The organism is Streptosporangium fragile, assembly GCF_039534445.1.
Classification (GTDB): domain Bacteria; phylum Actinomycetota; class Actinomycetes; order Streptosporangiales; family Streptosporangiaceae; genus Streptosporangium; species Streptosporangium fragile.
Window position 1 is genome coordinate 101,374 of record NZ_BAAAVI010000015.1, and the last position, 45,885, is coordinate 147,258.

38 protein-coding genes (1 of these 38 only partly in view) are annotated in these 45,885 nt (G+C 73.0%); 22 read left to right on the top strand and 16 right to left on the bottom strand.

The window, feature by feature from the left end; translation table 11 throughout:
* Positions 1 to 1,214 carry the beginning of a helix-turn-helix transcriptional regulator gene (locus ABD841_RS12670; RefSeq protein WP_344970870.1) on the bottom strand. 1,615 nt of this gene lie to the left of the window's left edge, so the window shows 1,214 of its 2,829 coding nt (coding positions 1–1,214); the start codon lies at positions 1,212 to 1,214; its stop codon lies off the left edge, out of view.
* Between the two features lie 58 nt (positions 1,215 to 1,272).
* On the opposite strand from ABD841_RS12670, the gene ABD841_RS12675 reads away from it, so the two are divergent.
* The gene (locus tag ABD841_RS12675) at positions 1,273 to 1,893 is read left to right on the top strand and encodes a LysE family translocator (protein ID WP_344970872.1); all 621 of its coding nucleotides are present in this window, start codon (positions 1,273 to 1,275) and stop codon (positions 1,891 to 1,893) included.
* 57 nt (positions 1,894 to 1,950) lie between these two features.
* Here ABD841_RS12675 and ABD841_RS12680 read toward each other — a convergent pair whose 3' ends face one another.
* Positions 1,951 to 2,688, bottom strand: a complete 738-nt coding sequence (locus ABD841_RS12680) for an alpha/beta fold hydrolase (RefSeq protein WP_344970873.1) — start codon at positions 2,686 to 2,688, stop codon at positions 1,951 to 1,953.
* Between the two features lie 65 nt (positions 2,689 to 2,753).
* On the opposite strand from ABD841_RS12680, the gene ABD841_RS12685 reads away from it, so the two are divergent.
* A complete protein-coding gene (locus ABD841_RS12685; protein WP_344970874.1) occupies positions 2,754 to 3,338 on the top strand; it encodes a TetR/AcrR family transcriptional regulator in 585 nt (194 codons plus the stop codon).
* A gap of 46 nt (positions 3,339 to 3,384) precedes the next feature.
* Here ABD841_RS12685 and ABD841_RS12690 read toward each other — a convergent pair whose 3' ends face one another.
* The 6 genes from ABD841_RS12690 to ABD841_RS12715 form a co-directional block, all read right to left on the bottom strand.
* Complete coding sequence (locus ABD841_RS12690; RefSeq protein WP_344970876.1) at positions 3,385 to 4,596, bottom strand: hypothetical protein; 1,212 nt, start codon at positions 4,594 to 4,596, stop codon at positions 3,385 to 3,387.
* A gap of 31 nt (positions 4,597 to 4,627) precedes the next feature.
* A complete protein-coding gene (locus ABD841_RS12695; RefSeq protein ID WP_344970877.1) occupies positions 4,628 to 5,014 on the bottom strand; it encodes a Rid family detoxifying hydrolase in 387 nt (128 codons plus the stop codon).
* Positions 5,015 to 5,038: 24 nt separating this feature from the next.
* Positions 5,039 to 6,148 carry an alanine racemase gene (locus tag ABD841_RS12700; protein WP_344970879.1) on the bottom strand — a complete coding sequence of 370 codons (1,110 nt, stop codon included), beginning with the start codon at positions 6,146 to 6,148 and terminating at the stop codon, positions 5,039 to 5,041.
* Positions 6,149 to 6,243: 95 nt separating this feature from the next.
* A complete protein-coding gene (locus tag ABD841_RS12705; protein WP_344970881.1) occupies positions 6,244 to 7,767 on the bottom strand; it encodes an N-acyl-D-amino-acid deacylase family protein in 1,524 nt (507 codons plus the stop codon).
* A 183-nt stretch (positions 7,768 to 7,950) separates the two neighbouring features.
* Positions 7,951 to 11,457 (bottom strand): DUF4153 domain-containing protein, encoded by a 3,507-nt coding sequence (locus ABD841_RS12710; protein ID WP_344970883.1) that lies wholly within the window; start codon positions 11,455 to 11,457, stop codon positions 7,951 to 7,953.
* A 74-nt stretch (positions 11,458 to 11,531) separates the two neighbouring features.
* Positions 11,532 to 12,221, bottom strand: coding sequence for a response regulator transcription factor (locus tag ABD841_RS12715; RefSeq protein ID WP_344970885.1), 690 nt, complete (start codon positions 12,219 to 12,221; stop codon positions 11,532 to 11,534).
* A gap of 381 nt (positions 12,222 to 12,602) precedes the next feature.
* Between ABD841_RS12715 and ABD841_RS12720 the strand changes: the two genes are divergently transcribed.
* The 5 genes from ABD841_RS12720 (at position 12,603) to ABD841_RS12740 (ending at position 20,218) form a co-directional block, all read left to right on the top strand.
* Complete coding sequence (locus ABD841_RS12720) at positions 12,603 to 14,189, top strand: serine/threonine-protein kinase (protein ID WP_344970886.1); 1,587 nt, start codon at positions 12,603 to 12,605, stop codon at positions 14,187 to 14,189.
* 329 nt (positions 14,190 to 14,518) lie between these two features.
* Positions 14,519 to 16,768: a protein kinase family protein gene (locus ABD841_RS12725; RefSeq protein ID WP_344970888.1), complete on the top strand. Its 2,250-nt coding sequence runs from the start codon at positions 14,519 to 14,521 to the stop codon at positions 16,766 to 16,768.
* Entirely contained in the window at positions 16,761 to 18,335 is a 1,575-nt protein-coding gene (locus tag ABD841_RS12730) for a serine/threonine-protein kinase (protein WP_344970890.1), read from the top strand. Before ABD841_RS12725 ends, ABD841_RS12730 begins: the two co-directional genes overlap by 8 nt.
* A gap of 110 nt (positions 18,336 to 18,445) precedes the next feature.
* Positions 18,446 to 19,822 carry a protein kinase family protein gene (locus tag ABD841_RS12735; RefSeq protein ID WP_344970892.1) on the top strand — a complete coding sequence of 459 codons (1,377 nt, stop codon included), beginning with the start codon at positions 18,446 to 18,448 and terminating at the stop codon, positions 19,820 to 19,822.
* A 204-nt stretch (positions 19,823 to 20,026) separates the two neighbouring features.
* Entirely contained in the window at positions 20,027 to 20,218 is a 192-nt protein-coding gene (locus tag ABD841_RS12740) for a hypothetical protein (RefSeq protein WP_344970894.1), read from the top strand.
* 91 nt (positions 20,219 to 20,309) lie between these two features.
* Here ABD841_RS12740 and ABD841_RS12745 read toward each other — a convergent pair whose 3' ends face one another.
* Positions 20,310 to 20,627 carry a DUF3817 domain-containing protein gene (locus ABD841_RS12745; RefSeq protein ID WP_344970896.1) on the bottom strand — a complete coding sequence of 106 codons (318 nt, stop codon included), beginning with the start codon at positions 20,625 to 20,627 and terminating at the stop codon, positions 20,310 to 20,312.
* A 79-nt stretch (positions 20,628 to 20,706) separates the two neighbouring features.
* Positions 20,707 to 21,459, bottom strand: coding sequence for an SURF1 family protein (locus tag ABD841_RS12750; RefSeq protein ID WP_344970898.1), 753 nt, complete (start codon positions 21,457 to 21,459; stop codon positions 20,707 to 20,709).
* A 187-nt stretch (positions 21,460 to 21,646) separates the two neighbouring features.
* Between ABD841_RS12750 and ABD841_RS12755 the strand changes: the two genes are divergently transcribed.
* Positions 21,647 to 21,823: a hypothetical protein gene (locus ABD841_RS12755; RefSeq protein ID WP_344970900.1), complete on the top strand. Its 177-nt coding sequence runs from the start codon at positions 21,647 to 21,649 to the stop codon at positions 21,821 to 21,823.
* A 299-nt stretch (positions 21,824 to 22,122) separates the two neighbouring features.
* Positions 22,123 to 23,580 (top strand): flavin-containing monooxygenase, encoded by a 1,458-nt coding sequence (locus ABD841_RS12760; RefSeq protein ID WP_344970902.1) that lies wholly within the window; start codon positions 22,123 to 22,125, stop codon positions 23,578 to 23,580.
* Positions 23,581 to 23,623: 43 nt separating this feature from the next.
* On the opposite strand, the gene ABD841_RS12765 is transcribed toward ABD841_RS12760, so the two are convergent.
* Positions 23,624 to 25,381: a gamma-glutamyltransferase family protein gene (locus tag ABD841_RS12765; protein ID WP_344970904.1), complete on the bottom strand. Its 1,758-nt coding sequence runs from the start codon at positions 25,379 to 25,381 to the stop codon at positions 23,624 to 23,626.
* Positions 25,382 to 25,512: 131 nt separating this feature from the next.
* On the opposite strand from ABD841_RS12765, the gene ABD841_RS12770 reads away from it, so the two are divergent.
* From ABD841_RS12770 to ABD841_RS12785, 4 genes are all read left to right on the top strand, one after another.
* Positions 25,513 to 26,631, top strand: a complete 1,119-nt coding sequence (locus ABD841_RS12770) for a sensor histidine kinase (protein ID WP_344970906.1) — start codon at positions 25,513 to 25,515, stop codon at positions 26,629 to 26,631.
* Positions 26,628 to 27,275 carry a response regulator transcription factor gene (locus tag ABD841_RS12775; protein ID WP_344970908.1) on the top strand — a complete coding sequence of 216 codons (648 nt, stop codon included), beginning with the start codon at positions 26,628 to 26,630 and terminating at the stop codon, positions 27,273 to 27,275. Before ABD841_RS12770 ends, ABD841_RS12775 begins: the two co-directional genes overlap by 4 nt.
* Before the next feature lie 111 nt (positions 27,276 to 27,386).
* Complete coding sequence (locus ABD841_RS12780; protein WP_344970910.1) at positions 27,387 to 28,010, top strand: Uma2 family endonuclease; 624 nt, start codon at positions 27,387 to 27,389, stop codon at positions 28,008 to 28,010.
* 256 nt (positions 28,011 to 28,266) lie between these two features.
* Complete coding sequence (locus ABD841_RS12785; protein ID WP_344970912.1) at positions 28,267 to 29,679, top strand: SEL1-like repeat protein; 1,413 nt, start codon at positions 28,267 to 28,269, stop codon at positions 29,677 to 29,679.
* Positions 29,680 to 29,717: 38 nt separating this feature from the next.
* On the opposite strand, the gene ald is transcribed toward ABD841_RS12785, so the two are convergent.
* Both ald and ABD841_RS12795 read right to left on the bottom strand, forming a co-directional pair.
* A complete protein-coding gene (gene ald / locus ABD841_RS12790; protein ID WP_344970914.1) occupies positions 29,718 to 30,833 on the bottom strand; it encodes an alanine dehydrogenase in 1,116 nt (371 codons plus the stop codon).
* 117 nt (positions 30,834 to 30,950) lie between these two features.
* Entirely contained in the window at positions 30,951 to 32,345 is a 1,395-nt protein-coding gene (locus ABD841_RS12795; RefSeq protein ID WP_344970916.1) for an aspartate aminotransferase family protein, read from the bottom strand.
* A 279-nt stretch (positions 32,346 to 32,624) separates the two neighbouring features.
* Here ABD841_RS12795 and ABD841_RS12800 point away from each other — a divergent pair, with 279 nt between their 5' ends.
* The 5 genes from ABD841_RS12800 (at position 32,625) to ABD841_RS12820 (ending at position 39,386) form a co-directional block, all read left to right on the top strand.
* Entirely contained in the window at positions 32,625 to 33,971 is a 1,347-nt protein-coding gene (locus ABD841_RS12800; RefSeq protein WP_344970918.1) for a M20/M25/M40 family metallo-hydrolase, read from the top strand.
* A gap of 163 nt (positions 33,972 to 34,134) precedes the next feature.
* The gene (locus ABD841_RS12805; RefSeq protein WP_344970920.1) at positions 34,135 to 35,931 is read left to right on the top strand and encodes a substrate-binding and VWA domain-containing protein; all 1,797 of its coding nucleotides are present in this window, start codon (positions 34,135 to 34,137) and stop codon (positions 35,929 to 35,931) included.
* Positions 35,932 to 36,027: 96 nt separating this feature from the next.
* Positions 36,028 to 37,872, top strand: a complete 1,845-nt coding sequence (locus ABD841_RS12810) for an extracellular solute-binding protein (RefSeq protein WP_344970922.1) — start codon at positions 36,028 to 36,030, stop codon at positions 37,870 to 37,872.
* Positions 37,872 to 38,603 carry a hypothetical protein gene (locus tag ABD841_RS12815; RefSeq protein ID WP_344970924.1) on the top strand — a complete coding sequence of 244 codons (732 nt, stop codon included), beginning with the start codon at positions 37,872 to 37,874 and terminating at the stop codon, positions 38,601 to 38,603. Before ABD841_RS12810 ends, ABD841_RS12815 begins: the two co-directional genes overlap by 1 nt.
* A gap of 9 nt (positions 38,604 to 38,612) precedes the next feature.
* Positions 38,613 to 39,386, top strand: coding sequence for a PspA/IM30 family protein (locus ABD841_RS12820; RefSeq protein ID WP_344970926.1), 774 nt, complete (start codon positions 38,613 to 38,615; stop codon positions 39,384 to 39,386).
* Between the two features lie 204 nt (positions 39,387 to 39,590).
* On the opposite strand, the gene ABD841_RS12825 is transcribed toward ABD841_RS12820, so the two are convergent.
* Complete coding sequence (locus ABD841_RS12825; protein WP_344970928.1) at positions 39,591 to 40,124, bottom strand: cysteine dioxygenase family protein; 534 nt, start codon at positions 40,122 to 40,124, stop codon at positions 39,591 to 39,593.
* Between the two features lie 75 nt (positions 40,125 to 40,199).
* Between ABD841_RS12825 and ABD841_RS12830 the strand changes: the two genes are divergently transcribed.
* From ABD841_RS12830 to ABD841_RS12840, 3 genes are all read left to right on the top strand, one after another.
* Entirely contained in the window at positions 40,200 to 41,066 is an 867-nt protein-coding gene (locus ABD841_RS12830; RefSeq protein WP_344970930.1) for a LysR family transcriptional regulator, read from the top strand.
* 287 nt (positions 41,067 to 41,353) lie between these two features.
* Positions 41,354 to 41,995: a heme ABC exporter ATP-binding protein CcmA gene (gene ccmA / locus ABD841_RS12835; protein WP_344970932.1), complete on the top strand. Its 642-nt coding sequence runs from the start codon at positions 41,354 to 41,356 to the stop codon at positions 41,993 to 41,995.
* Entirely contained in the window at positions 41,992 to 43,395 is a 1,404-nt protein-coding gene (locus ABD841_RS12840; RefSeq protein ID WP_344970934.1) for a DUF6297 family protein, read from the top strand. The genes ccmA and ABD841_RS12840 overlap by 4 nt, the downstream gene beginning before the upstream one ends.
* A 252-nt stretch (positions 43,396 to 43,647) precedes the next feature.
* On the opposite strand, the gene ABD841_RS12845 is transcribed toward ABD841_RS12840, so the two are convergent.
* Together ABD841_RS12845 and ABD841_RS12850 are read right to left on the bottom strand one after the other, a co-directional pair.
* Positions 43,648 to 43,935: a YciI family protein gene (locus ABD841_RS12845; protein WP_344970936.1), complete on the bottom strand. Its 288-nt coding sequence runs from the start codon at positions 43,933 to 43,935 to the stop codon at positions 43,648 to 43,650.
* Positions 43,936 to 43,967: 32 nt separating this feature from the next.
* Positions 43,968 to 44,588, bottom strand: a complete 621-nt coding sequence (locus tag ABD841_RS12850) for a TetR/AcrR family transcriptional regulator (RefSeq protein WP_344970938.1) — start codon at positions 44,586 to 44,588, stop codon at positions 43,968 to 43,970.
* Between the two features lie 228 nt (positions 44,589 to 44,816).
* On the opposite strand from ABD841_RS12850, the gene ABD841_RS12855 reads away from it, so the two are divergent.
* Positions 44,817 to 45,833 (top strand): tetratricopeptide repeat protein, encoded by a 1,017-nt coding sequence (locus tag ABD841_RS12855; protein ID WP_344970941.1) that lies wholly within the window; start codon positions 44,817 to 44,819, stop codon positions 45,831 to 45,833.
* The last annotated feature ends 52 nt before the right edge of the window (positions 45,834 to 45,885 follow it).

Consider the following 45,885-nt stretch of genomic DNA (forward strand, 5'->3'; position numbering starts at 1 on the left):
AGCCGTTCGGCCCGCCGCCCGGCCTCGACCGAGGCCGCCAGCGCCCCGGCCAGGTCGTGACCGGCCAGGTAGTGGTGGGCGAGTTCGGCCGCCGCCCCCTCGCGGAGGGTCAGCAGGCGGGCGAACTCGGTGTGCGTCCGGGTGCGCTCACCGGGCAGCAGGTCGTTGTAGACCACCTCCTGGAGGAGGGCGTGCCGGAAGGCGTAGCCGTACTCACCGTCGAGGCGGAGCAGGCCGCGCGAGACGATCTCCCGCATGGCGTCCTCGAAGGTCATGTCGTCGAGGCCGGACGCCTGCTGGAGCAGGTCGTGGTCGGCCCGCCGACCCGCGACGGCGGCACCGCGCAGCACCCGCTGGGCGGAGTCGGAGAGCGTCTCGACCCGGGAGAGCAGCAGGCTGGCCAGACCGTCGGGCATCGAACAGCCGTCGGAGGCGGCGTCGAGCAGCTCCCGGGCGTAGAACGGGTTGCCCTCCGCCCGGTCGACGACCTCGCCGATCACCCGGGCGTCGGTGCCGCCGAGCGCGGCCAGGTAGTCGGCCATCTCGGCGCGGTCCAGCGGGGCGAGCTCGACCCCCGTGACCGAGGGGAGGCGGTTGAGCTCGGCGAGGACCCGGCGCAGCGGGTGACGCCGGTGCAGGTCGTCGGTGCGGTAGGTGCCGATCAGGCAGACGCGCTCGGCCTGGAGCATACGGCTGAGGAAGACCAGCAGGTCGCGGGTGGACTGGTCGGCCCAGTGCAGGTCCTCCAGCACGAGGAGCACGGGTTGCGCGGACAGGAAGCCGAGCACCGATCCGAAGAGCTGCTGCTGGGTCAGGCCCGAGGTGGTCTCCTGGCCCGGGTCGGTGCCGCCGGGCAGCAGCCTGCCGAGGACCGGCCGCGCGTCGAGCTCGGCGCGCAGCCGCCCGCGCGCGCCGCGCAGGGCGTCGGCCAGCGGGAGGTACGGCAGGGCGTCACCGAGCTCGGCGCACTGGCCGACGAGCACGTCGAAGCCCCGGCCCCTGGCGCGCTCCGCCAGCTCGGTGACCAGCCTGGTCTTGCCGATGCCCGCGTCGCCGCCCACGAGGACCACACCGGGGAGCCCGTCGGCGGCGGAATCGAGCACGGCGGTCAGGCGGTCGAGCTCTGCCGATCGCCCGATCAGAGCACTTTGCGCGCCGTGCACCCCCACGTCGGCGAGTATCGCACGCCCCTCCGACAGGGACGATTGGCCCACGGACGCACCCACGCATTGGCCCTGCCCCCGGGACCAAACCGGCCCTAGGGTCGGGGCCATGGTCGCGCCGTCCACCTTTCCGATCTTCACTCTCGCGTCCCTGGCGCTGGTCGTCGTCCCGGGGCCGAACCACCTCTACATCGCCGCCCGGGCCGTCGCGCAGGGCCGCCGGGCCGGGGTCGTGAGCGCGCTCGGCGTGGAGACGGGCATGCTGGTCCACATCGCCGCGGCGGCGGCCGGGCTCTCGTACGTGATCGCGCGATCGGCTGCCCTGTTCGACGTGATCAAGTGGGCCGGTGTGGCGTACCTGGTCTACCTGGGGATCCGGGCGCTGACGAGCAGGCACGAGCCGGCGGCGCGGGGGACCGCCCCGCAGCCCCTGCGGCAGGTCTTCCTCGAAGGGGTGGTCGTCAACGTGCTCAACCCCAAGGTGATCCTGTTCTTCCTGGCGTTCCTGCCGCAGTTCGTGGAGCCGGAGGCGGGCGCGGTACCGCTGCAGATCGCCGTCCTGGGCGGGACCCTGTTGCTCCTGGGCCTGGCCTCCGACCTGCTCTACGCGGCGGGGGCGGGCGCCCTGGGCCGGCGGCTGCGGACCCGGCCGGGCCTGCTCGGCCGGGTCAGCGGGATCGTCTACCTCGGCCTGGGCGTGGCCACCGCCCTGTCCGGCCGCTCCGTCTGACCTGCGGCTGATCGCTTCCCGCCCCTTCCCGCCGTCCCGGCTGCGCCCGTCCTCCTGTCATCTCCTCCCCCGCGGCTCCGGCCGCGCCCCGCCCCGCCACCTCCCGCCCGCCGCCTGGGCACGCAGGTCACCGATCAGGCGGGCCAGGGGGCCGGGGGCCGCCATCACGCCCAGGTGGCCGCGGCCGGGGACCAGGATCAGCCGCCCGTCGCGGCAGGCACGGAGGAAGTCGCGCTCGTGCATCCGGAACGGGTCGCGGGAGCCGTTGACCAGCCACACCCGCCCGGGGTAGACGGCCAGCGCGGCGAGCTGGTCGTGGCCGGTGACGGCCTCGACGACTTGGGGCAGTACCTCGCACGAGAGCCCTCCGGCCACGAACGCCTCACCCGCGGGGCCGGGGAACAGGCGGCGCAGAGCGTACGAGCTGATCCGGTCGGCGAGGTGCGGGTTGCGCGCGGCGAGGGACGCGGCGAGCCGGTAGCCGCCCGCCCACGCGGTCCTGCGGGCCGTGCACCCCATGGCCACCAGGCCGGCCACCCGGTCGGGGAAACGCTCGACGGTGGCGATGCCGACGTATCCGCCGAGCGACAGGCCGGCCACGAGGGCGCGGCCGCCGAGTGCGTCGATCGCGTCGGCGACGGCCGAGGCCGCCGCCTCCATGGTGAACGGCTCGCCCCGGCGGGTGCCGTGGCCGGGGAGGTCGACGGCCGTCGCGGGACGGTCGAGGCGGGAGAGGACCGGAGCCCACATGGTCGCGCTGACCCGGGCTCCGTGGATGAGAACGATGGGGAGCATGGCGAACCTCCGGAATGCCGCTCGATTAAAACACAACGCACCGTTGCGTTGCTATAGTCGGGCACATGGCACCGCGCAAGGAACAGCAGATCTTCCGGGCGACGCTGGAACTACTCGCCGCCAAGGGGTACGAAGGGCTGACCGTGGAGGGGGTGGCCGAGCGGTCGAGGGTGAACAAGACCACGATCTACCGGTGGTGGCCGTCGAAGGCGGCACTGCTCGCCGCGGCCCTCGTCGAGGCCGACCTGCTCGCGATGGAGCAGCCGGACACCGGGAGCCTCAGAGGGGATCTGGAGGCACTGGTCAGGGGGATCGTCGCACTGCTCACCCGACCGCCGGCTGCGGACGTCGCGGTGGCCGCGCTCGGCGCCGCCGTTCACCACCGGGAGCTCGCCGAGGCGGTGCGACGCTTCTTCGCCGACCGGTTCGTGCGGGAGGAGGCGGTCTTCGAGCGCGCCCGGCGGCGGGGCGAGCTGTCCGCGACGGCCGACCCCATGCTGATCGTGGATCTGCTCGCGGGCGCGGTGTGGCTGCGCACGGTCTTCCGGGGTCTCCCCCCGGACGACGACTTCGCCGCCAGGGCGGTGAGCGCCGTCCTGGACGGCTCGGCCACCGCCCGCGCCCGCACGGGTGGCCCCGCCGCAGGCTGAGCCGCGCCGCGCGGCCGGGCTCGGCGCTCCTCCCCGGCGGACGGTGTCAGGCGGAGAGAGCGTCCGGGATGCGGTCGAGGACCGGGTAGGGCACGAGGCCGTACGCGTAGAAGTCGACCGCGTCGGCACCGGAGGTCCTGACGGCGCGGACCTTGGCGGCGAGGCGGTCGGCCGTGTCGGTGTCGGGCAGGCCGGGGCGGAGCACGACCCGCAGCTCCCTGTCCTTGGCCGTCGAGCGGCGGTAGGCGGCCACGTCCTCGGCGATCCTGGCCGCGTCACGGGCGTAGGCGAGCGCGCCGAGCGAGGGCACCAGGTCGCCGAGGGCGACCAGGTCGACGCCGAACTGCCAGGCGTCGTGGGCGGCGAGACCGGGCGAGGGCAGGCCGTCGGCGTAGCCCTTCGCCGAACCCGTGCCGTCGAGGAAGACGAGCCGGGAGCCCTCCTCGGTGACGGCCGCGGAGACGTCGGAGACGAGCGAGGTCACCACCTCGGAGCGGGCCCGCGCGTAGGCGACCACCTCGGGTCCGGCGTAGGCGGTCAGCGCGGCGCGGGTCACCTCGCCCTGCGCGGGCGGATCGCCGTCGAACACGCCGCCGACGATCCTGGAGCACTCCTCGCGCGCCGCCTCGGCGTTGACCCCCAGGTCGACGGCGCGGCGCATGCAGAAGTCGCAGAAACACAGGCCGAGCAGGAAGACGTCCATCGGCCCGAGCGGGACGAAGCCGGGCTCGTGGCGGTGGCCGTGACCGAAGGCGCCGAAGTGCAGCGCCTCGGCGACCACGCTGTCGACGCCCTGCCTGGCCACCGCCCTGCCCAGCGCGACCGCGTACAGGCGGACGTCGGGGTGGGAGGGGCACAGGTCGGCGGGCGATCCCCGGTCGCCGAAGCAGTTGCGCACGGTCACGTCCGGGTCGGCCAGGCCCAGCGTGCCGTTCCGCAGGAAGACGGTCCAGCCGTGCAGGGCGAGCCCGCGCCGGGCGGTGGCGAGGCGGAGGGCGGCCAGCGGCTCCTCTTCCGCCCCGTCCTGGACGGGCGGGACCAGCCGGAGCCCGCCGAACAGGTCGTCCGGCGGCGGGAAGTGCACGCCGTCGCGACGGACCGTCACGCGCGTCCGGCCGTGCGGGGTGATGTCGCGGGCGCGACGGCAGGCGGCGGCGACGGTCACGCCCGTCACGCCGTATCCGGTGATCCGGTCAAGGACCTTCTCCGGGCCCTCCCCGCGAACGTCCTCGACATAGACGTATAGCGAGCTGTCCACGCCGCCGCCCTCCCACGAAGTCGGTCAGACTCTAACGCGCCTTGTAGGCCACGAAGTCGATCTCGACGAGGATGTCCATCAGGTCGGACCCGACGGTCGTGCGAACCGGGTAGGGACGGGTGAAGTACGACTTGTACACCTCGTTGTAGGCGGCGAAGTCGCGCTTGAGGTGCTGCAGGTGCACCGTCGACTTGACCACGTCGTCGAAGCCCAGCCCGTGGGCGGCGAGGACGGCGCCCAGGTTGCGCATCACCTGGTGGGTCTGCTCCGCCACGTCGGCGCCGACGATCTCGCCGGTCTCGGGGCTCAGCGGGCCCATGCCCGAGGTGTAGACGAAGTCGCCCACCACGAGACCCTGCGAGTAGGCCCCGACGGGCGCCGCGCCCTCGGCGGTACGCAGCTCCTGCTTGTCGCTCATTTCTCCACTTTCTATGGCAATAAATTAGAAAAAGGTGTTTATCAGACCGACGACGACGTAGTCGTCGTCCACCACCGGCATGACCCGCCACTTGTCGAAAGCGGTGCACGGGTGGGAGATGCCGAAGGAGACCAGGTCGCCCGGCTTGACCGGCGAGCCCGGGGCGAGACGCAGGACGGCGTGCTGGTCCTGGACCTTGAGCACCGTCGCGTCCGCGACGGCCCCGCGCGGCACCGGCAGCCCCTCGTCGACGGGGGCGTCCCGCTTGCCGAACCCGACGACGGCCAGGCCGGGCTCCGGGACGCTGAGCACGTGCGCCCAGACCTCCAGCGCGGCCCGCAGCTCGCCCTCGATGCGGTTGTACGGGGTGCGCTCGCGGTAGTAGCCGTCGTCGTGGGAGACGTAGGCGCCACTGCGCAGCATGACCCTGGCCTGGCAGTCGGCGAGCTCGCGGCCGATGACGTCGAACCACTGGCTGCCGCCCACCGACAGGATCGGGTCACGCACCCGGAGGTGCGCGAGAGCCTCCAGCATCCGGTGCAGGTAGGCCCGGACCTCCTCGGCCGAGCCCAGCGATCCCTCATACCCGGCGACTCCGGCGAGCTCCACCCCATCGGCGGCCTGGGCGGCCGCCGCGACCTCCAGGAGCTCGCCGAGCGTGCGGCTACCGGCCCGGCCGCCCTCGTGGCCGAGCTCGGCCAGCACCCGGAACGGCCGGGCCCCGGCGTGCCGGGAGAGCGCCTCGACCCCGGCCACCGAGTCGACGAAGCAGAGAAACTCGAAGGAGTCGTCGGCGGCCAGCTGCGCGGCGAGGGCGTCGAGCCCGGCCGGGTCGAAGATCTGGTTGGCCAGGACGATCCGGGACACGCCGAACTCCCGCACGGTGAGCGCCTGGCTCGGGGTGGCGACGGTCATCCCCCACGCGCCCGCGTCGAGCTGCGCCCTGATCAGCTCCGGGGACATGGTGGTCTTGGCGTGCGGAGCGAAGATCATGCCGTACTCCCGGGTGAAGGCCGCGAGCGTGGCGATGTTGTGCTCCAGCGCGCTTCGGTGCGCCACCATCACGGGGAAGGTGAACACCCCGCCGAACAGCGAGGAGCCCACCGCCCTCTCGGGATCCACGATTCCCTTCACGCCCCGTCCCCCTTCGACCCCGTGAACCGCACAGGGGCCCATGCCCCCTTCTGCCACTTTGAGGACCTTATCCTCAGCTTTCACAATGCCTGTCCTCAGGGCCGCAGCGCCCGGCCGGGGGTGGCCCCGGTGAGCAGCCCGGCGGCGAGGACCGGGACACCGGAGACGAGGACGTCGTCGATACCGGTCGCCGGGGTGCGCGGAGCGGCGTAGGTGGCCAGGTCGGTGACCGTGCCCGCGTCGAGGACGACCAGGTCGGCGACCTGGCCGGGGCGGACGAGGCCCCGGCCGTCCAGACCGAAACGACGGGCCGGGTGCGAGGCGAGGTGGACGGCGGCCTGCTCCAGGGTCAGGTCACCGGTCTCGCGGACGTGGTGGCCGAGCATGCGCGCGAAGGCCCCGTAGCCGCGGGGGTGCGGGTGGCCGCCGACGTAGATGCCGTCGGAGCCGCCCGTGTGGGCCGGATGGCGCAGGATCGCGCGGACCGACTCCTCGCCCTCGGGCCCCTCGTCCGGCCGGGCCGCCACGCACCCGGCCTCCAGCCGGGTGTCGATCAGGACACGGCGGCAGAACTCCCCGGGCTCCATCCCGGCACGGGCCGCGGCCTCGGGCAGCGTCAGCCCCTCGGCCCACTCGGCACCGGGGACGTGGGAGAAGGTGATCCTCGGCCAGAGGGTGTCGTCCCAGTCGATCCGCTCCGTCCGGAGCAGCTCCAGCGCGCGGTCGGTGTCGGCGGCCGGGACCCACGGGGGCAGCGCGACCATCGCCAGGATCGTGCTGCCCCGCAGGTAGGGGTAGGTGTCGAAGGTGACGTCCAGCCCTTCGGCGCGGGCGCCGTCGACGAGCGGCAGCAGCGTGGACGCCGGGCCGTGGTAGTGCGAGACGTGCACGGCGGCGCCCGAGCGTCGCGCGATGTCGGCCACCTCGACCATGCCCGCCTCGGCGCGGGCGCCGTACCCGCGCATGTGCGTCACATACGGCAGGCGACCCAGCGGCGCGCAGAGCGCGGCGATCTCCGCGGCGTCGGCGTAGCGCCCCGGGGCGTACTCCAGGCCGGTGGACAGCCCCACCGCGCCCTCCGACAGGCCGCGCTCGACGCGGGCGAGCATGGCGGCCAGCTCGTCGGCGGAGGCGGACCTCTCCGCGGCGCCCATCACGTCGTAGCGGATCGTGCCGTGCGGCAGCAGATAGGCGGTGTTCAGAGCGGTGGCCCGGTCGTAGCCCGCGAGCAGCTCCGCGACCCCGAGCGGCCCGTCGGCGGACGGGTGGACGCCGTTGACGGCCGCGAAGTAGCGGGTGGCGTAGGCGAAGGCCTCGGGGGTGGTCGTGGGCGCGTAGGACAGCCCGTCCTGCCCGAGGACGAACGTGGTCACGCCCTGACGGAGCGCGGCGAGCTGCACTTCCTTGTCGAAGACGAGGGCGTCGCCGTGGGCGTGGCAGTCGATCAGGCCCGGCATGACGTGGCGCCCGGTGGCGTCGACCAGGGTCGCGGCGTCGGCGCCGTCCAGGCGGCCGACCGCGGCGATCCGGTCACCGGTCACGCCGACGTCGGCGCGGTAGGCGGGGGCGCCCGTGCCGTCCAGCACCCGGCCGCCCCTGATCAACACATCGAATGACATGCCCGGATTCAATCACCCGGCGGGCGCCGGACGCATCTCGCTCTCCCCGCGTGGCCCGGGATCGCGCACCCGTACCCCGGGGCCGCCGCCCGGACCCCGAGGACCGCGCGCACGGACCCCAAGGGCCGCGCGCACGGACCCCGGGGTCCGCAACCGGGCCCCGGGGTCGCTCCCGTACCGGTCCTAGTCGGGGATCTCCTGCTGGGACGTTGTCGGGACGCACGCCACGTCCTGGATCACCGGGCGCCGTTCGAGCAGTTCCCGTGCCTGGCTCCGGGCCAGGTTCCAGCCGTTCCACGGGTCGGTCTCGTGGAGATCGTTGATGCTGATCACATCCCGCAGCGCGCAGCTGCGGGCCGGCTCCGGCAGCCGGTCCAGGGCGGGCACGGCCTCGGCGCCCAGCTCGCCGAGATACTCCAGATCAAGCATGTCCACGCCTCGTACGGCGATCTGGGTCTCCGCGACCCGCAGGTCGGGGTTCCACACCCCGAACGCCAGCAGCGACGCGCCGGTCATCACCACGAGGGTCCTGGGCAGCCAGCGCCCGTGACCCCGCCCGGCCAGGCGTACCGCGCCGGCGACGAGGACCAGCCCGAAGACCCCCGCCAGCCACCAGATGGCCGCCCACACGGAGGCCCGCAGCCGGGAGAACCCGTAGGCGTCGACGTACAGGTCCAGCCGGTGCAGCGCGGAGAACAGGATCACCAGGGTCAGCGCGCAGAGCAGGCCGAGCAGCCCGGCCATCAGCCACCGGTCGAAGCCCCGCAGCTCCACGGCGCCCGAGGCGGCCGCCACGATCGCCAGCACGAACACGCTGACGATGACGAGCTGGAAGAACCCGGACCTCGCGTACTCGGCGTAGGTGAGGCCCGTGGCGGACACCAGCCACCGGGTGCTGCCGAACAGCACGGTCAGCTGCATCGCCACGAACGTGGCGAACAGCAGGTTGAGGGCGATCAACGGGGTCACCCACAGGCCCCGGCCGACCGTGATCCGCAGGTCCGGGGACGCGGGCTCGGCGACGGGCCGCAGGCCCACCAGGACGGCGGAGGCCACCACCACGGCGAAGACCGCGAACAGCAGGATCCGCTGGGGCAGCGACTCCGCCCAGTCCTGGGCGGTGAGCACCCGTTCGACCGCCTCGGCGAAGACCGCGTCCGCCGAGGCGAACAGCGCGCCGAAGACGACCAGCAGCACGAGGGTCAGCCCGCCCCCGAGCAGTGTGGGGACCAGCTTCCTGCGCGCCACCAGGCCCTTCAGCGGCGCCGAGAGGAACCACGGCACCGGCACCAGGCCGACGACCACCGACGCCCCGCCCCTGAGCACCCCGAGCCAGCCGCGCCCGGCCCCCGACAGAGCGAGCGCGGCCATCAGGAACCCGGCGAGCAGGAGCAGCCCGACCAGCCAGTCGGCGTCCCGGAACATCGCCATCGCGACCAGCCCGTACGCGACCGCGCCCAGGCCGGCCGACCACGGGGTGACCCTCCCGCGCACCGCGGGGATCGCCGCGAGCCCCATGGCGACGGCCACCAGCACGAGTCCCAGTCCGGCCCTGCTGTACGGGACCACGACCGCGGCCAGCACCCCGACGGCCGCCGACGCCGGCAGTACCCATCGGGGCGTGTCCGGCAGCTCCGGCCGGGGGAGGATCGGCGGGGCCTGGTACGCCTCGGGCCCACCCGGTTTCCCGGCCGTCTCCGGCCCGCCCGGCCCGGGGGCGGCAGTGGGCTCGCCCGAGGCACCGGGGGCCTGCCGGGGTTGCGCGGCGCTCCCGGCGGGCACAGGCACCTCGCGACGCGGTTCACTCCCCGCCGCGGACACGGGCGCCTCGCGACGCGACGTGTCCCCCACCGCGGACACGGGCGCCTCGCGACGTGACGTGTCCCCCGCCGCGGACAGGGCGGTGGCCGGAGCGCCGGGGCCCTGCGCCGGAGGACGGTGCGGGAGCGCGGTCTGACCGGTCCACACGTCGTTGGTCGGGGTGGTGGCACCGATGACCGTACCGATGAACCCGCCGATGCCCAGGACGGCCACGGCGGCGAGCGCGGCCAGCGCGGTGCTGGCGGGCGCGACGGCGATGCCGACGACGACGGCGCCGAGAAGGCCGGCGACGCCCCCGAGGAAGAGCCCGATGATCGCTCCGACCCAGTTCCGCTCCGGCTCACGCTGTCCTCCCCCGGGCGCGAGGAGCGGCGTCGACGGGAACGGCGGCTTGGGAGGCCCGGCGGTCCCGGGGACGGCGGAGCTCGGGGCGGCGGAGGGCACAACCACTGGGACCTCCCGGGTGCCGGACGCCCCGGCGGTCCCGGGGACGGCGGAGGGCACGGCCACGGGGACCTCCCGGGTGCCGGACGCCCCGGCGCCCTCCGCTGCCTCGGCACTCGCGGACGGCTGCCGAGCCTCGGAGCCCTCCCGCACGTCCCCGGCGGTGTCCCCGCCGGGAGCCGGGTGGGCATCGGACGGCCCGTGGATCCCGGCGCTCTCACCGGCCTCCGGGACCTCGTCGGAGCCGGACTCCACGCCGGGGTGGGAGGTGGGGACGGTCTCCGGGGGCTGCGGGGCCCGGGGCGCGCGATCGGGGGAGGCGGCCTTCGCCCGGGGAGCGGAGGGAACCGGGGCCTCCGGAGCCCGGCCCGCCCGTGGAGCGGATGGTCCACTGCCGGCACCGGAGGGGGGCGAGGTACTCATCATGATCCTTCCCGGCAGGTCGACCACCACGTGGCAGCCGATGCCGTCTTCGACGCGGATGGAGCCGCCGTGAAGCTCGACGATCTCCTTGGTGATGGCCAGGCCGAGCCCGGCGCCGCCCTCGTCGGCGGCCCGCCCGGCGTCCAGGCGGGAGAAGCGCTCGAACGCCCGCACCCGGTCCTCGGCCGGGATGCCCGGCCCCTGGTCGCTGACCCGCAGCCGGACCCCGTCGTCCCGGCCGCTCGCCGCCAGCGTCACGACCCCGCCGTCGGGACTGTGCCGTACCGCGTTGTCCAGCAGGTTCGCGAGAACCTGGGCGAGCAGATCGGGGTCGGCCCGCAGGCTCAGCCCCTCGGGGATCTCACAGCGGGCTGTGACGCCCTCCCTGGCCAGTACGGCCTCCCGCAGCGCCTGCTCTCCCAGCTGGCGCAGCTCGACGTCCTCAAGCTCGATCCGTCTGGCCCCGGACTCCAGGCGGGAGAGGTCGAGCAGCTGCGCGACGAGCCGGCTCAGCCGCTCGGTCTGGGCGAGCGCGGTGCCGAGCGTGCCGGGGTCGGGGTCGGAGACCCCGTCGACCACGTTCTCCAGCACCGCGCGCAGGGCGGTGATCGGCGTGCGGAGCTCGTGGCTGACGTTGGCCACCAGTTCCCGCCGCTGCCGGTCCACCTCCCCCAGATCGGCCGCCATGGCGTTGAAGGCGCGGGCGAGCTCGCCGACCTCGTCACGCGAGGACGCGGTGACCCGCAGTCCGTACCGGCCCTTGGCGATGGTCTGCGCGGCGGCGGCCATCTCCCGCAGCGGTTTGGTCATCCCCCGGGCGAGTAGTTGCACCAGGACGAGGGCGAACGCCGCGGCCACCGCGATGCGGACGTCACGCGAGTAGCCGGCGTTGATGCCGACCTCGTTGACGACGAACGCCGCCAGGACGGCCAGCAGGATCACCATGCCGAGCTTGATTTTGATCCGGCCCAGGAAGTCGAGGGGTCTCAATGGTCGGCGCATCCCGGTGGTGTGAGGTGTCGTGGTGTGGGTTGAGAGGACATCGACGTGTTTGAGTGACGGAACGTGCCACAAGTTCACGGCCGGACGAGGGCGTAGCCGACCCCGTGGACGGTCCGCACCACGCCGGGGCCGAGCTTGCGGCGCAGGGCACGCACGTGGCTGTCGACCGTGCGGGTGGCGGCCGCCTCGGAGAAACCCCAGATGTCGGCCAGCAGCCGTTCCCGCTCGAAGACCTGGCCCGGCCGCTCGGCGAGGCGGCAGAGCAGGTCGAACTCGGTCCTGGTCAGCTGAGCCTCGGTGCCCCGCACGTAGACGCGGCGCTCGGCGGTGTCTATCTCGATGTCGGCGACGCGGACGACCGTGTCGGCCACGGCGAGCTGGGAGGCCCGCTCGACCCGGCGGAGCAGGGCGTGGATCCGCGCGACCAGCTCGCGCATGCTGAACGGCTTGGCCATGTAGTCGTCGGCCCCGACCCCGAGCCCCACGAGCAGGTCGGTCTCCTCGCCCAGCGCGGTGAGCATGAGCACCGGCACGGGCCGGGCCGCCTGCATGCGGCGGCAGACCTCCAGCCCGTCGAGTCCGGGCAGCAGCCGGTCGAGCACCACCACGTCGGGTCCGGTCTTCGCGTAGGCGGCCAGCGCCGCCTCCCCGTCCCCGACGACCTGCACGTCGAAGCCCTCCGCGGTCAGCCGGTGGCGGACGGCCCGCGCGATCGTCTCGTCGTCCTCGACCACGAGAACACGTCGTTGCTGAGGGGTTGCCATGCCGGGCAGCGTAGACCGGAGCCGTGCAGAAGACCTGTGGTGAATTGTGAAGGTTTTGCGCATGCATCCGGGACCCGGCCCGGATGAGCCGCCTCGCCTTCCCGAGGTCGCCCGCCGGCGTGTCCGAACGCCTGCGAAAGGGCCGGAACCCATCGGCCACCTCGGCCGCTTGACGCGCGGCGGCGCCCCAGGGTCACGCGCCGAGTGCGAGCGCCTCCTCCCCGTGCGCGGGCACCTCACCGCGGATCCGCGGGAGCGCGAGAGCCCGCCGGACGCCACGGAAACGGAAGCCGGGGAGGGTGAAAAGAAGCGTGTCCTCGTTCATTGGTCCATATGCCGCTGAGTGGCTATGTTGCTGTCCGCGATGGGATGACGAACGGGGTGAGCGGGATCGACACTCGAGTGCTGGCGGGGCGTTACCGCCTGCTCAACCCTCTCGGCGAGGGCGGGTCGGGAACGGTCTGGCTCGCCGCCGACGAGATGCTCGGCCGCGACGTGGCGATCAAGGAGGTACGGCTCCCAGCGGACCTCGACCCCGCCCGGCGGCAGGAGATCTGCGCCGCCGCGCTCCGGGAGGCCAACCTCGCCGCCCGGCTCAAGCACCCCTCGATCGTGACCGTCCACGACGTCGTCATCGAGCAGGACCGGCCTTGGCTCGTCATGGAGCTGCTGTCGGGCACGTCCCTCGACAAGACCGTCCGCGACCGGAGCCCGCTGCCGGTGCACCAGGCGGCCAGGGTCGGCGTGGGCATCCTCAGCGCGCTCGCCGCCGCCCACGCCGCCGGGGTGATCCACCGGGACGTCAAACCCGGCAACGTCTTCCTCACCAGGACCGGCAAGGCCGTCCTCACCGACTTCGGCATCGCCGTGGTCGACGGCGAGGCCACCTCGGGCCGGACCGGGCACCTGGTCGGCTCGCCCAACTACATCGCGCCCGAACGCCTGCGCGGCGAGCGCGGCGGCCCCGCCTCCGACCTGTGGTCCCTGGGCGCCACACTCTACTTCGCCGTCGAGGGCGTGCCACCGCACCCCGCGGCGACCCCCGTCGCGGCGATCAGCCGGGTGCTGACCGAGCCGCCCAGGCCGCCGGAGCGCGCCGGCCCGCTGGGACCGCTGCTGACGCTCATGCTCGACCCGGTGCCCGAGGCCCGGCCGTCCTTCGACGTCGTCGCCCACGCTCTGGGGGAACTGGCCGTCGGCCGCCCGGCGGGTTCCGTCACGTCCGTTCTCGCCGCCCCGGCACCCGCCGGGCCGATCGCCCCGGAGCGCTCCCGGCCGGCTCCCGCCGCGGGTCGCGAGCCGCGCGGGAAGCGCACGCTGCTGTGGATCGCCGCCGAACTGGCGGGGGTCGCGGCGGTCATCGGCGCCACCCTGGGCGTGGTCCACCTGCTCTCCGGGAACACGGCCGAGGAGAAACCGGTCGCGTTCAGCGAGAACCCGGGTACCTTCACCACGCCGGTCGACCTGTGCGGGCTCATCCCGGCGAGCAAGGTCAGGCAGGTCCTGCCGGCCCTGAAGGGTGAGGGCAAGCCCACCAACGACGGAGGCTGCCAGTGGGTGGCCAAGGGCATGGGAATGGACGTGCGCCCCTCCGGTGACAAACAGTGGGGCAAGAGCCCCCGGCAGGCGCACGAACTGTTCGTGAACAAGCGCAACATGACCATCCCCAGCGGGCAGAGTCTCTGGAGCTGGGCCGACATCCAGGCGGGCGCCCGTTCCGCGCGCTCCACGGGTCCGCTGGCGGTGAAACCCGCCGGCGACGAGGCGTTCGGCTACGACGTCTACGAGAATCGGAAGACCGGCAGGCTCGAACAGAGTTACGTGGTCATGCGCGTGGACAACCTCGTCCTCGACATCGGTTACACCGTGGTGGACGGCAGCAAGGAGGGCCCCGCGATCCAGGCGGGTGCCCACACCATCGCGACCTGGGTCGCGAACGCGCTGAGCAAGCAGAAAGCGGGCGGATGAACCAGCCAGATGTCTCTCGATCGCAGGGCAGGCACTCGGGCGGGCCCGCCGGCACCGGGCTCGCCGGTCCCGGAGCCCCCGGCACCGGCCCCGGGATCGCCGTCACCGGCCCTTCGGGCCCCTCGGACGCCGGGCTTGCCGCCGCCGGACCCGCCGGCGCCTGGCCCGCCGGCCCTGGACCGGCCGGTGCCTGGTCTGCCGCCGCCGGACCCGCCGATACTGGACCCGCCGGCGCCTGGCCCGCCGGCCCTGGGCCGGCCGGTACCGGACCCGTCGACACCGGACCCGGGGGCGCCGGATCCGGGATCGGCGGGGCGGGGGACGCACCGATGTCGGGGCAGAGTTCGCTGGAGCAGGTGATCGGCCGATCCGGGCCGCTCTCACCCCGGCAGGCCGCGGCGATCGGCCTGGCCGTGCTGGACCAGCTCGTCGCCCTGCACAACCGTGGCATCCTCCACGGCGACGTGCGGCCGAGCACCGTGCTGCTCGGTCCCCACGACCGGATCCTCCTCGCGGGCCCGTCGCTGCCGTCCCGGGACTTCACCCCTCCCGAGGGGGTGACCAGCCCCGCCGCCGACCTGTGGTCGCTCGGCGCCACCCTCTACACCGCCGTCCAGGGGCGCCCACCGGCGCCCGGCGGCTCGTTGGACAACGCGGGCCCGATCGCCGCGCTCCTGTTCGGCCTGCTCGCGGGCGATCCCGCGCGGCGCCCCGACCCCGGCAGCGTGCGCAACGCCCTGCTCGGCATCTTCCACCACCGTGCCGAACCCCCTGCCCTCATGCCTACGGGTTCTCCCGTTCCCTCGGCGACGCCGACGCCTCCCTTCGACCCGGGGGCCTCCGCGCGCCCCATCCCCGGCGCTCCCGCCGGACACCCGCCGGGGCCTGCCGGTCCCGGCACCCCCTTCCAGGACCCGGCGCGCCCCTTCGCCCCCGGCGCGCCCGATCCCCTCGGCCCCGGAACCCCTGCTTCCTCCGGCCACGACACATCCGCCGCCCCCAACCGGCCAACGCCGGAAACCCAGCCCTCGGCGCACTCCTTCACCCTCGGCGCACCCGATCCCCTCGGCCCCGGGTCCTCCGGTCCCGGCTCCCCCGTTCCCGCTCCCCATGTCCCCGGGCCCCCCGGCCCCTCCGCGCCGGGGGTTCCGTCCTCCGGCGGCCAGGGCGGTCCGGGTGCCCACGCTGCGGACGGACCTGCGGCCCACGGCCCCGGGTCCGGTGTGTCCGAGGTTTCGAGCCACGAGACGGTCCGGCTCAGCCGGCGGCCGGAGGGGGACGGAACCGCCCAGCCCGTTCCCGCGGTGGCGGAGGCGACCGTCCCCGTCTGGAAGAACCCGGCCGAGCAGACGGCCGCCATCGTCTCCGGGCTCCCCCTCGGGGAGGTGCCGGACACCCGGCCGACCACGCACGCCGTCCCGGGCGCGCTCCCCGTTCAGGACATGCCTCGCGTTCAGGACACACCTCCCGCCCAGGACATCCCGCTCGCTCACCAGCCTTCGCCCTCTCAGGGACCGGCGCCGTCCCAGGAACAGCAAGGGCAGCAGGGGCCGTACCAGAGCCACCAGAGCCCGCCGCAGGACCAGTGGGGCCCGCAGGGTCACCAGGCCCTGCCGTCCCGGAGCCACGCGCCGCAGGAGCCGCCGTTACCTCCGGGCGTGTTCCCGCGGCGCGAGGCACCGGCGCACGCCGAAACGTCCCCGCGGCACGAGAACCCGCAACCCCACCCCGGCGTCCCGCGGCACGAGAACCCGCAACCCCACCCCGGCGTCCCGCGGCACGACGCGCCGGACCACCCCGGGATGCCCTCTCGGCACGAAGACCCGCCGTCCCTCCCGAGCGCGCCCGCGCCCGGGGCGGCACGGGAGGCCTTCGCGCCGGGAGACGGGGTGACCGGCCCGACCGAACACGCCGAGCGGTCGAGGGGGATCCTCGTCCCCCGGCCGGTCGTGGCGTTGACCGGTGCCCTGCTGTTCGGCATGGCGGTGACCATCGGCGTCCTGCTCGGGCCGGTGATCGCCGGTTCGGGCGAGGACGAGTTCGCCCCCGAGCCCTCCGGCGCGAAGGGCCGCTTCGCGGCGGCCCCCCGGGCGTGCAGCCTGCTCAGCGACAAGCAGGCCGCCGAGCTGGTGCCGAACTTCACCAGCTCGGAGGTCGAGCGCGCCGCGTGCGACTGGCTCAACCGGCACGACTGGCGCAATCCCAACGTGGAGAAGTACGACCTCCGGGTCCGGCTGGTCGCCCAGAAACAGGACGGGTCGGGGATCACGAGGGCGAAGGAGTACCTGGCCGGCAAGAAGAAGGACTTCGCCGACAAGGGCCAGTTCGCCACTCCCAAGCCGACCCCGCCCAAGGACCTGCGGGGCGTCGGCGAGGAGGCGTTCGTCTCCGGCAGCCACAACTCCATCAACCTGTACGGCGGGTCCTACAAGGTGACCGTCGTCTTCCGGATCAGCAACCTGATCGCCGAGGTCGAGTACGAGCGGGCCGGGGTCAAGGACGACCCCGACGGCAGCATCACCGCGGGCGCGGTGAAGGCCGCACGCTGGCTCACCGCGTCCCTGAAGAGCGATGACTGATCCCGCGACCGACCCGCTGCCGGTGCTGGCCGGGCGCTACCGGGCGCTCGACCGGCTCGGCGCGGGCGGGATGGGCGTGGTCTGGCGGGCCCGCGACGAGCTCCTCCACCGCGAGGTGGCGATCAAGGAGGTGAAGCTCGGCCCCAACCTGCCCGAGGCGCAGCGTACCGAGTTGCGGGAGCGCACCCTGCGCGAGGCCCGCGCCGCCGCCCGGCTGGCCCACCCGTCCATCGTGGCCGTGCACGACGTCGTCGCCCAGGAGGGCCGCCCGTGGATCGTCATGGACCTGGTCCGGGGCCGCTCGCTGGACCAGATGATCCGCTCCGGGGGGCCGCTGCCGCCGCGGCGGGTGGCGTCGATCGGGCTGGCCGTGCTCGACGCGCTGGCCCTCGCGCACAGCCGGGGGATCATGCACCGCGACGTGAAGCCGGCCAACATCATGCTGTCGGACGACGGCGGGGTGCTGCTGACCGACTTCGGCATCGCCACCCTGGAGGGGGACGTCCAGCTCACCTCTCCGGACGCGCTTGTCGGCTCCCCCGGCTACATGGCCCCCGAGCGGCTGCGCGGCACCGGCGACGGCCCGGCCGCCGACCTGTGGTCGCTGGGCGCCACCCTGTACGCGGCCGTCGAGGGGCGGGGCCCCTTCCAGCGCGACACGCCGGTCGCCACCCTCGGCGCGGTGCTCACGCAGGACACGCCGTTCCCCTCCCGGGCGCAGGAGCTGGGCCCGGTGCTGCTGGCCATGCTGGCCAAGGACCCCCGGCGGCGTCCCGGCGAGTCCGGGCTGCGCGCGGCCCTGCAGCGGCTCGCCCAGGGGCTGCCCGCCGGACCGCTCTCCCCGGCGACGGGACCGCGGGAGACACCGTCCCGGGCGGCGTCTCCCGCGCCGCCCCCGGTGGAGCCGCGGACCTCGCCGCCGTCCCGGCCGCGCCGTACCGGGCTGATCGTGGGGTCGGCGTTGGCGGTGGCGGCGGCCGGGACGGTCGCGGCGGTGCTGCTGGCCACTCCGGACGGTCCGGCGGCGCCTGTGGCCTCGGCGAAACCGGCCGACGTCGGGCGGTTCGCCACCGCCCCGGACCCGTGCACGTTGCTGACCGCCCCGCAGGTCGCGGCCGTGGCACCGGGCGCGTCGCCGTTGCCCATGGAGGCGCGCAAGGACAGTGAACCGTACTGCAGCTGGGATGCGGCGCGCGGCGCCTCTCCCACCGGGCGCACGCTGAACGTCGCGGTCGGTCACAAGGCCCCGGTCCCCGGCAAGAGCGGCCCTGACGTCGCCCACGCGTTCTTCGTCACCGAGCGCGCCTCGACCGCCGCCGACGAGGGAACCGGCCTGCTGGGATCCACCGGCCCGCTCAGGGACGTCGGCCGCGTCGGGGCGGAGGCGTTCTCCTACGACGTGGTGACCCTGGGGGAACGGATCCACACCATCATCAGGTTCCGGGTCAGCAACCTGCTGATCGAGGTCAACCTGTCGGAGAAGGGCAGACGGGCCGGGCCGAAGCTGCGCCGGGACGCCCTGCGCGTCGCACGCCAGGTCGCCGAGGAGCTGAACAGCCGTGACTGACGACCTCCGCACCGGGACGGGAACCCGGTGCGGGCGGCACCGCGGCCGGAGGACCGGCCCGGGCGCCGAGATGGGACCCCCGGCATGAGCGCCGTCACGGAAGGACCGGCATGAGCGACCCCAATCTCCTGGCCGGACGTTACCGCATGCTGGAGCGCCGCGACCACACCGGCGCGAGCCGGCGCTCGCGCGACGAACTGCTCCACCGCGACGTGACGATCTCCGAGGTGCGCCTGCCGCCGCCGGGGCCGCACCGCGACCGGCTGCTCGGCCGGATCCGCGCCGCGGCGAGCCTGCGGCACCCGGGTGTCGCCGCACTGCACGATGTGATCTCGGGGCCCGACCGGGTGTGGCTGGTCACCGAGGCGGTCGAGGGGCGCTCGCTGCTCCAGACCGTACGGGCCGACGGGCCGCTCACCTCCGAGCGGGCGGCCGAGGTGGGTCTGCGTGTGCTGGACGCCCTGGCCGCCGCCCACGCACGGGGGGTGCGCCTGGCCGCCACGCCCGACAGTGTGGTCCTCTCCTCCGACGGGCGGGTGGTGCTGACCGGCATCGCCGCCCCGGCCTCCGCCGACGAGCTGCGCGACCTGGGTGCGACGCTGTTCACCGCCGTCGAGGGCCGGGCCCCGGAGACGGGTTCCCTCATCGCTCCCCGGATGGCGGACGGCACGCCGCTGGCCGCGCCGGTGACCGGCCCGACCGGCTCCGGCCCGCTGATCCCGCTGGTGGAGAGCCTGCTGACGGCTGATCCCGCTCGCCGCCCCGACGCCACCTCGGCCCGCCTGACCCTGGAGAGGATCGCTCCCGGACCCGCCGCCCGGCAGACCGGCGGCCCGGCGGGCGGGCGCGGAGCACGCCCGGGTGCCGGACGGGCGCGCGTCGTCGCCGCCGCGGCGGCCGCTGCCGCCGTGCTCACCGGCGCGGTCGTCTTCTGGCTGTGGCCCGGACCTGCCGAGCCGGAGCCGGAGCCGACCACCGCGCCGGTGGCGCTCCCCACCGCCTTCTCCCGTGCTCCCGCCCCCTGCACGCTGATCTCGGCGGAACAGGCGGCCGAACTGTCGCTGAAGGCCGCCCCCGTGAAAGAGGGCGCCCGCCGGTGCGAGTGGAGCACCGACGACGACTCGTTGCCCAGCAATCTGCGATACACCCTCTGGGTCGACGTCTTCCGCTTCGCCTCCGACGACAAGGCCCGGCGCGAGTACGCGTCGTTCATGAAGCAGGACCGGGACCGCACCAGGACAGCGGTGGGTGCGCGGCTGACCGTGGTCAAGCCCCCCAGCCCCCTGCCCGGGATCGGCTCGGAGGCCTACACCGTCCAGGCCACCAACACGCTGACCTACTACACCGGGGTGATCTTCCGGGCGGCCAACCTCGTGGTCGCCGTCCAGTACCAGCGGGGCGTCGGCGAGGACGGCGACGGCAGCACGAGCAAGGGCGCGCTCACCGCCACCCGCCGGGTTCTCGAAAACCTCGGCCGGGCGAAGTGACATCTGTTCGGCCCGCACGGCCCGGGGTCTGCTCACCGCAGACGGGTTCCCCGCCCCGGGTGCGTCCCGCACCGCCCCGGCGGACAACGGGAACAGTCAAGATATATCTCGGTTGGAACCCGGGTGGACGCTCCGTGCGTTGGACAGGCGACGCAGAATGAACTACAGACGGGGCGTCCGCCCCGCGTTCGGAGGATGTTGAGGATGTCGCCCATCCAGAAGTACGCGCTCGGCGCCGGGGCCGTGGTGTTCCTGTCGTGGATCTTCCTGCCCGGGTTCGTGACCCTGCTGATCCTGCTCGGCGTCATCGCCGCCCCGGTCGTCGGCTACCTGATGCTCGACCCGTCCCAGCGCCGGCGCCTCAAGCGCATCCGCAGGCGCGGCATCGGACGCTGACACGCCGCAGGGCGCGCTCCTCCGGGGAAGACGGCCCCGCGGAGGAGCGGGCCCCTTGCGGAGGCCCCCGGGGAAGGCCCCGCGGCGCCGCTCAGGCCGCGGCGGCCGCGAGCTCGGTCTCCACGCGACGGGTGACCTTGCGCTCGAACACGAACGAGAGCAGCGGCACCGTGCCCGCGAGCATCACGCCCACGATGTACTGCCACGACCAGCGGGCCTTCATCCCCAGGTTCATGACGGCCACGAGGTAGAGCATGTAGAGGAAGCCGTGGATCGGGGAAACGATCTTCGAGGGCTGCTCGATGCCGAACCCGTACCTGAGCACGATGGCGGTGGTCAGGATGAGCAGCATCACCCCGACGACGTAGGCCAGGATACGGAAGGGTTTGAGAGCGGATTCCACGGTCATCTACCTCGGTTTGGAGATCAGGACATCTTGCAACAAAGACGCGGGGGCGGCCGGGACGGCATCCGGGCGGGGGCTCGGCTCAGGCGGGGGCCGGTTCGGGGTCACGGTCCCGCTCCCCGGTACGGCCGCGCAGGGCGTCGCGCACGAAGTGCCACCACATGAAGACCGCGAACAGCCCGAAGATCCACCACTGGGCGGCGTAGGCGAGGTTGCGCCAGGTGAGCCCGCCGGGCTCGGTCGGCGGGGGGACGCTCACCGGCTTGGCCGCGACCGCCGGGGCCGGAGACTGCCCGGTGGCCACCACGAACCCGTTGCGCAGTTTCGTCCCCGGCCAGAGGTTGATCAGCTCGGCCGACGACACGGTCAGCACCTGCCCCGGCGGCAGCCGCCGGACACGGCGCTGCACGCTGTCGGTGGCCTCCGAGGGCTGCAACCGCCCGGTGACGGTCACCCTGCCCTCGGGTACGGCCGTGGCGGGGTCGTCGGCCGCGGGCACCCAGCCGCGCACGACGGGGATCGAGGTGCCGTCGCCCAGGTCGAGCGGGGTGAGCAGCCACAGTCCCCCGTCCCGCTCGGCCACCAGCAGCTGCCGCGCGGTGTCGAAGGTGCCCTCGGCGGTCACGCGGCGGCTGACCGCGTCGGTGGTCAGGTGCCTGCCGGGCTGGCTGAGGGTGGAGACCGCCACCGGCGCCGGGTCGAGCGTCGCCTGCGGTCTGCCGGACTCCTCGAAGACGCCGAGCTGCCACCGGCCCAGCAGCCCGCACACGACCAGCGCTCCGATCGCGAGCAGGTGGAGCACCACCACGCGGGGAGAGAACAGGATCCGGAGCATGACACCACGCTATCCGCCCCGGCGGGCGGTCCGGTCTCCAGGATCACCCCTGGCCTCCTCCCGGGCCGTCTCGCCCTCCCCCGCAGCCCCGCGTGTCACCGGATGTCCGGGAACGCCCCCTCAACCGTCCGCAAAAGCGGCACAAATCGGTGAGCGGAGGGCATCGGTTATCGCTAAAGTCTTCCCCATGTCTGATCCTCAGCAGATTGACCCCGCGGGCAACACCCAGGCGTTCCGTGCGTTCGCCCAGCGCAAGGACCCGGAGGCCGCTCCCGAGCAGCGCTCGCTCGCCCTGCCGATCACGGTGGCCGTCGTCGTCGCGGTGCTGGTGATCGCGGCCGTGGTCGCCTACCTGCTGCTCTAGCTCTCCGATATCCGCCAGCGCCGACGGCATCGCCATCGGCGCTTTTCGTGTTTCCCCGAGCCTGGCGCCCTGGCGGGCGCCTTCGGATCACCTTCATACCGACCGGTCGGTGTGATGCGGGTCACGGCGTGGCGAGTATGGACGGCGCATCGTCCGCCGATTACATTAGACAAAGAATCCAATAACGCGGAGCGTGAAGCCTCTCACCGTCGCAGCCGGGCGCTCGCCCCGGCCCGGCCGTGCCCCGTCCCGCCGGGGTCCACCGCCCGCCCCGCCGGAAGAGTCAGCGAGGAGACCGCATGAGCGCACGCCCCGGGATCACGATCATCGGCTCCGGCTTCGCCGGGCTCGGCATGGCGATCAAGCTCAAGGAAGCCGGCTACCACGACTTCGTGATCCTGGAGAAGGCCGGCGAGATAGGCGGCACCTGGCGGGACAACACCTATCCCGGCTGCGCCTGCGACGTCCCCTCGCACATGTACTCCTTCTCCTTCGAGCTCAACCCCGGCTGGTCGCGGATGTTCTCCCCCCAGGCCGAGATCTGGGAGTACATGCGCGCCTGCGTCGACAAGTACGGCCTGGCACCGCACCTGCGCTTCGGCACGGAGGTCGTCGGGCTGGAGTACGACGACGCGGCCCGCGACTGGAAGGTGAGTCTCGCCGGCGGGGAGTCCTTCACCACCAACGCGGTGGTCTCGGGCATCGGCGCGCTGCACGTGCCGTCGTTCCCCGCGGTCCCCGGCCGCGAGAGCTTCCGCGGCCCCGCCTTCCACTCGGCGGAGTGGGACCACTCGGTGGACCTGACCGGCAAGCGGGTCGCGGTCATCGGCACCGGCGCGTCGGCCGTCCAGTTCGTCCCGCGGATCGCCGGGCGGGTCGCCCGGCTCCACCTCTTCCAGCGAACGCCCCCCTGGATCCAGCCCAAGCCCGACTTCCCGTTCTCCGCCCGGACCCGGCGGCTGCTGCGCGTGCCGGGGGCCGCCCGGACGCTGCGCAACGCGATCTACTGGGTGCTGGAGACCCGCGCGCTGGGCTTCGCCGTCGACCCCCGCCTGATGAAGGTCCACCAGGCGATGGCCCTGCGCCACCTCGCCGCCCAGGTGCCCGACCCGGCCCTGCGCGCCAAGTTGACACCCGACTACACGATCGGCTGCAAGCGCATCCTGATCTCCAACGACTACTACCCGGCGCTGTGCAGGGACAACGTCGAAGTGGTCACCGACGGGGTGCGGGAGATCCGGGAGACCTCGATCGTCGACGCCACCGGCAGGGAGACCGAGGTCGACGTCATCATCTACGGCACGGGCTTCAAGGTGACCGACGCGCTCGGCGAGCAGCGGATCGTCGGCAGGAACGGCAGGAAGATCCAGGAGGCCTGGCAGGACGGCATCGAGGCCTACTACGGCGTCACCACCACCGGCTTCCCCAACCTGTTCTTCCTCCTCGGCCCCAACACCGGGCTGGGCCACAACTCGGTGGTCTTCATGATCGAGGCCCAGGTCCGGTACGTGATCGACTGCCTCCGCCTGCTGTCGAGGACCGGGGCCAGGGCCCTCGACGTCCGCCCCGAGGCGCAGCGCGCCTACAACGACCGCCTGCGCGACCGCCTCGACCGGCTGGTCTGGAACGAGGGCGGCTGCCGGAGCTGGTACCTGGACGAGCACGGCGTCAACCGCACCACCTGGCCGGGCTTCACCTTCGAGTACTGGGCACGGACCCGGAAGATGAAGCCCGGCGCCTACGAACTGATCCGCTGACCCCGCGCGGGAAGGACCCCGGCCCGCGCGGGGAACGCGGACCCTAGCGGCGTTCGCGCACCACCAGGGCGCTCCCGCCGCCGCGCCTGGTCGGCTCGGCCACCGCCTGGAGCCTGCCGCCGCCCAGGAACTCGACCGCCGTGGCAGCGCCGATCTCGGGATTCGGCGCGAAACCGTGCCCCTTGGCCGTCAACTCGGCGCCGTAGCGGTCGAGGAAGCCCGGCTCGGCCTGGGTCTGGGCGGTGTTGCGCTGGGTGGCGCGCGGGGCGGCGAGCGCCTCGGGCAGCGTCATGCCGAGTTCCCAGCGGTTGACCAGGATCTGCAGCACGGTGGTGATGATCGTCGAGCCTCCGGGGGAGCCCAGCGCGAGCAGCGGCCTGCCGTCCGCCAGGACGATCGTCGGGGCCATCGAGGAGCGGGGCCGCTTCCCCGGTCCCGGCAGGTTCGGGTCGCCGGGGGCCGGACCGAAGGTGAAGTCGGTCAGCTCGTTGTTGAGCAGGAAGCCCCGGCCGGGGACGACGATGCCGTTGCCGCCGGTCGACTCGATGGTGATGTTGTAGGCGACCACGTTGCCCCAGCGGTCGGTGACCACCAGGTGCGTGGTCTCCGGCCCCTCCGCGGCCGTCGGGGTCGCCTGCGCCGGCGGCGCGGACGGCGTGGCCGGGCAGGGCTCGTACGTCCCGTCGGGGGTGCCCGCCGGGGCCGGGTGGGCCATCGCCCGCTCGCCGATCGCGCAGGCGCGCTCCTTGGCGAACTGATCGGACAGCAGCTCCGCAAGCGGCACACCCGGGACGTCGCCGACGTACTTGCCGCGGTCGGCGAAGGCGAGGCGGGAGGCCTCGAGATACTCGTGCGGGCCGACCCGGGGCAGGGTCTCCAGGATGTTGAGCGCCTCGCCGACCGTAGACCCGCCCGAGGACGGGGGCGCCATGCCGTAGACGTCCATGCCCTTGTAGGTCACCTTCGTGGGCGGCCGTTCGAGCGCGCGGTAGGCCGCGAGGTCGGACCGCTCCATCAGGCCCGGCCGCACGTTGCGGGTGGACCCGGGGGTGACCGGCGGTTTCTTCACGGTGGCCACGATCTCCGCGCCGAGAGAGCCGCGGTAGAGCCAGTCGCCGCCCTCCCTGCCGAGCCTGCGGTAGGTCTCGGCCAGCTCGGGGTTGCGGAAGGTGGAGCCGACGGGCGGCGGGGCGCCGCCGGGCAGGAAGAGCTTGGCCGTGGAGGTGAAGTCCTTGAACCGCGCGGCGTTGGCGGCTGTCTGGTCGTGGAACGTCTGGTCGACGGTGAACCCCTCCGCGGCGACCCGGATCGCGGGCTTCAGCGCCTGCCGCAGGGAGAGCGTGCCGAACCGGCGCAGCGCCAGCTCCCACTGCGCCACGCTGCCCGGCACCCCGGCCGAGAGCCCGCTGGTCACGGCCTCTTCGAACGGGATGCCCTCAAGAGACGCGGGCCCCATCGCCCGGGGCGCGGTCTCACGGCCGTCGATGGTGTGGACCTTCTTGCGGCGCGCGTCGTAGTAGACGATGAACCCTCCCCCGGCCAGTCCGGCCGAGTAGGGCTCGGTCACGCCCAGCACCGCCGCGGCCGCGACCGCCGCGTCCATCGCGTTGCCGCCCCCGCGCAGCACGTCCAGCGCGGCCTTGCTGGCGTCGAGGTCGACGGTCGAGACCGCCCCGCCGTATCCCTCCGCGACGGGTTTCTTCACCACCGTCGGCGGCGACGCCACCGCCGGCTGGACGAACGCGACGGAACCTCCCACCAGGATCCCGACGAGGGGGACGGCTAAGCGACGATAGATCATGATGACCTCCCGCAGACAGCTTGACTCAGCCCGTAAGCCTTGTCAGCCCCTTCCCTACCACCGGCGGTGTAGTGCCCCCTGCTTCACCGGGCGGACGTGCCGGCCGGGGCGGTGACCGTAAGGTGCTGAACGTGCGCGCCAAACCTCCCTGGATCGACCGGTCGATGCCCTTGCTCGTGGGCTTCGTCCAGGCGGTGACCAACCGGGGGGCGGAGTGGAACCAGGTCGACCGCGCCCCGGTCGATCTCCTCGGCTACGCCCTGCTGCTGGCCGGGCCGGCCGCGCTGTTCGCCCGGCGCCGCCACCCGGTGCCGACCCTGCTCGTCAGCATCGTGGTGACGTGCGTCTTCATCGCCCGGGGCCACGCCTACGGCCCGGTCTTCCTGACCCCGATCATCGCGGCCTACAACGCCGTCATGCTCGGTCACCGCCGCGTCACCTGGGCGATCTGGATCGCCACCTACGTGTTCCTCATCGTCTACATGACGTGGCTCGCCCCGGTGCCCACCCCGGGGTGGTTCCACGACCTCGCGGTGGCGGCGATCATGGGGATCGTGCTGGCGACGGCCGAGTTCGCGCGGGCCAGGAAGGACCGGCTGGCGGAGCGGGAGCAGGTGGAGAAGGAGGAGATGCGGCGGCAGGCCAGCGAGGAGCGGCTGACCATGGCCCGGGAGCTGCACGACGTCCTCGCGCACAACATCTCCCTCATCCACGTGCAGGCCTCCACCGCGCTTCACCTGATCGACGACCACCCCGAGCAGGCGCGCACCGCGCTGACCACGATCAAGCACGCCTCCAAGGACGTGCTGACCGAGATGCGCTCGGTGCTCAACGTGCTCCGCGACGGCGCGCCCCGTTCCCCCACCGCCGGGCTGGACCGGCTCGACGAACTCGTCGAGCGCAGCGGGCTGCCGGTCGCCAAACGGGTCACCGGGCGGGCCAGGCGGGTGCCGCCGAGCGTCGACCGGGCCGGGTACCGCATCGTGCAGGAGGCGCTCACCAACGTCACCCGGCACGCCCCCGGGGCGTCCGTGACGATCCTGCTGGACTACGGACCCGACACACTGACGATCCAGGTCACCGACTCCGGCGGGAACGCCCCCGGGGAGAGCCTGGGCGGCGGCAACGGCGTCCCCGGCATGCGCGAGCGGGCCGCGGCCCTGGGGGGCACGCTGACCGCCACGCCGTACGGGAGGGGCTTCCGCGTCGAGGCCCGGCTGCCGATCCTGGAGGAAGGGGAACCCGTATGATCAAGATTGTCCTCGCCGACGACCAGGCCCTCGTGCGGGCCGGATTCCGCGCCCTGCTGGACGCGCAGCCCGGGATGACCGTGGTCGCCGAGGCCGCCGACGGCGCGGAGGCCCTGCGACTGGCCGCGGAGCACGAACCGGACGTCGTGCTGATGGACATCCGCATGCCCGGCATGGACGGGCTGACCGCCACCCGGGAGATGCCCCCGGGGCCGAAGATCGTCATCCTGACGACCTTCGAGCTCGACGAGTACGTCTTCGAGGCCCTGCGCAACGGCGCCAGCGGCTTCCTGGTCAAGGACACCGAACCGGCCGAGCTCATCCAGGCCGTCCGCGTCGTGGCCGCCGGCGACGCCCTGCTCTCCCCGAGCGTGACCCGCCGCCTGATCTCCGAGTACGCCAGCCGCGCCAAGGAACCACGCTCCGCCCACGACCTCGGCATGCTCACCGACCGCGAGCGGGAGGTCCTCGCCCTGGTCGGCACCGGCATGACCAACGACGAGATCGCCGGCGCCCTCTTCATGAGCCCGGCCACCGCCAAGACGCATGTCAGCCGCACCATGATGAAGCTCCGTGCCCGCGACCGCGCCCAGCTCGTCGTCATCGCCTACGAGTCGGGGCTCGTCCGTCCCGGCTGGCTCTGACGCTCCGCCGTCCTCCGGTCCCCGCCGTCGCGCGAAAACCTCACGACGCGCCACACCCGGTGCGATACTCAACGTGTTCTTGAGAACACGGAGGGACATATGGTCATGGTCATGACCTCACACCGGAACCACGCCGCCCTGCGGCCCACCCCCGAGACCGCGTCCCGACCCCTGCCGGCCACGGCCCGGGAGCTCTTCGACGCGCTTCCGAGTCTTCCCGGCCTGCGGACCGAAGTCATCGACGGGAGACTGATAGTGAGCCCAGTGGGCACCCCCGAGCACGGCTGGCTGGCCATGCTCCTCGCTTACGAAATGCATCAAATGATCATGGACCGCGACTGGCGCGCCTACACAGGCAACGTCGACGTCTGCATCGACGGGCCCCGCGATCCGGTCGAGCCGGACTTCGTCGTGGCCCCCGCCGACTGCCCCCGCTGGGGCGAGCGCGAGCTGCTCTCCTCCGGTCTCGTCATGGTCGCCGAGATCGTGTCGCCGGGGAGTGTCGTCGACGATCGCGAGCGCAAGCCCGGCATCTACGCCTCGGGCGGGATCCCCGTCATGCTCCTCATCGACCCGGTGGCCGCCCCCGCCACCGTGACGGTGCTCAGCGACCCCAAGGAGGGCGAGTACCGCACGTTCACCCGCGTCGCGGTGGGCTCCCCCCTGCACATCCCCGACCCGGTCGGCTTCACCCTGGACACCTCGGTCTTCGCGAAGGCTCCAGGCAGGTCCTGACCGGAGCCTTCGCAGCACCCCGCTCCGGCGGCCGGTGGCCGGCAACGGCCCCGGAACCCCCGGGAGCCCGGGGTATCGGGGCGCGGTGACGGCCGTTCCGGGGGACGCCGGGAAAAGGTACGCGGGTTTCGCGCCCTTCGCCGGAGCGCGCCCGAGACCGAAGTCCCCGATTACCCTCCGCGATCGGGCCGTCACGTGCCACTCTGTGCTCTGCTGGTCGCACACTGACGCGCACACCGACGGCGGGGAGGATGACATGGGGTGGTGGCAGGGTGATCCGCGGATGGACGCGGTGCCGGTGCCCACCCCCCGCGGCACGGAGCACGAGAACGACACCGACGGCGAGACCGGCCTGCTGCTGGCCGCGCACGGCGGTGACGCCCTGGCCGCGCACCTGCTCGGCCGCCACTTCGCGCAGCGGGGCGATCGCTCGGCGGCGCGGCACTGGTGGGAGCGCGCGGCGGCGGCCGGCAACATCGACAGCGCCTACAACCTCGGCGTCTGGCACGAGAAGCACGGCAGCGTGACCGAGGCCGTGCGCTGGTACGAGCTGGCGGCGGACGCCGGCGACGTCGAGGCGGCGGTGAACCTGGCGACGCTCCTGCTGGAACAGTGCGGTGACGTGCCGGCGGCCCGGCGGTGGTTCGAGACGGCGGCCGGGGCGGGGTCCCGGGCCGCGGCGCGGCGGCTCGCGCTCCTCTGCGAGGACGCCGGTGAGACGCAGACGGCCGGCGAGTGGCACCGCAGGGCGGCGACCGGCGGCGACCTGGCCTCGGCTCACGACCTGGGGTTCCTCGCCTACTCGGGCGGCGAGGACGACGAGACGCTCCGCTGGTGGGATCTGGCCGCCCGGGGCGGCCACGCCGACGCGGCCTACCACCTGGGCCTGTTCCTCCAGGCCAACCGCGACCCCGAGGGGGCCGAGGCGTTCTACCGGCTGGCCGCCAGGAACGAGCACCCCGGCGCCGCGTCCCGGCTCGGCGGGATCGCGCTGTCCCGCGGCGACCTGCGCACCGCTCGCGCCTGGTTCGAGCGGGCCGCCCACACCGGCCGGATCGACGACCAGCGGACGGCCGGGTTCGTGTGCGTGGAGATGAGCGACGCGGAAGGGGCGGGGCGCTGGTTCAGCCGGGCCGCGGCGAACGGCGACCCGGAGGCGGCCTTCAACTTCGGCCTCCTGCTCATCGCCGAGTACAACGACCTGCAGGGCGGGCAGCACTGGTTCCGCCAGGCGGCACAGACCGGGCACCACCGGGCCGCGGTCGAGCTGGCCGCGCTGCTGTCGGCGACGGGTTTCTCGCACGAGGCGGAGCGGTGGCTGGCGAGCCCGCCACCGCGGACCTGGGATCGGACCGCCGAGCCCGAGCTCGTCGCGCGCGCCGAGCTGGCCGCGGCCGCCGTCGCCCGGCAGGGCGGCGCCCCGCTGCGGATCGGCGACCTGACCGAGATCCTCGGTACGTGGGACGTGGTCACCCGGCCGCTCGGCGACCGCGGCGACGTCGTGGCCTGGCTGGCCGAGCGTACCGGGGTGGCACGGGGCGCGATCGAGCACCTGGTCGCGGTCCGGGCCACCCTGCTCCGCCCCGGCGGCGCCCCCTGGCCGACCCCCGCCGAGATCGAGCACGCCCTGGTCACGGCCCGAGCGCTGCGCTCCGCTCCGGCACCGTGACGTGGGGCCCGCGCGGGAGCGCGGGCCCGGAGGGGGGATCAGGCGGCGACGACCTCGGAGACCGGCGTGAACGGCAGGCCGAGGGCGGTGGCGACCTGCTCGTTGGTGAGCCGGCCCGCGTGGGTGTTGAGACCCTGCGCCAGGGCGGGGTCCTGCTGCAGCGCCGACTTCCAGCCCAGGCCGGCCAGCTTGACCGCGTACGGCAGCGTGGCGTTGGTCAGCGCGTAGGTGGAGGTGTTGGCGACGGACCCCGGCATGTTGGCCACGCAGTAGAAGATCGAGTTGTGGACCCGGTAGGTCGGCTCGGCGTGCGTGGTCGGGCGGGAGTCCTCGAAGCAGCCGCCCTGGTCGATGGCGATGTCGACGAGCACGGAGCCCGGCTTCATCCGGGAGACCAGCTCGTTGGAGACGAGCGTCGGCGCCTTGGCCCCCGGGATGAGCACGGCGCCGATGACCAGGTCGGCCCCCAGGACCTCCTGCTCGATGGCGTAGGAGGTGGAGACGAGGGTCTTCAGGCGGCCCTGGTAGATGGCGTCGATGTAGCGCAGGCGGTCGATGTTGAGGTCGAGGACGGTGACGTCCGCGCCCATGCCGACCGCGATCTGCGCGGCGTTGAGCCCGGAGACGCCGCCGCCGATGACGACGACCTTGGCCGGGGCCACGCCGGGCACGCCGCCGGGCAGCACGCCGCGCCCGCCGTTGAAACGCATCAGGTTGTAGGCGCCGACCTGCGGGGCCAGCCGGCCCGCGACCTCGGACATCGGGGCGAGCAGCGGCAGGGTGTTGCCGACCTGGACGGTCTCGTACGCGATGCCGGTGACCTCCCGCTTCAGCAGGGCGTCGGCGCACTCGGGACCGGCGGCGAGGTGCAGGTAGGTGAAGAGGACCTGGCCGGGGCGCATGCGGTGGTACTCCTCCGCGATGGGCTCCTTCACTTTGAGGACCATCTCGGCCTCGCCCCACACGTCGTCGGCGGTGTCGAGGATCTTGGCGCCGGCGAAGAGGTACTCCTCGTCGGGGAGGTGCGAGCCCAGGCCGGCACCGCGCTGAACGTAGACGTCGTGGCCGTGGCGGACCAGCTCGTGCACGCCCGCCGGAGTCGCGGCGACGCGGTATTCGTGGTTCTTGACCTCGGCAGGCACGCCGATCTTCATACGGATTCCTTTCAGAGTTCCAGCGGGAGTGTCACGGTCCGGTCGCGCCGGGCGTGATCACCCGGGGCGTGGCGGGTGCCGGGCGCGGCGGCTCCGCGGCCGTGCCCGGCGACGAGGTCAGAGCCGGCTCCACGCCTCCGTGAGCACGGAGCGGAGGATGGACTCGATCTCGTCGAACTCCTTGGGGCCGCAGATGAGCGGCGGGGCGAGCTGGATGACCGGGTCACCACGGTCGTCGGCGCGGCAGTACAGGCCCGCGTCGTACAGGGCCGTGGACAGGAAGCCGCGGATGAGGCGCTCGGACTCGTCGGCGCTGAAGGTCTGCTTGGTGGCCTTGTCCTTGACGAGTTCGATGCCCCAGAAGTAGCCGGAGCCGCGCACGTCGCCGACGATCGGCAGGTCGTGGAGGCGCTCCAGCGTGCTGCGGAAGACCGGCTCGTTACGGGTCACGTGGCCGAGCAGGTCCTCACGCTCGAAGAGGTCGAGGTTGGCCAGCGCCACGGCCGCGGAGACGGGGTGGCCGCCGAAGGTGTAGCCGTGGGCGAACATCTCGGTGCCGTTCTTGAACGGTTCGAAGAGGCGGTCGGAGGCGATCATGGCGCCGATCGGCGAGTAACCGCTGGTCATGCCCTTGGCGCAGGTGATGATGTCGGGGACGTAGTCGAACTTCTGCCCGCCGAACATGGTGCCGAGGCGGCCGAAGGCGCAGATCACCTCGTCGGAGACGAGCAGGACGTCGTACTCGTCGCAGATCTCGCGCAGCCGCTGGAAGTATCCGGGCGGCGGCGGGAAGCAGCCGCCGGCGTTCTGCACCGGCTCGGCGAAGACGGCGGCCACGGTGTCGGGGCCCTCCATCTCGATGGCGCGGGCGACACGCTCGGCGGCCCAGTAGCCGTACTCCTCGGGGGTCATGCCGGGCACGCCGGTGATCTCGTCGGCGCGGTAGTGGTTGGTGTTGGGCACCCGGACGGAGCCCGGGACCAGCGGCTCGAACATCTGCTTGAAGGCCGGGATGCCGGTGATGGACAGGGCGCCCTGCGGGGTGCCGTGGTAGGCGATCTGGCGGCTGATGACCTTGTGCTTGAGCGGCTTGCCGGTCAGCTTGAAGTACTGCTTGGCGAGCTTCCAGGCCGTCTCGACGGCTTCGCCGCCGCCGGTGGTGAAGAAGACGCGGTTGAGGTCGCCGGGGGTCTCCGCGGCCAGGCGCTGGGCGAGCTCGACGGCCTTGGGGTGCGCGTACGACCACAGCGGGAAGAACGCCAGCTCCTGGGCCTGCTTGGCGGCGGCCTCGGCCAGCTCGCTGCGGCCGTGGCCCGCCTGGACCACGAACAGGCCGGCGAGCCCGTCGATGTAGCGCTTGCCGTGGACGTCGTAGATGTAGGAGCCCTCACCTCGCACGATCATCGGCACCTCCGCGCCCGCGTAGGAGCTGTGCCGGGTGAAGTGCATCCACAGGTTGTCCTGGGCGGCCTTCATGAGCGAGGTCACGTCGGTGTTTTCAGGGTGCGTCATCACGATCTTCCCTCGTTGAGCTGGGCTCTCCACAGTTTGCCCTGCCCTCCGCACCCCTGACAAGTGAAAGCGTGGCAACAGAGTGCAAGAACCTCGGAATCCGCAAAACCTTCATGTAACAACGACGAAATCCGTGATCACCTTCCGAAGGCCCCCTGACCTCGCACAACCCCGGTTCCCCATGGCGGAACCCTTGTGTGCTGGAATCATGCGGATACACAGCGCTTCCAGAGGCTGTGATCCAATAGGACGGACCAGAGAGTGAGATGCGGGGGAATCGTGACTCCGGATGAGATTGAGAACGCCGTCACCGCCGGCATGCCCCGGGCGATCGAGGACCTCAAACGGCTCGTCGCCATCCCCTCGGTGGCCTTCCCCGGCCATCCGGAGGAGCCGGTGCTCGCAGCCGCGGCGCTGACGGAGGAGCTGCTGCGCAGCGCCGGGCTGCCCCACGTGCGGCAGATCCCGGTCGAGGGCAGCTTCCCCGCCGTCTACGCCGAGGCCCCCGCCCCACCCGGCGCGCCGACCGTGCTCCTGTACGCGCACTACGACGTGCAACCCGCGGGCGACCCGATGCTCTGGCGCACCCCGGCCTTCGAGCCGACGGAGATCGACGGCGCCGTCTACGGCCGCGGCGCGGCCGACGACAAGTCGGGCGTCATCTCCCACGTCGCCGCGCTCCGCGCCTTCCAGGGGCGTTTCCCGGTGGGCGTCAAGGTCATCGTCGAGGGCCAGGAGGAGTACGCCGGCGAGCGCCTGGAGGCCTTCGTCGAGCGCAACCCCGAGCTGCTGCGCGCCGACGCGATCGTGGTCGCCGACACCGGCAACCCGAAGGTGGGAGACCCGTCGGTCACCACCTCGCTGCGCGGCATGGGCGCCTTCACCATCGAGGTCCGCACCCTGAAGGAGTCGCTGCACAGCGGCTCGTTCGGCGGCGCCGCCCCGGACGCCCTCGCGGCGCTCATCCGGATGCTCGCCGCGCTCCACGACGACCACGGCGACATCCGGGTCCCCGGGCTGCCGCGCGGCGCCTTCCTCGGCTCCGGCCCCTCGGAGGAGGAGTTCCGCGCCACCGCGGGCGTCCTGGACGACGTCTCCCTGGTCGGCTCCGGTTCGCTGGCCGACCGGCTGTGGGCCTCGTACGCCATCACCGTCACCGGCCTGGACGTGCCGACGGTCTCCGGCGCCATCAACGCGGTCCAGGCGGTCGCCCGGGCGCGGGTGACCGTGCGGGTGCCCCCGGCGGGCGACCCGAAGACCACCATCGAGGCCGTGGTCGACTTCCTGCGCCAGGTGGCGCCCTGGGGCGTGCAGGTGGACGTCGGCGACTACACGCTGGGCGCCGGCTACCTCGCCGACAGCGGCGGCGCGGCCCGCGCCGCGCTGAACCGGGCCATGGAGCGCGCCTTCGGCCGCCCGCCGCGCGACGTCGGCGCCGGTGGTTCGATCCCGCTGGTCTCCACGTTCGCCAGGCAGTTCCCGGCCGCCGCGATCCTGCTCTTCGGCGCCGAGGACGACGACGCCTCGATCCACGCGCCCAACGAGCGGGTCAACATCGGAGAGCTCCACCGCACCGCCGTCGCCGAGGCGCTCTTCCTCCACGAGTACGCCTCCGCGACCGCCTGACGCCGGCGGCCGGTGACACCGGCCGCACCGCCCTCCCCCCACCCCGCCCGGACAGACCGGAAAACCAGGCACGGACAGACCGGAAAACCGGGCACGCCGCAGTGGGGGCTCCCGGCCCGGATACCTCTTGATCGGGTAAAACGCTTCTTCCTACGATCGAGCGGTGGTCTACTCCCCCGCACGACCTCGCCGGCGTCTCCTGCCCTACCTGATCGCGGTGGTGCTGGCCATCGCGCTGATCGCCGGGCTGCGCTGGTACTTCGCCGGTGACGACGCCGGAGGCGGGCAGGCCGCCCCGGCCGCCTGCTCCGGCGAGGCGGTGCGGATCCGGGTGGCGTCCTCGCAGGACAAGATCTGGATCCTGCGGGAGGTCGCCAAGGCGTACAGCGGGCGGGCCGTGGCCGGGCGCTGCGCCGAGGTCCTCATCGACGAGGCGAACTCCGGAACGGCGATGCGGGCGCTGGCCAGGGGGTGGAAAGAGGAGACCGACGGGGCCCGGCCCGATGTCTGGACCCCGGCCGCCTCGGCGTGGGTGACACTCCTGCGCCAGCAGGCCGGAGGCACCGACGGGACCGTGCCGGTCGCCGACGGCACACCGACCCCGATCGTGACCTCACCGCTGGTCTTCGCGATGCCCAAGCCGATGGCCGAGGCGCTCGGCTGGCCGGACAAGGCGATCGGCTGGTCGGAACTGGCCGAGCTGGCGGCCGACCCGAAGGGCTGGGCACGGTACGGCCACCCCGAGTGGGGCCGGTTCAAGCTGGGCAAGACCAACCCCAACTTCTCCACCAGCGGCCTGAACGCCACCATCGGCGCCTACTTCGCCGCCACCGGCACCACGTCCGACCTGACGGCCCGGGACGTGGCCGACGCCGGGACCAGGACGTTCGTGCGGGGCGTGGAGCAGTCGATCGTGCACTACGGCGACATCTCCCTGACCTTCCTGGGCAACCTGCAGCGCGCGGACGACCGGGGGGAGGCGATGGCGTACATCTCGGCGATCACCGTCGAGGAGAACTCGGTCACCGACTACAACCGGGGCAACCCCTCGGGCAACCCGGCCACCCTGGGACGGCACGCGCCGCCCCGCACCCCGCTGGTGGCGGTCAACCCCAAGGAGGGCACGCTCTACTCCGACCACCCGTATGTCCCGCTGACCTGGATGGACGCCGCGAAGAAGGCCGTGGCCGACGACTTCCTGGCCCACCTGCACAGCCCTGCCGTGCAGGCGAGGTTCCAGGAGTACGGCTACCGCTCCTTCGACGGCGAACCGGGCCCGCAGGCCACCGAGCGCAACGGCGTCGTCCCCGGTGCCAGGATCACCACGCTCAGCCCGCCCAGCCCGTCGGTCCTGGACAAGGTGCTGCGGAGCTGGTCGGAGCTGCGCAAGCGGGCCAACGTGCTCATCGTCGTGGACAGGTCGGGCTCGATGGAGGAGGAGGCGCCGGGCACCGGCGAGAGCCGCCTGGAGCTGGCCAAGAAGGCGGCGATCAACGCGCTGCCGCAGTTCCGTGGGGACGACAAGGTCGGCCTGTGGGCCTTCTCCACCGGGCAGGACGGCGAGAAGGACTACCGGGAGCTGGTTCCGGTCGAGGAGGTGTCACGAACCGGTGACCTGCTCCGCCGGCAGCTCGACGGGCTGACCGCCGGGGGCGGCACCGGCCTGTACGACACCACGCTCGCGGCGGTCGAGCGGATGCGCGGGACCAGGGACGAGGGGGCGATCAACGCGGTGGTCTTCCTCACCGACGGCAAGAACGAGAAAAACGGCGGCATCGACCTGGAGAACCTCCTGAGCAGGCTCGATCCGGACGTCCGCCTGTTCACCATCGGGTACGGCGAGAGTGCCGACCAGGAGGTCCTCCGGCGGATCGCCGAGGCCACCGACGGCGCGGCCTACGACTCCTCCCGGGCCGACACCATCGACCAGGTCTTCACAAGCGTGATCTCCAACTTCTGATCCCGGCGGACGCGCGCCCCGACAGTAATCGATCATGACGAACTCCGACAGTGCCTCATTCGTCGGACAAGTACCGACACTTCCGGGGAGGCAGGGGTGTACCAGCAGCCGCAGCGCCGGCGTAGGAACTATGCTCCGTTCATCGTCGCGATCATCCTCGCCGGGGCTCTGATCGTGGCCCTGCGTATGTTCGTCGGCGCGGGGGCGTCCGGCTCGGGGGTGTCCGGAAGGCCGGACGACCCATCCGACGCCGGTGGGCAGGTGAAGGTCTGTGACGGTGACGGGGTCACGCTGACCGTGGCCGCCTCGTCGGAGAAGGCCGAACTGATGAGGAAGATCGCCACGGACTACAACGGCCGGCGGGTCGACGGGCGCTGCGCCGAGGTCGTCGTGGTGACCAAGGCCAGCGGCGGCGCCATGCAGGCGCTGGCCAGGGGCTGGGACGAGCGCCAGGACGGCCCGCGCCCCGACGTCTGGTCCCCGGCGAGCAGCGGCTGGATCACGCTGCTCCGGCAACGCGCCTCGGACGCCGACGCGGACTCCCTCGTCGCCGCCGAGAACCCGTCGATCGCCAAGACGCCACTGGTCATCGCGATGCCCAAGCCGATGGCCGAGGCGCTCGGCTGGCCGGGCAAGAAGCTCGGCTGGTCCGACCTGCTCGACCTGTCGGCCGGCTCCTGGGCCGAGTACGGTCACCCCGAGTGGGGCCGGTTCAAGCTGGGCAAGACCAACCCCAACTTCTCCACCAGCGGCCTGAACGCCACCATCGGCGCCTACTTCGCGGCGACCGGCCTGTCCGGCGACCTGTCGGAGAAGAACGTGGCCGATGCCAGGACCAGGAAGTTCGTGCAGGGCGTGGAGCGCTCGATCGTGCACTACGGCGACACGACGCTGACGTTCCTGTCGAACCTGCAACGGGCCGACGACGCGGGCGCGGGCCTGAGCTACATCTCGGCGGTGGCCGTGGAGGAGAAGTCCGTCTGGGACTACAACCAGGGCAACCCGACCGGCGCCCCCGCGACGCTGGGCGAGCACGGCAAGCCGAAGGTGCCGTTGGCGGCCATTTACCCCAAGGAAGGCACGCTCTACTCCGACAACCCGTACGCGGTGCTGACCGCGCCGTGGGTCGACGAGGCCAAGCGCAAGGTCGCGGCCGACTTCCTGGCGCATCTGCAGGCGCCGGAGCAGCAGGCGCGGTTCGCCGAGTTCGCCTTCCGCTCGCACGACGGCAAGGCCGGCAAGCTGATCACCCAGGAGAACGGCCTGCTGCCCGCCGAACCGAGGACGACGCTCAGCCCGCCCGCCCCGAACGTGCTCGACAAGGTCCTGGCCAGCTGGGCCGATCTGCGCAAGCCCGCGAACGTCCTCATGGTGATCGACGTCTCCGGCTCGATGGGCGCCCCCGTGCCCGGCACCGGCAAGAGCAAGCTGGACCTGGCCAAGCAGGCCGCGATCAACGCGCTGCCCCAGTTCGGCCCGCACGACAAGGTCGGGCTGTGGATGTTCTCCACCAAGCGCGACGGCGACAAGGACCACCTCGAACTCGCCCCGCCGGCCGTCGTCGACGACGCCCAGCGCAAGAACCTGCGGGCCAGGCTGGAGGGTCTGACCCCCGACGGCGGCACCGGCCTGTACGACACCACGCTCGCCGCCTACCAGAAGGTGCGCGAGCTGCGGAAAGACGACGCGATCAATGCGGTGGTCTTCCTCACCGACGGCAAGAACGAGGACGTCGACAGCCTCTCCCTGGAGAACCTGCTGCCCGAGCTGCGCACCGAGGCGGGTCAGGAGACGGTGCGGGTGTTCACGATCGCCTACGGCCAGGACGCCGACCTCGACGTGCTCCGGAAGATCTCCGAGACGACCAGCGCGGCGGCGTACGACTCTCGCGAACCCGGAAGTATCGACCAGGTGTTCACCGCGGTGATATCCAACTTCTGATGGGGCGCTTCGTCGAAGAACTCAAGGATCCGTGGGGCCTGCTGCTCGGCGCGACCGCCGCGGGCGCCGCCTGGGCCGTCAGCGTGCACCCGGCCGCCGCCGGGTTCGTCGGCGTCGTCATCTGGCTGTCCAAGGCCGGGATCGCCGCCCTGCAGGGCGACGGGGGCCGCCCGGAGCCGGCCGTCACCGCGGGCAGCCAGGAGGAGTACTGGCTCCGGCGGGCCGGGACGGCGGCGCGCGGCTTCGGCGAGCTGAGCGCCTCGCTTCGCCACGGCCCGCTGGCCGAGCGGATCGCGCGGATGCGCCCCCAGGTGGACGACTCGGTGGCCACGCTGGAGCGGCTGGCCGAACAGGCCTCGCTCACCGGCACCGCGCTCGACAGGTTCGACCTCGCCAGGCTCCGGCAGGAACGCACCCGGCTGACCCGGGCCCGCGGCAAGGCCCGGGAGGGGCTGGTCGAGGACATCGACCGCGCCCTGGCCTCGCTGGCCTCCCAGCAGGCCGTGGTCGAGCGGCTCTCCACGGCCCGGGAGCAGGTGCTCGCCCGGATGGAGTCGAGCGCGATCAGCATCGAGGAGTTGCTCGCCCGGGTCGTGGAACTGTCGGCCCTGTCGGCGGGCGGTCCGCTGGAGCCAGCCCGGGTGCTGGACGAACTGGCCGACGCCCTCGAAGGGGTGCGCCGGGGCCTGCACGAAACCGAGCAGATCACGCGCGACGCGCTGGACCGATAAGGAGCCCCCATGTTCAAGGTCATCCGCCGGGCCTGGCGCTATCTCGTCTTCGCCCTCTCCGGGCGACTGGACGAGCTGAGCGACCCCCGCGTCCAGATCGAGCAGGCCATCCAGGAGGCGAAGGAACAGCACCGGCGGCTGAGCCAGCAGGCCGCCGCGGTCATCGGCAACGAGCGCGAGCTGGAGCTGAAGCTCGCCCGGTCGCTGGAGGAGACCGAGAAGCTGCAGGCCAACGCCCGCCAGGCGATCCTGCTCGCCGAGCGGGCGCGCGCCGCGGGCGACGAGGACAAGGCCCGATCGTACGAGGACTCGGCCCGTGCCTTCGCCTCCCGGCTGGTCGCGGCCGAGACCGCGCTGCAGGACTCCCGGCTGATGCACGAGCGGGCCCGGCAGGCCTCCGACCAGGCCCGCGCGGCGGTCGAGACCAACGCCATGGCCCTGCAGAAGAAGATCGCCGAGCGGGTGCGCCTGCTCTCCCAGCTCGACCAGGCCAAGGTTCAGGAGGAGCTCAACAGGGCGATGGGCGACCTGTCCGGGCTCACCCCCACAGGCGACACCCCCACCCTGGACGAGGTCCGCGAGAAGATCGAGAAGCGGTACGCCCGCGCCCTGGGCGAGGCCGAGCTGACATCCAACTCCGTCGAGGCCCGCATGATCGAGGTCGAGCGCGCCGCCATCGACGCCGAGGGCGCCGCCCGGCTGGAGGCCATCAGGGAGAGTCTGGGCCTGGGCGGCGAGCCGGGAGCGGGGAATCCGGGCGGCAGGCCCGAGGTGGAGAGATGACGGCCCCGGCCTGGCCTGTGCCCTTCCGGCGGCCTTCCGGCGATTTCTGGACGGTCTCTGACGGTCTCTGACGGTCTTTGGACGGTCTCTGACGGTCTCTGACGGTCTCTGACGGTCTTTGGACGATCTCCGGCGACGGGCGACGGGTGACGGCCTCGGTCTGCCACGTCTCTCCCGATGCGCTTCCCGCGGTTGGTGGCCGCGTCAGCGGGCGGGCAGGACGGGCAGGTCGTACACGCGGCGGATGCTGCTGGGCGCGGCGCTGAGGTCGGCACCGTAGACGTGGAGCGAGATGGCCGTCTCGTCACCCGTGTTGTGGACCCGGTGGATGTCACCGGGCGGGGCGAAGCCGCTGACCTCGCCGACACGGTTGGCCGCGCGGCCGATCTCGGTGAGGTGGTCGCCGTGGTCGCGGTAGAGCGTCTCGTACTCCACGCCCTGAAGCACGCCGAAGACGCACCAGGCGATGTGGTCGTGGATCGCGGTCCTCTGGCCGGGCCGCCAGACCACGGCCACGATCGAGAACGCCGTCTCGGCGTGGAGGGTGTGGCCGACGTAGCGGTCAGGGTCCCCGAGGCGCTCCTGCGCGGTGAGGATCTCCGGGGGCGGCAACCACCGGCGCAGCAGGTCGGCCACGGCGAAAGCCGTCGCCCGCGGTCCGGCGGAGGGGCTGACGAGCTCCCTGACCCCCGTGACCAGCTCCGGCAGGCCTGGGCGGGTGAGCGTCATCGTTGTCATGGTTTCAGGGTGCGCCCGGCGCACCCATAAGGTCTAATGCCTATTTTTCGCTTCATTCATAGATATGATTAATAAATGCTTGATCTCGTGCGGCTCCGCGTCCTGGCCGCGGTGGCCAGGCACGGCTCGGTGACCGCGGCGGCCAGGGAGCTGCACTACTCGCAGCCCTCGGTGAGCCACCATCTCGCCAAGCTCGAAGCCGAGACGGGGGCCAAGCTGGTCCAGCGGGCCGGCCGGGGCATCCGGTTGACCGAGGCGGGCCGGCTGCTGGCCGAGCGGGCCATCGAGATCATCGGCCGCATCGACTCGGCCTCGGCCGAGCTCTCCGCGCACGTGGGCCTGCGCGCGGGCCGGGTCAGGCTGGCCGCCTTCCCCTCGGCGCTGGGGACGTTCGTGCCCCGGGCCGCCGCCACCCTCACCGAGCGGCACCCCGGCCTGGAACTGCGGCTGACCGAGACCGAGCCGCCCGACGCGCTGCGCATGCTCCGGGCGGGCTACGTGGACGTGGCAGTGATCTTCCGCTACGACGACACCGCCCCCGAGGACGAGGGCATCCGCCTGACCCACCTGCTGGACGACCCCAGCTACCTGGTCACCTCGGACCGGACCGGTGACCTGGCTTCGCACCGGCGCTCCCGGTGGATCGGCGGCTGCGACCGGTGCCGCAGCCACCTGCTCGACCTGTGCGCCAGGGAGGGCTTCGAACCGGAGATCTCCTTCACGACGGACGACGTCGTCGCCGTCCAGGCCCTGGTCGCCGCCGGGATGGGGGTGACGGTCCTGCCCGGTCTCGCCCTGCGGTCCCATCGCAACGCCGAGGTGAACGCGATCGAGATCCCCGGTTCGACCCGCCACGTCTACGCCGCCACCTACGGCGAGCCCCCCGACCCACCGGCCACCGTCGCTCTGATGACCGCCCTCGCCTCGGTGACGAACCCATAGCTCCCCGGCCTCGAACAGAACGCGCGAACCGCCGTCACCGCCGGTCCCGAGGGCGACGCCGACGGCCCCGCCGCCGTGCCGCGAAGGACCCGCACGGGCCGCCGCCGTGCCGATGAGGACCCGCACGGGCCGCCGCGACGGAATGCGCGGGCGGCGGCGTCCGCCCCGTTCATCGCGGCCGTTCCGGCGGACGGCCCGAACGGACGGCCCGAACGGACGGCCCGAACGGACGGCCGGATCCGCGGACGTCCCGAGCGGTCGAGCCTGCGATTGGCTAGCCTCGGGTGGTGTCCATACCGATCGTTGTGATCCGCGATGTCACCGTGGAACTCGGCGGCGATCCCGTTCTCCGCGACGTCAGTCTGACGGCCGCGGCCGGTCAGGTCGTCGCGGTCGTCGGTGCGAACGGCGCGGGGAAGTCGACGCTGCTGCGCTGCCTCGCGGGGCTGCACCCCATGACCTCCGGCGAGCTGCGGGTCCTGGGCGGCCCACCCCGGGACGACGCCGCCTTCTGGCGCGACGTCGCCCTGGTCGGCGACGAGCCGGCCTGGTACCCGGGGCTGACGGTCCGCGAGCACCTGGAGCTCGCGCATGCCGTCCACTCCCCGGCCCGGCTGGCGGTCGGAGCGGCGCTGGACCTGTTCGACCTGCGCAAGCGCGCGGACGCGTCCCCCCTGGCCCTCTCCACCGGCCAGCGGCAGCGGCTCTCCCTGGCGGCCGCCCTGCTGCGGCCGAGCAGGCTGCTGCTCCTGGACGAGCCGGAGCGCGGACTGGACAAGGCCTTCCGCGAGCGCCTGGGCACGATCCTGTCGGAGTACGCGAGCACGGGCGGCACGGTGGTCATGGCGACCCACGACCACCGGCTCGTCGAGACCACCCGGGCGCGGCAGGTCACGCTGGCGGCCGGGCAGGCGGTGAGCACGGGATGACCGCGGTCCGTGACGTCCGCGCCTTCATCAGGTCCCGCGCCGTCACCCCGGCGGGCTGGCTGGACCGGTACGAGGCGCTGTTCGGGCTGGCGATGGCGGGGGTGGTGCTGGCCCAGCCGATCTCGTCCGCGCTCGCCGCGATCAGCCGCCCGGCGGACCCGTCGCGCGCGGGTGCCGGGCTCGCCCTGGTCCTGCTCGCCTACGCGGGCTTCCTCGCCATCGCCCGTGCCCTCGGCCCCGTCGCGCTTCCCGCCGCCGACGCCGCCTGGCTCCTGCTCTCCCCGCTGCACCGCCGCGGCGTGCTGGGACGGACGGCGGCGCTCCTGCTGGGAGTGTCCGTGCTCGCCGGGGCCGCGTTCGGCGTCGGCGCGCTCGCCGTCCTGGGCGCGCCGGACCAGCTGACGCTGCGGCTGGTCACGGCCGTGCTCCTCGGCGTCTCGGCGGGTGTCGGCGGCATGGCGCTGACCGTGCTCTCCCAGTCGTCGCCGACCTGGGAGCCGTGGCTGAACGCGGTTCTCGTGACGACCACGCTGCTGGCCGTGGCAGCCACGCTCGCGGCGGTGAACAGCCCGCTGCGGCGTCTCCTGGCCGGCCTCACGAACGCGCCCGCGCCGCCGGGCGCGCTCCTGGCCGGGCTCGCCCCCGCGGCCGTCGGCATGGATCCGGGAGCGCTGACCTGGATCACCGAGGACAACCACTGGCGGGGGCGCGTCCTGCGCTCGCGCCGCTGGCCGCGGTTGCCCGCCCCGCAGGCCCTGGCCTGGCAAGAGTGGCGCCGCCTGGGACGGCGCCCCGGGCGGCTGGCCGCCCTGTTCGGGTCCGCCGTCCTGCCCGTGCTCGCGGCCCGCGCGGCCGGCGGCGCCACCGCGGCGGTGCTGGGCGCCGTGCTCGCCGGGGCGCTGGCCGCCGCGGTCGCGGGCACCTGGGGTGCGCGGCGCGACGCCGACAATCCCGCCCTGGCCCGGCTGCTCGGGGTCGGGGCCCGCGCGGCGCTGGCCGCGCGGTCACCGCTGCCGGCACTGCTGGGCGGCGCCTGGCTGACCCTCGCCCTGACCGGCCTGACCCTGTCGGGCGCGCTCGCGGCGGGCCCGTGGTGGCTGTTCGGGCCGCTCGCCGCCCCCGCCCTGGCCGCCGGGGCCCTGCGGATGGCCCGCCGCAGGCCGATCGACCACACGATGCCGGTCATCGAGACTGCCGGCGGGGCGGTGCCGACGGGTCCGCTCATCTGGGGGATGACCGGCGTGGACGTCGCGGTGCTCGGCTGCCTCCCGCTGGTGGTGGCGCTGGCCGTCCAGCCGCCCGCCCTCACCGCCTTCCTGACCGTCCAGGCGTTGACCGGGACGGCCGCCCTGCTGGGCTACCTGCTCCGGGCGGAGACGGGCGGACGTCTCCGGGCCTGACGGCCACCGGCTCTCACCCCGCGCGGGAAGACCTCACCGGTGCGCGGTCCAGGCACGGGAAGCCGGAGCCGAGGCGGTCCGCCCCGGCGGGTGCCGGGCCGGAGTAAGAGACAAGCCTCGGGTCCTCTGAGGTCTTTGTGGCCTCACCGCCCCTGGACCTGCGCCTTGTGCCATGGCAGGCGAGCACCGTCGGTGGCGCCCCGGACCCGGACCGGGGCGCATGCGGCGGCCCCGCCCTGTCAGGGCAGGCTCTCAGGCCAGCAGGAACTTCAGCCGGTCGTCGGCCAGCCACGGCGCGATCTCGACGATCTCCGCGCTGACGACGTCCTGTTCGACGAACGGGTCGGCCGCCACGCGAGCCTCCAGTTCCTCCCGCGACGTGCCGTGGGCCACGATCGCGCCGCCCGCTCCCGGCTGGATGCCGCCGACCAGCAGGAACACGCCGTCGTCGACACCGCGCTCGATCCACTCCTGATGAGCGGGCATGTGCTGTTCCGCAGCGCTCTTGTTGGCGGAGAACCGCAGCAACACCACGAACATGTATGTCTCTCCGATCGTTGGAAGTGGCCGCGTCAGGCGTTCGCCGACGCGGTGTCGTCGGGCACGGCGCCGGTGGCGCTGTCGGGGTCCGCGGCGTACCGGCTCAGCCAGTGGTGCATCCGCTGAACCTCGCGGCGGATGAAGTCCTCGTCCCGGAAGGCGTGCGCCAGCGTGGCGACGCCCTGGCTGAAGGCCAGGACGTGCATCGCCAGCGCATCGGCCTGCGTCTCGTGTCCCAGTCGCGTGAACTGCTCGCGCAGCCACGCCCGAAAAAGCGTGAACAGGCCGCCGGCCTGGTCCAGTGCGGGGTGCTCGAGTTTGGCCAGCTCCGTGGTCAAGGTGCCCACCGGGCAGCCGTAGCTCTGGATGTCGGCGCGGTTGGTCACCACGATCTCGACGAACCTGCGGATCCGGCCGAGGGGATCGGCCTCCTCGGCCTCCCACTGCTTGAGCATCCGCCGCCTGGCGTCCAGCCGCGCGGCGATCACCGCGCCCAGGATGTCGTCCTTGGATTTGAAGTGGTAGTAGAAGTTCCCCCGGGAGATGTGCACGGCCTGCGCGATCGCCGCGAAGGACGTGTGTTCATACCCCTGCCGGTAGAACAGCTGATCGGCCGCCTCGACGATCTGCTCCCGGGTCGTCGCACCACCCACTGCCTCGCACCTCCCGCATTCCCGGTCACCTCACAGAACCGCTCCAGGACAGCCGTCCCAGGAGGAGTATTAGGACAGTCGTCCTACGCGATGTCAACTCGGGAGGGCATGGTTGAGCCGAAGGCATCACGGTGGTGAAGATGTTCGGGCAGGCCAAGCGACGGCTTCCGCTGCGACGCCCGCGCGTTGCCCTGGTGGTCGGCCGGTTCGGAGAGGCGGTGCCAGCGAGTGTCACACCCGCATGAGGGGTTAGCGCGAGCGCTGGCCGAGACGGAGCAGCAGGTGCGCCGCTACCGGCGGCTCGTCGAGGCCGATCCCGACCGTCACTCTCCCGGCCTGGCGAGCGCGTTGGACGCCCATGCCCTCCTCCTCGGCCTGTCGGCCCGTCGGAAGGACGCGGTGCCGGTCGCCCGGGAGGCCGTCGACCTCTACCGTGACCTGACCAGAAGAAAGCCCGACGAATACGCCTCGGCCTTCGCCTCGTCGCTGATCAACCTCGGCAACCAGCTGGCCGAGCTCGGCCATCACCACCACGCCCTCGTTCCCATGCGAGAAGCCGTCGAGCTGTGTCGCCACCTCGCCTCGGCCGGCCCGGAACTGGTCTCGTCACTGGAGTTCATCGGCATCAAGCTGGGCGAGATGGGCCGCCATGACGAGGGCATGCGGCTGATGAGGGCGGGACGCCTCGACGACGCCCTCGTTCTCTTCCGGCAAGTGATCGACGTCCTGGACGGAGAATCGGCCGCCGCCGCGATGGCATCTCCGCTGCACAACCTCGCTTTCGTGCTGACGAAGCTCGGCCGATACGGCGAAGCCCTCGGCCCTCTCGACCGTGCCGTGCACATCCACCGCGCCCTGGCGACGTCCGACGCCAGGCGCCTGCCGCAGCTCGCCTCGTCCCTGAACAACCTCGGCTGGCTCCTCCTGGCGCTCAGCCGGTTCGAGGACGCCCTGGTCCCCCTGAACGAGGCCGTCGCTCTCTACCGCCGGCACGTCGAATCGCCCGACGGGCACGCACGCAGCCTCTACAACCTCGGCGTCGGGTTGGGGCACCTCCGGCGCCACCGCGAGGCCGTGACCGCGACCGAGGAAGCCGTCGACCTGCTGCGCCCGCTGGCCGCCTCCGACTCCGGCGCTCACCGCGCCGGCCTCGCGGACGCACTGACCTGGCTCGGCAAGCAGCTCAGGCACCTCGGTCGCCACCACGAGGCCCGCGCCGCGGAGCGTGAGGCCAGGCGCCTCTAGTACTACAGCCTGATTTCGTGATGTTGGAGCCAGCGTTTCCAGTAATGGCTGG

Excerpts from the sequence above, each read along its gene's own strand:
- ABD841_RS12735 (WP_344970892.1), top strand. The coding sequence starts at position 18,446 with ATGAGCGACCCCAATCTCCTGGCCGGACGTTACCGCATGCTGGAGCGC.
- ABD841_RS12725 (WP_344970888.1), top strand. The coding sequence starts at position 14,519 with ATGTCGGGGCAGAGTTCGCTGGAGCAGGTGATCGGCCGATCCGGGCCG.
- ABD841_RS12740 (WP_344970894.1), top strand. The coding sequence starts at position 20,027 with ATGTCGCCCATCCAGAAGTACGCGCTCGGCGCCGGGGCCGTGGTGTTC.
- ABD841_RS12840 (WP_344970934.1), top strand. The coding sequence starts at position 41,992 with ATGACCGCGGTCCGTGACGTCCGCGCCTTCATCAGGTCCCGCGCCGTC.
- ABD841_RS12765 (WP_344970904.1), bottom strand. The coding sequence starts at position 25,381 with ATGATCTATCGTCGCTTAGCCGTCCCCCTCGTCGGGATCCTGGTGGGA.
- ABD841_RS12760 (WP_344970902.1), top strand. The coding sequence starts at position 22,123 with ATGAGCGCACGCCCCGGGATCACGATCATCGGCTCCGGCTTCGCCGGG.
- ABD841_RS12845 (WP_344970936.1), bottom strand. The coding sequence starts at position 43,935 with ATGTTCGTGGTGTTGCTGCGGTTCTCCGCCAACAAGAGCGCTGCGGAA.
- ABD841_RS12750 (WP_344970898.1), bottom strand. The coding sequence starts at position 21,459 with ATGCTCCGGATCCTGTTCTCTCCCCGCGTGGTGGTGCTCCACCTGCTC.
- ABD841_RS12755 (WP_344970900.1), top strand. The coding sequence starts at position 21,647 with ATGTCTGATCCTCAGCAGATTGACCCCGCGGGCAACACCCAGGCGTTC.
- ABD841_RS12815 (WP_344970924.1), top strand. The coding sequence starts at position 37,872 with ATGGGGCGCTTCGTCGAAGAACTCAAGGATCCGTGGGGCCTGCTGCTC.
- ald (WP_344970914.1), bottom strand. The coding sequence starts at position 30,833 with ATGAAGATCGGCGTGCCTGCCGAGGTCAAGAACCACGAATACCGCGTC.
- ABD841_RS12785 (WP_344970912.1), top strand. The coding sequence starts at position 28,267 with ATGGGGTGGTGGCAGGGTGATCCGCGGATGGACGCGGTGCCGGTGCCC.
- ABD841_RS12675 (WP_344970872.1), top strand. The coding sequence starts at position 1,273 with ATGGTCGCGCCGTCCACCTTTCCGATCTTCACTCTCGCGTCCCTGGCG.
- ABD841_RS12780 (WP_344970910.1), top strand. The coding sequence starts at position 27,387 with ATGACCTCACACCGGAACCACGCCGCCCTGCGGCCCACCCCCGAGACC.
- ABD841_RS12825 (WP_344970928.1), bottom strand. The coding sequence starts at position 40,124 with ATGACAACGATGACGCTCACCCGCCCAGGCCTGCCGGAGCTGGTCACG.
- ABD841_RS12820 (WP_344970926.1), top strand. The coding sequence starts at position 38,613 with ATGTTCAAGGTCATCCGCCGGGCCTGGCGCTATCTCGTCTTCGCCCTC.
- ABD841_RS12730 (WP_344970890.1), top strand. The coding sequence starts at position 16,761 with ATGACTGATCCCGCGACCGACCCGCTGCCGGTGCTGGCCGGGCGCTAC.
- ABD841_RS12775 (WP_344970908.1), top strand. The coding sequence starts at position 26,628 with ATGATCAAGATTGTCCTCGCCGACGACCAGGCCCTCGTGCGGGCCGGA.
- ABD841_RS12680 (WP_344970873.1), bottom strand. The coding sequence starts at position 2,688 with ATGCTCCCCATCGTTCTCATCCACGGAGCCCGGGTCAGCGCGACCATG.
- ABD841_RS12795 (WP_344970916.1), bottom strand. The coding sequence starts at position 32,345 with ATGACGCACCCTGAAAACACCGACGTGACCTCGCTCATGAAGGCCGCC.
- ABD841_RS12695 (WP_344970877.1), bottom strand. The coding sequence starts at position 5,014 with ATGAGCGACAAGCAGGAGCTGCGTACCGCCGAGGGCGCGGCGCCCGTC.
- ABD841_RS12745 (WP_344970896.1), bottom strand. The coding sequence starts at position 20,627 with ATGACCGTGGAATCCGCTCTCAAACCCTTCCGTATCCTGGCCTACGTC.
- ABD841_RS12710 (WP_344970883.1), bottom strand. The coding sequence starts at position 11,457 with ATGCGCCGACCATTGAGACCCCTCGACTTCCTGGGCCGGATCAAAATC.
- ABD841_RS12705 (WP_344970881.1), bottom strand. The coding sequence starts at position 7,767 with ATGTCATTCGATGTGTTGATCAGGGGCGGCCGGGTGCTGGACGGCACG.
- ABD841_RS12685 (WP_344970874.1), top strand. The coding sequence starts at position 2,754 with ATGGCACCGCGCAAGGAACAGCAGATCTTCCGGGCGACGCTGGAACTA.
- ABD841_RS12715 (WP_344970885.1), bottom strand. The coding sequence starts at position 12,221 with ATGGCAACCCCTCAGCAACGACGTGTTCTCGTGGTCGAGGACGACGAG.
- ABD841_RS12830 (WP_344970930.1), top strand. The coding sequence starts at position 40,200 with ATGCTTGATCTCGTGCGGCTCCGCGTCCTGGCCGCGGTGGCCAGGCAC.